The 56984-nt window shown below is 59.4% G+C and carries 51 protein-coding genes, 4 tRNA genes, 1 pseudogene and 1 riboswitch; of the genes and pseudogenes, 22 read left to right on the top strand and 34 right to left on the bottom strand.

What is annotated here, in order from left to right:
* Positions 1-204 precede the first annotated feature (204 nt).
* The 5 genes and pseudogenes from KBY08_RS03300 to KBY08_RS03285 all read left to right on the top strand — a co-directional run bounded on the left by KBY08_RS03300 (position 205) and on the right by KBY08_RS03285 (position 5569).
* Positions 205-2280 (top strand): PAS domain-containing sensor histidine kinase, encoded by a 2076-nt coding sequence (locus tag KBY08_RS03300; protein WP_024660081.1) that lies wholly within the window; start codon positions 205-207, stop codon positions 2278-2280.
* Position 2281: 1 nt separating this feature from the next.
* On the top strand, positions 2282-2605 hold the full coding sequence (locus KBY08_RS03295) for a hypothetical protein (RefSeq protein WP_080267604.1): 324 nt from the start codon (positions 2282-2284) through the stop codon (positions 2603-2605).
* A 57-nt stretch (positions 2606-2662) separates the two neighbouring features.
* Positions 2663-3802 (top strand): annotated as a pseudogene (locus KBY08_RS26640) (cache domain-containing protein); the annotation flags it as partial.
* A gap of 15 nt (positions 3803-3817) precedes the next feature.
* Positions 3818-4657 (top strand): methyl-accepting chemotaxis protein, encoded by an 840-nt coding sequence (locus KBY08_RS26635; protein WP_371136436.1) that lies wholly within the window; start codon positions 3818-3820, stop codon positions 4655-4657.
* A gap of 117 nt (positions 4658-4774) precedes the next feature.
* The gene (locus KBY08_RS03285; protein WP_003406424.1) at positions 4775-5569 is read left to right on the top strand and encodes an NYN domain-containing protein; all 795 of its coding nucleotides are present in this window, start codon (positions 4775-4777) and stop codon (positions 5567-5569) included.
* On the opposite strand, the gene KBY08_RS03280 is transcribed toward KBY08_RS03285, so the two are convergent.
* Together KBY08_RS03280 and KBY08_RS03275 are read right to left on the bottom strand one after the other, a co-directional pair.
* Positions 5539-5958 carry a hypothetical protein gene (locus tag KBY08_RS03280; protein ID WP_003406425.1) on the bottom strand — a complete coding sequence of 140 codons (420 nt, stop codon included), beginning with the start codon at positions 5956-5958 and terminating at the stop codon, positions 5539-5541. The genes KBY08_RS03285 and KBY08_RS03280 overlap by 31 nt on opposite strands.
* Before the next feature lie 217 nt (positions 5959-6175).
* Positions 6176-7039, bottom strand: a complete 864-nt coding sequence (locus KBY08_RS03275; RefSeq protein WP_003406426.1) for an alpha/beta hydrolase — start codon at positions 7037-7039, stop codon at positions 6176-6178.
* A gap of 117 nt (positions 7040-7156) precedes the next feature.
* On the opposite strand from KBY08_RS03275, the gene KBY08_RS03270 reads away from it, so the two are divergent.
* The 4 genes from KBY08_RS03270 (at position 7157) to KBY08_RS03255 (ending at position 10742) form a co-directional block, all read left to right on the top strand.
* Positions 7157-7759, top strand: a complete 603-nt coding sequence (locus tag KBY08_RS03270) for a TetR/AcrR family transcriptional regulator (RefSeq protein ID WP_003406427.1) — start codon at positions 7157-7159, stop codon at positions 7757-7759.
* A gap of 256 nt (positions 7760-8015) precedes the next feature.
* Entirely contained in the window at positions 8016-8804 is a 789-nt protein-coding gene (locus KBY08_RS03265) for an SDR family NAD(P)-dependent oxidoreductase (protein ID WP_024642778.1), read from the top strand.
* A gap of 59 nt (positions 8805-8863) precedes the next feature.
* Positions 8864-9865 (top strand): NADP-dependent oxidoreductase, encoded by a 1002-nt coding sequence (locus tag KBY08_RS03260; RefSeq protein WP_003406429.1) that lies wholly within the window; start codon positions 8864-8866, stop codon positions 9863-9865.
* Positions 9866-9929: 64 nt separating this feature from the next.
* Positions 9930-10742 carry an oxidoreductase gene (locus tag KBY08_RS03255; RefSeq protein ID WP_011268502.1) on the top strand — a complete coding sequence of 271 codons (813 nt, stop codon included), beginning with the start codon at positions 9930-9932 and terminating at the stop codon, positions 10740-10742.
* A gap of 80 nt (positions 10743-10822) precedes the next feature.
* Here KBY08_RS03255 and KBY08_RS03250 read toward each other — a convergent pair whose 3' ends face one another.
* Complete coding sequence (locus tag KBY08_RS03250; RefSeq protein WP_003406431.1) at positions 10823-11572, bottom strand: SDR family oxidoreductase; 750 nt, start codon at positions 11570-11572, stop codon at positions 10823-10825.
* A 193-nt stretch (positions 11573-11765) separates the two neighbouring features.
* Here KBY08_RS03250 and KBY08_RS03245 point away from each other — a divergent pair, with 193 nt between their 5' ends.
* Positions 11766-12653 (top strand): AraC family transcriptional regulator, encoded by an 888-nt coding sequence (locus KBY08_RS03245; RefSeq protein WP_032657017.1) that lies wholly within the window; start codon positions 11766-11768, stop codon positions 12651-12653.
* 16 nt (positions 12654-12669) lie between these two features.
* Here KBY08_RS03245 and KBY08_RS03240 read toward each other — a convergent pair whose 3' ends face one another.
* On the bottom strand, positions 12670-13644 hold the full coding sequence (locus tag KBY08_RS03240) for a saccharopine dehydrogenase family protein (RefSeq protein ID WP_003406434.1): 975 nt from the start codon (positions 13642-13644) through the stop codon (positions 12670-12672).
* A 102-nt stretch (positions 13645-13746) separates the two neighbouring features.
* On the bottom strand, positions 13747-14490 hold the full coding sequence (locus KBY08_RS03235) for an SDR family NAD(P)-dependent oxidoreductase (RefSeq protein ID WP_003406436.1): 744 nt from the start codon (positions 14488-14490) through the stop codon (positions 13747-13749).
* A 138-nt stretch (positions 14491-14628) separates the two neighbouring features.
* Here KBY08_RS03235 and KBY08_RS03230 point away from each other — a divergent pair, with 138 nt between their 5' ends.
* On the top strand, positions 14629-15537 hold the full coding sequence (locus KBY08_RS03230) for an AraC family transcriptional regulator (RefSeq protein WP_024661056.1): 909 nt from the start codon (positions 14629-14631) through the stop codon (positions 15535-15537).
* Between the two features lie 21 nt (positions 15538-15558).
* Here KBY08_RS03230 and KBY08_RS03225 read toward each other — a convergent pair whose 3' ends face one another.
* Both KBY08_RS03225 and KBY08_RS03220 read right to left on the bottom strand, forming a co-directional pair.
* Positions 15559-16122: a TetR/AcrR family transcriptional regulator gene (locus tag KBY08_RS03225; protein WP_024639130.1), complete on the bottom strand. Its 564-nt coding sequence runs from the start codon at positions 16120-16122 to the stop codon at positions 15559-15561.
* Positions 16123-16332: 210 nt separating this feature from the next.
* Positions 16333-17034, bottom strand: coding sequence for a glutathione S-transferase family protein (locus tag KBY08_RS03220; RefSeq protein ID WP_032611121.1), 702 nt, complete (start codon positions 17032-17034; stop codon positions 16333-16335).
* Between the two features lie 335 nt (positions 17035-17369).
* Between KBY08_RS03220 and KBY08_RS03215 the strand changes: the two genes are divergently transcribed.
* Positions 17370-19781 (top strand): DUF3772 domain-containing protein, encoded by a 2412-nt coding sequence (locus KBY08_RS03215; protein WP_111522436.1) that lies wholly within the window; start codon positions 17370-17372, stop codon positions 19779-19781.
* Positions 19782-19793: 12 nt separating this feature from the next.
* Here the strand turns inward: KBY08_RS03215 and KBY08_RS03210 are convergent.
* A tRNA-Arg gene (locus tag KBY08_RS03210) sits at positions 19794-19870 on the bottom strand.
* A gap of 317 nt (positions 19871-20187) precedes the next feature.
* On the opposite strand from KBY08_RS03210, the gene KBY08_RS03205 reads away from it, so the two are divergent.
* The 3 genes from KBY08_RS03205 to KBY08_RS03195 all read left to right on the top strand — a co-directional run bounded on the left by KBY08_RS03205 (position 20188) and on the right by KBY08_RS03195 (position 21406).
* Complete coding sequence (locus KBY08_RS03205) at positions 20188-20427, top strand: hypothetical protein (protein ID WP_024639118.1); 240 nt, start codon at positions 20188-20190, stop codon at positions 20425-20427.
* Between the two features lie 36 nt (positions 20428-20463).
* A complete protein-coding gene (locus KBY08_RS03200) occupies positions 20464-20649 on the top strand; it encodes a PA3371 family protein (protein WP_003406456.1) in 186 nt (61 codons plus the stop codon).
* A 430-nt stretch (positions 20650-21079) separates the two neighbouring features.
* The gene (locus KBY08_RS03195; protein WP_002554423.1) at positions 21080-21406 is read left to right on the top strand and encodes an Arc family DNA-binding protein; all 327 of its coding nucleotides are present in this window, start codon (positions 21080-21082) and stop codon (positions 21404-21406) included.
* A gap of 186 nt (positions 21407-21592) precedes the next feature.
* On the opposite strand, the gene mgtE is transcribed toward KBY08_RS03195, so the two are convergent.
* Positions 21593-23035: a magnesium transporter gene (mgtE, locus tag KBY08_RS03190; RefSeq protein ID WP_003412626.1), complete on the bottom strand. Its 1443-nt coding sequence runs from the start codon at positions 23033-23035 to the stop codon at positions 21593-21595.
* A 325-nt stretch (positions 23036-23360) separates the two neighbouring features.
* Here mgtE and bamE point away from each other — a divergent pair, with 325 nt between their 5' ends.
* Positions 23361-23852: an outer membrane protein assembly factor BamE gene (gene bamE, locus KBY08_RS03185; RefSeq protein ID WP_003406463.1), complete on the top strand. Its 492-nt coding sequence runs from the start codon at positions 23361-23363 to the stop codon at positions 23850-23852.
* Positions 23853-23896: 44 nt separating this feature from the next.
* On the opposite strand, the gene KBY08_RS03180 is transcribed toward bamE, so the two are convergent.
* The 7 genes from KBY08_RS03180 to ltaE all read right to left on the bottom strand — a co-directional run bounded on the left by KBY08_RS03180 (position 23897) and on the right by ltaE (position 29855).
* Positions 23897-23973, bottom strand: a tRNA-Arg gene (locus KBY08_RS03180).
* A gap of 87 nt (positions 23974-24060) precedes the next feature.
* Positions 24061-24137: transfer RNA gene (locus KBY08_RS03175), tRNA-Arg, on the bottom strand.
* A 109-nt stretch (positions 24138-24246) separates the two neighbouring features.
* Positions 24247-24337, bottom strand: a tRNA-Ser gene (locus KBY08_RS03170).
* Between the two features lie 62 nt (positions 24338-24399).
* Positions 24400-24588, bottom strand: coding sequence for a carbon storage regulator CsrA (gene csrA, locus KBY08_RS03165; RefSeq protein ID WP_002554426.1), 189 nt, complete (start codon positions 24586-24588; stop codon positions 24400-24402).
* 169 nt (positions 24589-24757) lie between these two features.
* Positions 24758-25990 carry an aspartate kinase gene (locus tag KBY08_RS03160; RefSeq protein ID WP_111522435.1) on the bottom strand — a complete coding sequence of 411 codons (1233 nt, stop codon included), beginning with the start codon at positions 25988-25990 and terminating at the stop codon, positions 24758-24760.
* A 91-nt stretch (positions 25991-26081) separates the two neighbouring features.
* Positions 26082-28706 carry an alanine--tRNA ligase gene (gene alaS, locus KBY08_RS03155; RefSeq protein WP_024642718.1) on the bottom strand — a complete coding sequence of 875 codons (2625 nt, stop codon included), beginning with the start codon at positions 28704-28706 and terminating at the stop codon, positions 26082-26084.
* 144 nt (positions 28707-28850) lie between these two features.
* The gene (gene ltaE, locus KBY08_RS03150) at positions 28851-29855 is read right to left on the bottom strand and encodes a low-specificity L-threonine aldolase (protein ID WP_003406468.1); all 1005 of its coding nucleotides are present in this window, start codon (positions 29853-29855) and stop codon (positions 28851-28853) included.
* Between the two features lie 212 nt (positions 29856-30067).
* Positions 30068-30233: riboswitch (FMN riboswitch) on the top strand.
* A 126-nt stretch (positions 30234-30359) separates the two neighbouring features.
* Here ltaE and KBY08_RS03145 point away from each other — a divergent pair.
* Positions 30360-30872, top strand: coding sequence for a 6,7-dimethyl-8-ribityllumazine synthase (locus KBY08_RS03145; RefSeq protein ID WP_003406469.1), 513 nt, complete (start codon positions 30360-30362; stop codon positions 30870-30872).
* Between the two features lie 106 nt (positions 30873-30978).
* Here the strand turns inward: KBY08_RS03145 and astE are convergent, their stop codons facing one another.
* The 14 genes from astE to acs all read right to left on the bottom strand — a co-directional run bounded on the left by astE (position 30979) and on the right by acs (position 46669).
* Positions 30979-31986 (bottom strand): succinylglutamate desuccinylase, encoded by a 1008-nt coding sequence (gene astE, locus KBY08_RS03140; RefSeq protein ID WP_032657032.1) that lies wholly within the window; start codon positions 31984-31986, stop codon positions 30979-30981.
* An 11-nt stretch (positions 31987-31997) separates the two neighbouring features.
* Positions 31998-32285 (bottom strand): hypothetical protein, encoded by a 288-nt coding sequence (locus tag KBY08_RS03135; protein ID WP_003314741.1) that lies wholly within the window; start codon positions 32283-32285, stop codon positions 31998-32000.
* A 61-nt stretch (positions 32286-32346) separates the two neighbouring features.
* On the bottom strand, positions 32347-33693 hold the full coding sequence (astB, locus tag KBY08_RS03130) for an N-succinylarginine dihydrolase (protein WP_104652649.1): 1347 nt from the start codon (positions 33691-33693) through the stop codon (positions 32347-32349).
* A 48-nt stretch (positions 33694-33741) separates the two neighbouring features.
* Positions 33742-35211 carry a succinylglutamate-semialdehyde dehydrogenase gene (gene astD, locus KBY08_RS03125; RefSeq protein WP_177410946.1) on the bottom strand — a complete coding sequence of 490 codons (1470 nt, stop codon included), beginning with the start codon at positions 35209-35211 and terminating at the stop codon, positions 33742-33744.
* Positions 35208-36233: an arginine N-succinyltransferase gene (gene astA / locus KBY08_RS03120; RefSeq protein ID WP_011268515.1), complete on the bottom strand. Its 1026-nt coding sequence runs from the start codon at positions 36231-36233 to the stop codon at positions 35208-35210. Before astA ends, astD begins: the two co-directional genes overlap by 4 nt.
* A 63-nt stretch (positions 36234-36296) precedes the next feature.
* Positions 36297-37328 (bottom strand): arginine/ornithine succinyltransferase subunit alpha, encoded by a 1032-nt coding sequence (aruF, locus tag KBY08_RS03115; RefSeq protein WP_003404093.1) that lies wholly within the window; start codon positions 37326-37328, stop codon positions 36297-36299.
* 133 nt (positions 37329-37461) lie between these two features.
* Entirely contained in the window at positions 37462-38679 is a 1218-nt protein-coding gene (locus KBY08_RS03110) for an aspartate aminotransferase family protein (RefSeq protein WP_024659606.1), read from the bottom strand.
* Between the two features lie 236 nt (positions 38680-38915).
* Entirely contained in the window at positions 38916-39908 is a 993-nt protein-coding gene (gene argR, locus KBY08_RS03105) for a transcriptional regulator ArgR (RefSeq protein WP_024639109.1), read from the bottom strand.
* Positions 39909-40043: 135 nt separating this feature from the next.
* The gene (locus tag KBY08_RS03100; protein ID WP_003404100.1) at positions 40044-40808 is read right to left on the bottom strand and encodes an ABC transporter ATP-binding protein; all 765 of its coding nucleotides are present in this window, start codon (positions 40806-40808) and stop codon (positions 40044-40046) included.
* A gap of 22 nt (positions 40809-40830) precedes the next feature.
* On the bottom strand, positions 40831-41943 hold the full coding sequence (locus KBY08_RS03095) for a succinylglutamate desuccinylase/aspartoacylase family protein (protein WP_054091889.1): 1113 nt from the start codon (positions 41941-41943) through the stop codon (positions 40831-40833).
* Position 41944: 1 nt separating this feature from the next.
* The gene (locus KBY08_RS03090) at positions 41945-42643 is read right to left on the bottom strand and encodes an ABC transporter permease (RefSeq protein ID WP_003314733.1); all 699 of its coding nucleotides are present in this window, start codon (positions 42641-42643) and stop codon (positions 41945-41947) included.
* Positions 42640-43329: an ABC transporter permease gene (locus tag KBY08_RS03085; RefSeq protein ID WP_057457850.1), complete on the bottom strand. Its 690-nt coding sequence runs from the start codon at positions 43327-43329 to the stop codon at positions 42640-42642. Before KBY08_RS03085 ends, KBY08_RS03090 begins: the two co-directional genes overlap by 4 nt.
* A gap of 76 nt (positions 43330-43405) precedes the next feature.
* Positions 43406-44182, bottom strand: coding sequence for an ABC transporter substrate-binding protein (locus KBY08_RS03080; RefSeq protein ID WP_003404105.1), 777 nt, complete (start codon positions 44180-44182; stop codon positions 43406-43408).
* A gap of 531 nt (positions 44183-44713) precedes the next feature.
* On the bottom strand, positions 44714-46669 hold the full coding sequence (gene acs / locus KBY08_RS03075; protein ID WP_011268519.1) for an acetate--CoA ligase: 1956 nt from the start codon (positions 46667-46669) through the stop codon (positions 44714-44716).
* Positions 46670-47074: 405 nt separating this feature from the next.
* On the opposite strand from acs, the gene KBY08_RS03070 reads away from it, so the two are divergent.
* Entirely contained in the window at positions 47075-47341 is a 267-nt protein-coding gene (locus KBY08_RS03070; protein WP_003404113.1) for a DUF2790 domain-containing protein, read from the top strand.
* Positions 47342-47451: 110 nt separating this feature from the next.
* Here the strand turns inward: KBY08_RS03070 and KBY08_RS03065 are convergent, their stop codons facing one another.
* A complete protein-coding gene (locus KBY08_RS03065; protein WP_011268520.1) occupies positions 47452-49029 on the bottom strand; it encodes a sigma-54-dependent phenylalanine hydroxylase transcriptional regulator PhhR in 1578 nt (525 codons plus the stop codon).
* 266 nt (positions 49030-49295) lie between these two features.
* Here KBY08_RS03065 and phhA point away from each other — a divergent pair, with 266 nt between their 5' ends.
* From phhA to KBY08_RS03045, 4 genes are all read left to right on the top strand, one after another.
* Positions 49296-50093 carry a phenylalanine 4-monooxygenase gene (phhA, locus tag KBY08_RS03060; RefSeq protein ID WP_104653221.1) on the top strand — a complete coding sequence of 266 codons (798 nt, stop codon included), beginning with the start codon at positions 49296-49298 and terminating at the stop codon, positions 50091-50093.
* Between the two features lie 35 nt (positions 50094-50128).
* On the top strand, positions 50129-50485 hold the full coding sequence (locus KBY08_RS03055; protein WP_104653222.1) for a 4a-hydroxytetrahydrobiopterin dehydratase: 357 nt from the start codon (positions 50129-50131) through the stop codon (positions 50483-50485).
* Positions 50486-50938: 453 nt separating this feature from the next.
* Positions 50939-51118 (top strand): hypothetical protein, encoded by a 180-nt coding sequence (locus KBY08_RS03050; protein ID WP_003314725.1) that lies wholly within the window; start codon positions 50939-50941, stop codon positions 51116-51118.
* A 138-nt stretch (positions 51119-51256) separates the two neighbouring features.
* On the top strand, positions 51257-52456 hold the full coding sequence (locus KBY08_RS03045; RefSeq protein ID WP_004411096.1) for an MFS transporter: 1200 nt from the start codon (positions 51257-51259) through the stop codon (positions 52454-52456).
* Positions 52457-53615: 1159 nt separating this feature from the next.
* Here the strand turns inward: KBY08_RS03045 and arfB are convergent.
* From arfB to rluB, 3 genes are all read right to left on the bottom strand, one after another.
* Positions 53616-54029, bottom strand: coding sequence for an alternative ribosome rescue aminoacyl-tRNA hydrolase ArfB (arfB, locus tag KBY08_RS03040; protein WP_003314723.1), 414 nt, complete (start codon positions 54027-54029; stop codon positions 53616-53618).
* A gap of 31 nt (positions 54030-54060) precedes the next feature.
* Positions 54061-55470 (bottom strand): amino acid permease, encoded by a 1410-nt coding sequence (locus tag KBY08_RS03035; protein ID WP_003404128.1) that lies wholly within the window; start codon positions 55468-55470, stop codon positions 54061-54063.
* A gap of 271 nt (positions 55471-55741) precedes the next feature.
* Positions 55742-56971, bottom strand: a complete 1230-nt coding sequence (gene rluB, locus KBY08_RS03030; protein ID WP_003314721.1) for a 23S rRNA pseudouridine(2605) synthase RluB — start codon at positions 56969-56971, stop codon at positions 55742-55744.
* Positions 56972-56984: the final 13 nt, after the last annotated feature.

The raw sequence follows: 56984 nt of genomic DNA, 5'->3' as shown, positions 1-56984 counted from the left end.
TGCCTGCTCCGCTGAAAATAGCGCACGCCCCGGATGATATTAATTTAATATCATCCACTCCAGAATCATTGAATGATCGAGAGTCACTCATCGTTTTGTGAGGCCTGAAGCACAAAATAGAATAAATTTTGTACAACTTTCAGGCCGCTGCGCTGCCCTATGACTGAGTCTTTGTGAACCAGGCGTTCAAGTGGGTCGATAGTGATGAGCAATGATGTTTTTGGCGGCAGGCCATTCGCCCCCCAGCCACCCGTTCCCTCGGCGCAGGAAGCAGCCGAGCGGCTGCAACTTGCCCTGGAGTCAGGGGCGGTTGTCGGTACCTGGGTGTGGGACATCATTGCCGATCAGTTGACCGGCGATGAGCGTTTTGCCCGGACCTTCGGCTTGTGCCCGAAGCTGTGCGCCAAAGGTTTGCCACTGGAACTGGTGATTGCCTCCATTCATCCTGACGATTCGGCCAGAGTCGACAAGTCAATCGAGGAAGCGCTGCAGAGTAGCGAAACCTATCGATGCGAATACCGGGTTCTCCATGAAGACGGTATTTATCGCTGGATCGAAGCCAGCGGAAGAATCGAACGCGACAGTCGTGGCAAACCCATTCGCAGTCCGGGTGTATTGCTTGATATAGACGGCCGTCGCACTGCCGAAGACGAGCGCGACCGCCTCAACGAGTTGCTGAGAATATTCACAGCTGCCGTTCCCGGCGTTGTCTACGCCAAGGATCTCGAAGGTCGAATGCTGGTCGCCAATCGTGGCACCGCTGACCTGATCGGCAAGCCGCCCGAGTTTTTCATTGGCAAGACGGACCTGGAATTTCTGGATGATCAGGAACAGGCGCGGACGCTCATGGAAACCGACCGCCGGATCATGCAGAGCAATGTCAGCGAACAGATCGAAGAACAGGTCAACCTGGCTGACGGCTCTGCAGCGATATGGCTCTCGACCAAAGCGCCGCTGCTCGATGCCAGCGGCGACGTGATCGGTCTGATCGGCTCCTCTATCGATGTAACCGCCAGAAAAAAAGCCGAAGAAGCGGTCAGAGAACTCAACCAGACACTCGAACAGCGCATCGAACAAGCGGTTTTCGAACGCGAGCAGATCGAAGACGCCCTGCGTCACTCGCAGAAGATGGATGCCGTCGGACAACTGACGGGGGGCATCGCCCATGATTTCAACAACTTGCTGGCCGGCATTTCCGGCAGCCTGGAACTGATCACCAAACGCCTGGCCCAGGGCCGCGTCGGTGACGTCGACCGTTACGTGTCGGTCGCCCAGGGCGCAGTACGCCGCGCCGCATCGCTGACCCACCGCCTGCTGGCGTTCTCAAGACGCCAGACACTGTCGCCAAGAGTCACCGACGTGAACGGGTTGATTCATGACATGGAAGAGTTGATCGCGCGCACGGTCGGCCCGGAGATAGACATCAAGGTCGTCGCCCATGATGACCTGTGGCCCGCGCTGATCGATCATGCCCAGCTGGAAAGCTCGCTGCTTAACCTGTGCCTGAACGCCCGTGACGCAATGCCCAACGGCGGGCGCATTATCATCGAGACCGCCAATGCGTCCCTCGAAGAGTGCACCGACCCGGATCACGGCATTCCTGCCGGCGAGCACCTGAGCATCCGCGTGACCGACACGGGCATCGGCATGAGTCCGGACATTGCCGCCAAAGCGTTTGAACCATTCTTCACCACCAAGGCCATCGGTGCCGGCACCGGTCTCGGGCTGTCGATGGTGTATGGCTTTGTGCGCCAGTCCGGCGGGCAGATTCGCGTCGAGTCGGTCGAAGGCCAGGGCACCAGCGTGGTCATGCACCTGCCACGCCACACCGCTGAAAACGCTCCCCGCGCCGTTGAGCCGGAAGTCATCGAAGAGCCGCCGCATCACACCGGCGAAACCGTTCTGGTCGTAGACGACGAACCCTCGGTGAGGATGCTCGTCGCCGAAGTCATCAGCGGTCTGGGCTACAACTGCCTGGAGGCGGCAGACGCACAATCAGGCTTGCAGATCCTGCAGTCGGACACACGCATCGACCTGCTGATCAGTGACATAGGCTTGCCAGGCGGCATGAATGGCCGGGAAATGGCCGATGCGGCCGGTGACTGTCGACCTGGCTTGCCGACCCTGTTCATCACCGGTTACGCCAAGACATCCGTGCTGGACGATTGCCACCTGCGGCCTTGCACGCAAGTGCTGACCAAGCCGTTCGGGCTGGACGCGCTGGCCGGGCGAGTGACAGGTCTGATCGGCGCTGACGCGGTCGCCCGCGGGTATTCGTGAGGTGAACCCGACCACGCCGGATGGTCGGTATTTCGTGGTCAAGGGGCAACTCTGGCGGTGCTCCAATCCCTCGTTGAGCGACGACGTCCGCCAGAATCTGGTGGATGAGCTGATGGCTGCACGTCGTGCAGTCAAGGCCGCCAAGGCATACGAAGACCCCGCAGCCCTGAAGGCGGCTCGGGCCAGTGTCGACAAGGCCAAAGTTGCGCTGGGCGAGCGCGGTGAAGTCTGGTGGACCGATGGCACCGAGGATTTCAATCGGCGCAAGGTGAAAAACACGCCCTATGCCCAGTGGTACCTCGACCTGAATCACCCTGCCATCTGAAGCTGCCAGCCTGATTGGGGGCTGAAAGATGAAAAAATCAGGCCTTTTGTCATTTATATGACACATGACATTCATAAACGCCGATTCCCGCCGATAACCACCCCTGCTCCACCCACTACCTATGACCCCTTGCGCAATACCCCTCTAAAGGCTCATATCGGCATGAGAAAATCTTTAAAATTCAGCCATAAAATTCTCTTGGCGGCGTCCCTTGTGGTGATCGCCGCATTCACGCTATTCACGTTCTATAACGACTATCTGCAGCGCAATGCGTTGCACGTGCAGCTCAAGGAAAACCTTAACCAGACGAGCGAAAGTACCGCCGGCAATATCCGTAACTGGCTTTCAGGGCGAATTCTTCTGGTAGAGAACCTGGCGGAAAACGCGTCTTCGCCTCAGTCCCCGCAAGAGCAGAATCGGGTACTCGGGCAACCCACGCTGATCGCCACCTTCATGAGCATTTACCAGGGCAGAAGCGATGGCTCCTTCGTCACCCAGCCGCCTGATGACATGTCGGCCGACTACGACCCAAGAACCCGACCGTGGTATGTCGATGCCCTTCGCGCCGGCAAAACCATCCTGACCGAGCCGTATCTGGACGCCGTGACCAAGGGCCTGGTCGTGACCCTTGCCACACCGATCAAGGGAGACTCCGGCGTGTCCGGTGTAATTGGCGGCGACCTGAGCCTGGAAATCCTGGTGAAGATGATCAGTTCGCTGCGACTGCACGGCGACGGATACGCGTTTCTGGTCGACGCGAATGGCCGCATCCTGGTCCATCCGGACACCTCACTGGTGATGAAGACGCTGGCCGAAGTCTACCCGGCGAATACGCCCAGGCTGTCGCAAGACCTGAGTGAAAGCGAGTATGCCGGCAAGACCCAGATCCTGACCTTCGCTCACGTAGACGGCCTGCCCTCGGTCAACTGGTACATCGGCGTAGCGATGGATAAAGACATCGCCTACGCGGCCCTGGGCGAGTTCAGAAACTCGGCCATCGTGGCCACTGTGATTGCTGTGGTGCTGATCATCCTGCTGCTGGGCATGCTCCTGAGTGTCCTGCTGCGCCCACTGAACCTGATGGGCCGCGCCATGCACGATATCGCTGCCGGCGAAGGTGACCTGACCAAGCGCCTGGTCATCGAGAGCCAGGACGAGTTCGGGCATCTGGGCAATGGTTTCAACCTCTTTGTAGAGCGAATCCATGACTCGATGCGTGAAGTCGCCTCCTCCACCGTGCAGCTCAATGAAGTTGCCCTGCGGGTACTGAATGCATCCAACTCGTCGATGCTCAACTCCGATCAACAGTCCCACCGCACCAACAGCGTCGCCGCAGCCATCAATGAGCTGGGCGCCGCAACGCAGGAGATCGCCCAGAATGCCGCGCGCGCCTCGGGTCACTCCAGCGATGCACGAACGCTGGCGTCGGACGGGCAGGACGTGGTCGGGCAGAACATCGAGGCCATGAGCCGTCTTTCCAAGCGCATCAGCAGCGCAAGCGGGCAGATCGAAACGCTGAACACCAAGACAGCCAACATCGGCCAGATCCTCGACGTGATTACCGGCATCTCGCAGCAGACCAATCTACTGGCCCTCAATGCGGCCATCGAGGCCGCACGTGCAGGTGAAGCCGGCAGAGGGTTTGCCGTGGTTGCCGACGAAGTCCGCAGCCTGGCGCACCGAACGCAGGAATCGGCGAGTCAGGTGCAGGAGATGATCGAGCAACTGCAATCCGGTGCCCGTGAAGCCGTGTCGATCATGAACGACAGCCAGCGCGAGAGCGTTGAAACGGTCGGCATTGCCAACAAGGCCGTTGCAAGCCTTGAGCACGTGACCGAACGCATTGGCGAAATCGATGGCATGAACCAGTCGGTCGCTGCCGCCACCGAAGAGCAGACCGCCGTCGTGGAAGCGATCAACGTGGACATCACCGAGATCAATACGCTGAACCAGCAAGGCGTAGAGAACCTGAACGCGACCCTGCGCGCGTGCACTGACCTTGAACAGCAGTCCACCCGACTGACGCAGTTGGTGGGCAGTTTCAGGATCTGATGTGCCAAGGCCGCTGCCGGGAAGCGTTCGGCAGCGGCCTGCCTTGCATAAATATCGGGGAATAGCGCCAATCTCTCGTTTTGGCGGTATGGTTACGCTTTCGTATGAGGGTGATCCATGGCCGTTCAAAACCCCAACAGTTCTCAAAAGCACCTGGCGGTGCTGATCGATGCCGACAATGCGCCAGCAGCTATCGTAGAAGGTCTTTTCGAAGAGATCGCCAAATATGGCGTGGCCAGCGTCAAGCGCATCTATGGTGACTGGACCGGCCCGCAGCTCGGCGGCTGGAAGAAAGTTCTGCTCGACTACTCCATCCAGCCCATCCAGCAATTCGCCTACACCAAAGGCAAGAATGCGACTGACAGCTCATTGATCATCGACGCGATGGACTTGCTCTACACGCGTCGTTTCGACGGGTTCTGCCTGGTGTCCAGCGACAGTGACTTCACACGCCTGGCCTCGCGCCTGCGTGAGGAAGGTCTGACCGTTTATGGCTTTGGCGAAGAAAAGACACCCAAACCCTTCGTGGCGGCCTGCGACAAGTTCATCTACATCGAATTGCTTCGCGAAGAGATCGCCGTACCCGCCAGCGCAGACCCTGCATCGGACGCCACCGCACCTGCAGACAACGTCAAATCCGTTGCCGCCGAGCCGAGCAAGAAGCCCAAGGCCCCAGTGGCTTTCATTGCGAAAATCATGGACGACATCGCTGATGAAGACGGTTGGGCGCACTTGAGCGCTCTGGGCACAAACATCACCAAACTGCGGCCGGAGTTCGATCCTCGTACCCATGGCTACAAGAAACTGAGCGATTTGATCAAAGGCTATCCACAAACGTTCGAGCTACAGGCCCGTGCGGCCTCTGGCGGAACAGCAGTGCTTTATGCGCGGCATAAGCTGCAGGGCAAGTGAGGTTTGTCAGTCCTGGGCTGACAGTTGCGACTGTCAGTTCTTTCCTGACGCTGTAGCTGGGACGGCACCGTCGAACACATGTAAAAAAGGTCAGCCTGAAAACGCCGGTCTTCCAGTACGGCCGCACCTGTTTCGGTAACACCAAGAACAATGTGCTGGACATAGGGAAACGAGATGTCGTGATCCAGCACAGCGGCTGAAACCAGCAGACCCTCTTTGACCAGCTCATCAATCATGGCCATAAAATCCCCGGCCGCCGGAACGTCTGATTGAAGACGTATCAGCGCGAGATAAATTTGCCCAGACGTCAACTTTCCAGGGCGAACGAAGTTGGCGCTGCGGACGATTTCAAGCACCGCCAATTCATCGGAAAAATTATTAAAACCCATAGCGGCCTCCAGCTTCTGAAGACGCTGACCCGCCTGTCCGGCTACGTCAGGACTTTTAAAAGAAGCTCAGCTCGTGATGAGCGGAAACGCATCTGGCTTCCGTTATTCATCTTGCAATTAAACGAGCCAGGTCCAACTGGCACATACGGATTTCATGAAGCTGCGTGTAGACGCTTTAGAGTGGAATCGTTGGAAAGGCCATTCGTTGCGGATGCCGTTAACGATGATCCGGTTTCAGAAACTTCATCACTTCGTCTATCACCGATGGATGATCAATCAACCGATTGTGGCCAAGCCCTTCAGTAGTAAACAGACGCGCCCCCGGCCATAGTTCTGCAAAACGAGCGCCCTTTTCCCACGGTGTTTCGCGGTCACGGCGGTCATGAATGATCAGGGCGGGACGATCAAGCAGCGGCAGTCGCGAAGTGGCGTCGTAGTCTGCAAAGCGGCGACCGGTCAGCGAATGCAGGACGGCCTCGAAAGGTTTGAATACTTTGTGGGCAACACCGACTGAATCGAACTGTTGAAATACGCTGTCCGTAGGTGCCAGGAGCGGCGCAATCAGGATAAAACGCTCGGGGCGCCACGACTGTTCCTGAGCGAAAACAATCGATGAAGCGCCGAGTGAATGCGCTATCACCGCCGAAGGCTTTCCGAAATGGCGTCCCACGTGCTGCTGCACAGCCACGAACTGGGTCATATGACTGATGCTGCCCGCGCTCAACCCGTGCGCGGGCTGATCGAACCCCACCACGGCGTAGCCCATGGAGCGCAGTAACGGCACCCATCCGATAAACCGCATCGCGTAACTTGACCAGCCGTGGGCCAGCAACACATACGGCTGGCTGGAGGGATCGCCCCAGACATAGGTGGCAATTCTGATGCCGTCCAGTTCAAGGCTACCGGTTTGCACATCCGTCGCTGTACTCAGAATTTCAGCAGCCTTGGCACGTCCGGACGCCTGCGGAGTCACAAAACGTCGAGCGAGATATCTTCCAGTGATGCCCGGTAGAATACGGCTGATCAGCGTGAACGTGCCGCGCAGCGTCAATAGTCGAAGCCTCTTGATGATGTCGCTCATCGGTATTCCCCACACCCGTCAGATGATCTGGCACCATTAGAACAGCCTATCTTGTCACTGACAAGATAGGCTGAGCCGACGGGAATATAACTTTTGTTTCATGATAGGGAGCCTTACATGTCGACTTCAGACACCCCGCGGACCTACCACCACGGCAATCTGCCTGCCGTTCTGCGTCAGGCCGCCTGGGATATCGTGGGTGAATCGGGAGTGCGCGGGATGTCACTGCGCGAGTGCGCCAGACGGGCGAATGTCTCTCACGCCGCTCCCGCTCACCATTTCGGCTCTCTGGAAAATCTGCTGGCAGAGGTGGTGGCCGATGGATATGAGCGCATGGCCGACGTCATCATTGCCGTCCAACAGGAACTTGACGACACCCTCCTGGGCTGCGGCATTGGTTATGTAAGTTTCGCCAAAAGTTACCCGGAGCACTTCCGATTGATGTTTGGCGCGGGTGTAAACCGCACGTTGCCCAGGCTGCTTAAATCGGGTGAACGTACGCTGCAAGTGCTCCGCCAGTCGATACGCAACGCCTGGGTAGCGAAATACGGTAGCGAACCCGAGCCGGAACTGCTTGAACAGCGCACCTTCCTCGCCTGGAGCACCGCACATGGTTACGCGTCCCTGATAATCGACAGAAAGGCGGATCAATTCCCTATTCCCTCTGCCGAGTCGATATTCCAGTTGGTGAAACGCTCCGTGCTTACGCCGTCAGACTGAAAACAGGCGTACTGACTCCACCTGATCGACACACAACCGCCGTCGTGACTGCGCTTGCGCAGAAGCGGTTTCGACGGTGTGCATGCAATTTGCCAGGACGTCTTTCGATGATGCTCTCCACGTCCCCTTCCGAAAACTGAGCTCGATCGGCATCGAGTATTTTTTGATGTCGATCAACATCAATACGTTGACATTTTAGATTTCGATCATAATCATAAGTGCGACCTCCTCAACGCACTTTACGAGTACATCCTCCATGACAACGCCATCCACTGTTCTCATTACCGGTGCCTCCAGCGGCATCGGCGCGGTATATGCCGAACGATTTGCCCGTCGCGGTCACAATCTCGTGACAGTCGCTCGTGACAAGGCACGTCTTGATGCCCTGGCAGCGCGCCTTCGTGAAGAAAACGGCGTTGCCGTTGAAGTCATTCAGGCTGATTTGACTCGATCTGCCGACCTCACGGCTCTGGAAACCCGTCTGCGTGAGGACACCAGCATCGATGTGCTGATCAACAACGCTGGCATTGCTCAATCCGGAGGCTTCGTCCAACAGAACGCCGAGTCCATCGACAAGCTTGTCGCACTCAATATCGTCGCCCTGACACGCCTTGCGGCCGCCGTGGCCCCGCGTTTCGCGCAGTCCGGCTCAGGCTCGATCGTCAACCTCGGATCGGTGGTGGGCCTTGCGCCAGAGTTCGGCATGTCGGTCTACGGTGCGACCAAGGCCTATGTGCTGTTCCTTTCCCAGGGAATGAACGTGGAACTGGCGCCCAAGGGCGTATACGTCCAGGCGGTGCTCCCGGCGGCCACCCGTACCGAAATCTGGGAGCGCGCGGGAATCGATCTGAACACTATTGCAGAGGTGATGGACGTCGACGAACTGGTTGATGCGGCACTGGTGGGCTACGACCGCCGCGAACAGGTGACCATTCCGCCGCTGCATGTGGCGGGTCGTTGGGACTCGCTGGATGAGGCGCGACAAGGGCTGTTGTCGGACATTCGACAGGCCCGGGCGGCCGAGCGCTATCGCCCGCAAGCCTGAAGCGGATCAAGCCGTGGCAGGCGTCCATTCTTGTTCGACGACACTGGAATCAGAGCGTCATGAAAGCACTGACATTCGAGAACTACGGCAAATCGCCGGAGATTGCGATTACCCACGTTCCCATACCGGCCATCAAACCTGATGAACTGTTGGTGGAAGTTCACGCGGCCGGGTTGAACCCGATCGACAACATGATCACTACGGGTGCTTTCAAGACTGTGGTGAAGCTGCAACTACCGGCCATCATGGGCAGCGATCTGGCAGGCGTGGTCATTCAGGTGGGCAGCGCAGTCACTCGATTCAAGGCAGGCGACGCGGTATTCGCGAGCCTGTTCGAGCTGGGTGGGGGCGCAATCGCCGAGTTCGCCGCCGTGCCGGAACACGCTGCCGCCCGGAAGCCCGCCAATCTGGACTTTGTTCAGGCAGCCTCCATTCCGATGGTCGGGCTTACGTCGTGGCAGGCATTCAAGGAGCGCGCCTCTCTTCAATCGGGCCAGAAAGTGTTCATACCGGCCGGGGCTGGAGGTATCGGCACCTTCGCCATCCAGCTGGCCAAACACCTGGGCGCCGAAGTGGCCACGACCACCAGCACAGGAAATATGGCGCTGGTTCGCAGCCTGGGCGCAGATGAAGTCGTGAATTACCAAGAGCAGGCATTCGAACAGTTGCTGCACGACGTTGACCTGGTCCTCGGCACCACCCGGGGAGACGACCTTGCAAGAGCTGTCGGCATCCTCAAGCCCGGCGGCAGGATCGTATCACTGGTCGGTCCGCTGGATGCGTCATTCGCCAAGGCTCGGCGGATGAATGCGTTCTTCACCTTCGTATTCGGGTTGATGAGCCGCAGGATCACGCGTCTGGCCAGAAAGAAGAATGTGTCGTACTCGTTTCTGTTTGTTCGCGCGGATGGCGCTCAACTTGGCGAGATTGCCAGGTTGCTTGAACGTGGCCAGATAACACCGGTGATTGACAGGGTCTTTGCGTTTGAACAGGCCCGCGAAGGGCTTGAATACCTGGGTCAGGGCCGCGCCAAAGGCAAGGTCGTCGTGAAGATCAAGTAAGCGCTTATTAAAGCCCCGCCCAGCCACCCTTCAGGCACGCGCCTGTCGAGTATTGGAGTATCGAATGAACACCTCTTCCAAAAGAACCGCCATCGTCACGGGTGCATCATCGGGCATCGGTCGCGCCACCGCCGAGGCGCTGGCGCGCGCCGGGTATACCGTGTTTGGCACGAGCCGCAAAATCGGTGACAGTGATGCACAGGTCTCCATGCTGACCTGCAATGTCACGGCTGACGATTCTGTCCGCGCGCTCGTTGCTGCCGTCCTCGCGCAAACCGGGCGTATCGACCTGCTGGTCAATAATGCCGGCATCGGCATGCTGGGCGGCGCCGAGGAGTTCTCGATCCCGCAAGTGCAGGCCCTGTTCGACGTCAATCTGTTTGGCGTCATGCGCATGACCAACGCGGTATTGCCGTCGATGCGCCAACGAGGTCAGGGGCGCATTATCAATATCGGCTCGGTTCTGGGGCTGATACCGGCGCCCTACTCGGCGCATTATTCGGCGGTCAAACACGCCCTGGAAGGCTATTCGGAATCGCTCGATCACGAAATTCGCGCCTTCAACGTCCGGGTCTCGGTCATTGAGCCGGCCTACGTACGCACCGTCTTCGATCAAAATGGCATCGAGCCGGACTCGCAGTTGCAGGCGTACGATCAGGCGCGAGCCGGGGTCCGTGCATTGCTCGCCGATGTCATGCCGACAGCCGACTTGCCCGAGGTTGTCGCAGCGGTGGTGCTGAAAGCGGCGAGCGATGTTCGTCCCCGGCATCGATACACCGCCGGCAAGACCGCCCGACAAATCAGCCTGCTACGGCGCTTCGCACCTGCCGGGGCGTTCGATAAGAGCTTGCGCAAGCAGTTTCGCTTGCCGGAGTGAATGGCACGGGTCGGGGTGGAATGGTACGTTGCCAACGCGCCCTCTCCGGTCCATGCGCATCCTTGGTTCAACCGATAGCGTCAGTAACCGACGCCCCTGACCCCGCCCGAAGCGCGGATGGATTCGCCGGTGACCCAGTGCGAGTCCTGCGACGCCAGAAACACAGCCAAGGGGGCGATATCTTCGGGCTCTCCAAAACGACCCAAGGGTGTTCCAGCCAGAATCTTCTCACCTAACTCACCGGCAAAATGCCCATGGGTTGCCGGGGTGTTGGTGTGCCCCGGCAGGATCGAGTTGACCCTGATGCCCCGCGCGCCCAGCTCTCTGGCCAGCGCGAAGGTCAAGGTATCGACCGCGCCCTTGGTCGCCGCGTACACGCTCGACGCCAGGTAAGGGTCGGTGCTGAGAATCGAGCTGATATTGATGATGCTGCCGGTCGGCCCCAACAATTTGACGGCCTCTCGCACTGCAAGCAGGTAGCCCAGCACGTTCAGGTTGAATTGCGTGTGGAAAGCCTCTTCAGTCAGGTCGTCGATCATCTGGAACACAGCGACACCCGCATTGTTGACCAGAATGTCCAGAGCGCCGTACTTCGTGCCGACCGTTTCGAACAGGCGTATCACGTCTGCTGACTGGCTCATGTCTGCCTGTACCGCAAACGCGGAGCCGCCGTGCTCTGCGATCCAGGCGACGACGGCGTCCGCATCCGCCTTGCCGGAAGCGTAGTTGACGATGACGGTCGCGCCCTCGGCGCCCAGTGCTTTGGCGATCCCGGCACCTATGCCTTTGGACGCCCCCGTGACAACCGCTATCTTTCCTTCGAGTTTCATAAACCGGCCTTCTTCAAGTGATGTGGTATGAGGCCTCGTTGCAATCGGATCATGAATGACCGCCAGGCAACCAGCCGCGTGTCATCAGTATTCGGCCATCGAGGAGCACAACGTTTGCCGGTTAGTCGCAGATCCTTGCCTGTTCCTCTCAAGTTGCTTGCCATGCCTCGGGATATGGCCCACGGTGGCCTGTATGGAGAAATCATTGGCAGAACTGCGCTGCATCGTGATGCGCGCACAGGACAAGTGGACCGACACCGGGTTGCCTCGGGTGTCAATGGTCCGGGCCGAGGCCTGTGCGGATCAGGTCTATCAGCCGATGCTGCACTTGGTGCTTCAAGGCACCAAGACCCTGTCGATCGGCGAAGATGCGTCCAGATACACCACGGGGCACTACTTTCTGGTGCCTGTCGATGTGCCTGCGACGGGGCAGATTCACGCCGACACGCCGGACAAACCTTATCTTGCGGTCAGCCTGACCCTCGATCCGGAAGTAATCGCCACGCTGCTGATGGCCGAAGGCAGAGCACCTGAAGCGCCCCAGAACGCCTGCTTCGAGGGCATCATCGCGCCAGATGAAATGATCGATGCATGGTTACGCATGCTGCGACTCATGGACCGCCCGCATGAAGTCGCAGTCCTCGCACCCATGATCGAACGGGAGATTCTGTTCCGGGCCTTGCAGGGACCACTGGGTGGCATTCTTCGTGACGTTGCACGCCCGGATGGCCGACTGACGCAGATCCGCCGCGTCACCCAGTGGATTGGTGAGCACTACACCGAGCCCTTTCGCGTCGAACCGCTCGCGCAGATGGCCGACATGAGTGTTGCTGCCTTTTACAGGCACTTCAAATCCGTCACAGCGATGAGCCCGATTCAATATCAGAAGCGCCTGCGCCTGTTGAAGGCGCGCTGGTTGCTGCTCTTCGACACACTGGATGCGACCTCCATCGCTTATGCCGTAGGGTACGAAAGCGCTTCGCAATTCAACCGGGAGTACGCGCGGCTGTTCGGCCTGCCTCCGGCGCGGGACGCTGCAAGATTCAGGACGCCCGCAGATGAATTGACGGCCGTGTCGTGAGCCGTCGCCCCAGTTGTTACATGTCAGTCACGAGCGTACCGGCAATGCTCTCGGCGAACCCGCCACCGAAGACCTTGGCCGGTGTGACAAAACCCGGCAGCCGTTCGCCGTCGAGCACGCGACGCGCAGCCTCTACGGCCGCCAGCGGCGTATAGGTATAGCCGTTCACGGTCTCGATCATGGAACGTGCGATCGCGCCCTTCGCATCGGTCACTTCAACCACTGCACGCGCCCGATGCGCCTCCCTTTGCTCGGGCGTCGGGCCATCAGGCAGTTGTGACAGATCGCCTTGCGGGAACGCATCCCCGGCGATATGCACAAACATTGCAATATTGGGGATGCCGGTCGAATGCCAGGCGGTGACCAGATCACCGAATGACAACGGTACGCAAAGGACCGGACCCTGACCAAAATCAAAATGACGCGGCTCGGCATTCGGCGTTGCAACAAGTTCGCCATCGATTCTGGCGAGCACGCCTGCACCAATGATTTCGCTGACACTCATGGCAGACCCGCGGGACATCGACCCTGGCACCTGCAGCGCCATGTTCAGCGCCGTTGGCCCCTGCACGCGCCCGGCAACCTGCACGGCCAGCGAATCGGTAGGCACGACATCCCAACCGACACCCGGCAACAGCATGACCTGACTTGCCGCCGCTTCAGCGCCCAGCCTTTCGGCCAGCCGGTAAACATTGATCTCGGCGGTGATGTCGAGGTAGTCGACACCGGCCTTGATACAGGCGCGCATCAACGGCTCGGCGGTCTGCACAAATGGCCCTGCGAAGTTGAGCAACACCGAGATGCCGGACAAAAAACCCTCGGCCTGGTCGGCATCGAAAACCCGGTATTTCACGTCCAGTTGCGCAGCGAGGGAGGCGAGGCGCTGCTGATTGCGTCCGGCGATTTCTACCTTCAGGCCGAGCGCCCTGGCCCGCTCTGCGGCCATACGCCCGGTGTAGCCCGTAGCGCCATAAATCAGAAGTGTGTTCATTGGACGTGCTGCCTTTTTTTCGAGACGAAGTCGGGGCTGTAGCCATCGAGGTACAGAACGGCTGTCGCACGTAGAACGCTATGATCGAGCATGGGGTCGCCCTCAGATGTTGTAGCCGCCTGCGACTTCGATAGTCTGCGCATTGATCCAGCCAGCCTCTTCGGACAGCAGCATGGCGATGACGCGTGCCACATCCTGCGGTTCGCCGACCCGGCCCAAGGCCGTCTGCGCCGCCAGCATCGCCTCGAACTCATCATTGAGCCCACCGCCCAGTTCGGTACGAATGGCGCCGGGCGACACAGCGTTGGCCCGGATGCGTCGGCCGGCAAACTCGGCCGCCATATAGCGGGTCAAGACTTCAAGCCCGCCCTTAAACGCCGCATAGGGAGCGACCCCGGCAGTGGCCACGCGAGTGGTGGCACTGGTCAGGTTGACGATGCTGGCGTTTTCCGCCATCAGCGGCAGCAATGTCTGGGTGAGGAAAAAAGGGCCTTTGAGATGCACATTGAACAGGCCATCGAACTGCGCTTCGCTGACCGTCTCCAACGGATTGAACAGCCCGTAACCCGCGTTATTGACCAGACCGCTCAGTGTTGCGACGCCCCAGACTTCTTGCAGGACCGAGCACACTGACGCTCGAAACGCCTCGAAGCTGCCGACGTCAGCGACATCCAGCCTGAGCGCAACTGCCTTGCCACCGGCCTGCGCGATACGCTCGACCACCGTTGCGGCGGCCTCCGGGTTGGCGTTGTAGGTAAGGATGACCCCCATCCCGCGTCGAGCCACGTGTTCGGCTGCACTTGCGCCGATGCCACGGCTGCCGCCAGTGATTACGATGACGCCCATGTGATGTTCCTCTGTGGTTTGAATGTGTCTCCACAGTACCCAGCGCCATCACCGGGAGCGTACCCGTTCCTGCTCGAAACCTGCCTGTTTCTGCTTTTCGCTTGCACGGCGCCATGCTCTGCCCTCAGCATGCGAAGCATGGACAATCAACTCGATGAACTGCGGCTGCTCGCGGCCAAGGCTGAAAATCGCCGTACTGAAACAGGCATACCTCGTGTGGCCATGGTTCAAGGCAAAATCCCCGAGCATATGCTGGCAGCGGTCTACGACCCGATGATTAATGTGATCCTGCAAGGCAGCAAGCACATGACCGTCGGTGACAGCACGCTCGAATATGACCCGGCGACCTACTTCGTCATGTCCATCGACCTGCCTGCCGTGGGCTCGGTACACCCCGCCAGGTCCGGAGAACCCTATCTGGCGGTCAGCCTGACGCTGGATCCTGCGGTGTTATCCACACTGTTCGCCGACTTGCCCAAACCTGCCAGCCGCCTCGAGAACAGGCCCGGGTTTTCAGTGGCGCCGATGACCACCGAACTGATGGATGCGTGGGTGCGAATGCTGCGCCTGATGGGCGACCCGGACGCCATCGCCGCGCTGGCGCCGGTCTACGAACGGGAGATTATCTTCCGGGTACTTCAAGGGCCTCATGGCTGGATGCTCCGCGAGATCGCCGCACCGGATACTGCGATGGCCAGAGTCAACATGTCGATCCAGTGGATCCGCCGCGACTTCGCTGAGCCGTTAGGCGTGGAGCGCCTGGCGGAACGCGCGTCGATGAGCGTTTCGGCGTTTCATCGCCACTTCAAGGCCGTGACCAACCTGAGCCCTTTGCAGTACCAGAAGCGGGTACGTCTGCTGCACGCCAGAACGCTGATGGTGGCCAACGCCAAAAGTGTCATGGCGGCAGCCTTCGAGGTGGGCTATGAAAGCGCCACGCAATTCAGTCGGGATTATTCGAGGGTGTTCGGACTTCCGCCGGCCCAGGATGCCGGGCGGATCCTCGAGGCTACGAGGGGCGCGGCAGTTAATCAGCCTCTCGCCTGATGCACGCAGAGCGGCGGGCCTCTAGGCCGGAAGCGGCCCACAGGCACGATAGGTGTCGATCAACGTGTCAAAAAGGGAAATATCCGACCTGCTTCTGGCAACCAGTTGAGCGCCCGCCACAGCGGAAAAAATGGCCTGCGCCCGCACCTCGCTGTCCGAGGGCGCGCAAACCTTCGCAGCCACCAGAAGCTTGCTCAGCCAGGCAATGTTGACCTGGGCAAATAGCTGCATTTCCTCGGTCATCTCCGGCGGCAGGTTGTCGGTTTCAGCGCCGACGAAAGTGCCCAGGCAAAGGCGGTTTTCAACTTCCAGCGAACGCCGGAAAATTTCCGGGAAACGCTGTAACGCTTCGCCGGGATCGGGGGTTTCTTCGCAGATCGTCTCGAGTGCAGCGGCACCGTCCTGCCAGTATCGCCTGGCAACCGCGACACCCAGATCAGCCTTGCTGGGGAAGTGGTAGTAAATACTGGCCGGCTTGATTCCGACCTGGGCGGCCAGATCGCGAAAGTTCAGGCCGTTGTAGCCCTGGGACTGGGCAATGTTTCTTGCAGCAAGCAGAATCGCCTCACGGGCGTTGATGGTCATCGTAGTGCCTTGTACTTCGGACGCGTTTCTGGAAACCAACACATGCTAATTCAAAAACCTGCCTTTTGTTAGGTAGAAAGACGGTGTGGGCATGGCAGCGGTCATACGCTGCTAAAGGGCCATCGTCGGTTTCTCCCAAGCTGCAACGGCTATCGCCGGGAACATCCTGCTTGACGTTCCCGGCTATAAGGTGCGCGTACAACCGCTCAATCATTCGGCCGGCGAGTCCAGCTCAGGAATTCCACTGCTGCAATCAGCATAAGCGGCCTGGAAAGCCGGACGCTTCTGCCAGCGCTGCCAGTACAGATCCAGGAACTCGAAACGCTCATCCAGTGGCGTGGCGTTGACCGGGAACTTGGAGAAGGCAATGGCGGTTGCAAGCGTGATGTCCGCGAACGTTGGCGCATCGCCGCCCAGCAGCCACTCGCGGCCATCGGACAGATGACGATTGACCAATGCCGCATGGCTCAGCGCCTCTTTGCGGCAATGCTCGCCCCATGCTTCGTTCTTGGTCAGTTCAAGCTTGAAGCCGAGGCCGGTGTGCAGCACGTGAAAGGCCGTAACGATCCGGTAGAGGATATGCACCCAGATGCGGTTATCCCACATGTTATCGAGGCCCTGCTCCAGGGCGCCCTCGCCCATGATCTTGCGGCCCGGATAAGCCTGATCCAGGTAACGCGCGATAGCGGCCGTCTCGGAAATGAAGCTGCCGTCTGCCAGTTCCAGGGTCGGTGTTTCACCCCAAGGGTTCATGTTCAGGTGACGCCAGCCACGCTGCTCTCCACCCGGCGTCATGTCATAAATGGTTTCGTCGAACTGATCGGCAATGCCTTTTTCGTGGATGAACAAACGCAGGCGTTGAGGATTCGGAAATGCCGAAGGAGAGGTGAAAAGTCGCAATTTGGAGGTCATGGTCGGGCCTGTGAGGTAGGGTAAAAAACCTACCTAACTATCGTTAGGTAGCCATACCGTAGCGGTACTTTTGCACCGAGTCAATGTCTACCTAACATTTGTTAGGTAGACAATATCTGGCTCGGCTGACCAGCAAGCCTAGCAACCGGACAGGATTGTGCTGAAAATGCAGCTCTCAGGCATGGGTTGGCCCGCATTGACAGCGCTCAAGCGTGAGCACCTTGATATCCTGTCCGCTGATCTCGGGCGGCCAGTACATGCCGCTCAAACACAAGACCCCGGCTCGAACCACAGGCCTCGCCAGGCCGCATCGCGCAGAGAAAGAAGGAAAAAGAATGCAGCACGTTTCGCTGAACCGTTTTCGTACCGGGTTGCTCGCCTTGCTTTTGCTGTGCGTGACCTTGCCGGCCCTGGCCCAGAATGCCCCCGCTCCCCAAGCCGATAGTGCCAGCAGCGCAGCGCCTGTCGTGGAAGCCCCGAGCCTGGATGATCTGAATCAACAGCTCGATCAGATCCGTCAGAAAGTGACGGTCAGCGCCAACGATGACCTGCTTTCAAGCCTGCGCCAGGCGGCTTTGCAGGTCCAGAAACAAGCCGACAATCTGGTTGCTCAGCAAGCTGTCGACATCGAACACCTGAATGACCAGCTCAACATTCTCGGGCCGGTGCAACCGGACGAAGCGCCAAGCCTGACCAGTCAGCGCAAGACATTGACCGCGCAGAAAAACGCGCTGGTCAATGATGAACGGCAGACCAATGAGCTAAGCCAGTCAGCCCGGGATCTGGCTACGCAGATATTCAACCTGCGCCGCAGCCTCTTCGATTCACAGATCAGCACGCGCACCGCGAGCCCGCTCAGTTCGGCATTCTGGTCCACGCTGATTCGCCCGACCGATGACGACCTGGGACGCCTGAACAGGCTTCTGGTGGATGTGCGCCAGGTGCTCAACAACGCGATGGCACCGGAAAACCGTGTGCAATTCATCAGCGTGGTGCTGGGCGCGTTGTTCATCTGGGTGGCTGTCCGGCGCCTGCTGGAGCGCCTGCTGATCTGGGCAATGATTCGCTGGCTGCCCGAAGGCCGCCTGCGCCGCAGTGCTCTGGCCCTGGCTGTCGGGCTGTCGACCATTCTCACCATCACCATTGCCACTTCCTTGCTGCGCTGGGGGATCGTCCACAACGCGGTACTCAGCAACGACGTAGTCAATCTGCTCGATCAGGTGCAGACGCTGATTACCTTCTGCGCCTTCATCGTCGGTCTGGGCCGTGCGCTGTTGATGCTGGCACACGCCTCGTGGCGCCTGCCGCAAATTCCTGACCAGATCGCCACCGCATTGGGTCGCTTCCCCCCTGCCCTGGCGCTGGCACTGATGGTCATCGGCACGCAGGAACGAATCAACAGCGTGATTGCCAGCAGCCTGGCCCTGACGGTTGCGGTCAATGGCCTGACGGCACTGGCGGTTTCGCTGGTGTTCTTCTACGCCCTGTTGCGCTACCGCCGCACCCGCCGACGCTTTGAGCTGGAGCGCCCGGCGGGCTTCGCCGGGCTGATTCCGTTTATCGTTGCGGTGTGGGTCGGCCTGAGTTTGCTGGCGTTGTTGAGCGGCTACCTGACGCTGGCGTACTTTCTGGCAGTGAAACTGCTCTGGGTGAGCGTAGTGGCGTCCACTGCGTACCTGCTGATCGCCTGCTTCGGTGACATCTGCGAAACCCTCTTGTCGCCCAAGCAACCCGGCGGCCTGGCGCTGGGGTCGGCGCTGGGCTTGTCCACTCGCCATCAGGCGCAGGCAAGTACCGTACTGGCCGGCATAGGCCGCACCTTACTGCTGCTCACCGCTGTCCTGCTGGCGTTCCTGCCTTCAGGGTCAAGCCCGGGCGATCTGCTCGCCAGCTTTACTCAGCTGGATGTCACCTCCAAATCCATGGGCAACCTGAACATCGTCCCCGGCGACATTCTGGTAGCACTGGTGTGCCTGGTCGTCGGCCTGCTGAGCGTGCGTGTCCTCAAGGAGTGGTTTGGAGAACGCCTGCTGCCCGAAACCAACATGGACGCGGGCATGCAGGCTTCGCTGGTGACCCTGATCGGTTACATCGGCTTTGTGCTGGTGGTGGCCGTGGTGATGTCCACACTCAACATCAGCCTTACCAACCTGACCTGGGTGGTCAGTGCGCTGTCGGTGGGGATAGGTTTCGGCCTGCAAGCCATTGTGCAGAACTTCATCTCCGGCCTGATTCTGCTGACCGAGCGCCCGGTCAAAGTCGGCGACTGGGTAAGCCTGGCGGGGGTCGAAGGCGATATTCGCCGGATCAACGTCCGTGCGACCGAAATCCAGATGGGCGACCGCTCGACAGTGATCGTGCCGAACTCGCAATTCATCACGCAGAACGTGCGTAACGTCACCATGGGCAATGCGCTGGGAGTGGTCGGAATCACCCTCACCCTGCCCCTGGAAACAGACGTCCTGCAAATACGCGAACTGCTGTTGCAGGCCTTCACCGAACACGAAGCGATACTCGATGCGCCAGCGCCTTCAGTCACCTTCAAGGACTTGACCAATACCGGTTTGATCATCAGCGCCAGCGGCTACGTGAACAGCCCACGCTCTGTGGGTGGCGCACGGAGTGATCTGTTGTTTACCGTTCTGGGGCGTCTGAGGGAATTGGGTGTAGCGCTGTCTGCACCGCAGAGCATGGTGTTGATTAATGAGGGGGCTGGGAAAGAGGCGGCGGCGGAGGAGAGTCAGTGATGCTTGTTTGTATGGTGTCCCAGGCGGGGTTCGAACCTGCAACCTTCCCCTTAGGAGGGGGATGCTCTATCCAATTGAGCTACTGAGACACTGCGTGCCGACACACCGATCGGTGCCAGCGAGGACGGCGTGCATCTTAGCGGCATGTGGCGCTTTTGTCATGTCGTCATTGCCCTTCGACCCTGTAGCCTATGTCGCCTGGAAACACGGCCCGATAAACCGATCATGCAATTTGCAACACCCCAAAAAGCCATCATTGCAAAACGCACTGTAGAGCACTTTTTTTGATTTAATAAGTGATTGATTTAAAAGGATTTTTTATCATTTTCTGATTGGCATGCAGACTGCATTATTGATATCTGTGGAACACATCTCATCCCAAACGGTCGGGCACAGGTACTGGAAAATGAACAAGACTCTCTCAGCGTTGAATGCGGCAGCTCTGGTGGCTCTGGTGGCATTTCATTTCCAGGATTCTGGTATCAAGGACGCTCAGGCCATCACGCCTGCTCCTGTGCACCACCAGATCAGTCAGGCGCCAAAGCTGGCAATCATGACTGACCGCGTTGCAAGCGCAGCGATGCTGGCCAATGACGATGATGAGTCACTTCAGTTTCCACGCGCCGAACAGCGCTGGGTTTTCTGATAACGCCCGCAGCGACCCTTTCAAGAGAGAGTAGCCATGTCAAAATCCGCGTTGTCATTTCTGGTCCTGACGATCATGGCTGTCGTTGCCGACCTTTTGCTTCCTGTTAATGCACAAGCCATGAGTATCGCTGCAAATATCGCCGCCGGCGTATTCGCCAGTCTCTTCGTGGTTGCGCTGTTCGTCGGTCGTCGCTTCAAATTCGACCCGGTGCTTCGCTGACAGCGAAGCTACCTGCGCCAATTTGCCCGGTCGTCTGACCGTTCGCATCCAGAATCCCCCCTCCTCCAAAAGAACCTTCCTGCACCGCAGCCAACCCTTTGTCGGCTAACCTCGCTCACGCTGAATTTAGACGCATACTCAGAGTCAAATGGCCATGATCGCTAAAAAGGCTCGGTGGCGTGCCCTTTTATCCGGGGACAAATGCGATGACTTTGCAAATTCGCTCGCATTTCTGATAATTGGTGCTGGCAATACGCCGCTACCTGAGTCAATATTTGTCACAGAATTGACGCCAAGGATTCGACGTAATACGGCATGATGTCGGCCCCTTGGAACCCCGGTTGAACATTTGGCCAAAATGATTGTCAGACTGTGACAATCTTGCGGCCACTTGCTAGAACCGCTTCCCCTGAACTAACCGGTTAAATATATGAGCCCTATGAAACAGGCTACTTATTCCAGCCGCACGGCTGACAAGTTCGTCGTTCGCCTACCAGACGGCATGCGTAATCGCGTGCAAGAGGTAGCCAAGAATCATCACCGCAGCATGAACTCGGAGATCATTGCTCGTCTCGAACAAAGCCTGATTCAGGAAGGTGCTCTTGGTGATGAACCAAGCCTGCGTCTCGATAGTCCTGAGCTGTCCTTGCACGAACGCGAGCTGCTGCAACGCTTTCGTCAGCTTTCACATCGTCAACAGAACGCCCTTGTTTCGCTGATTGCTCATGACACGGAACTCGCTTCCGAAGAGTCCTGAGATTTGACGCAACAGACAAAGGCCAGCGAAAGCTGGCCTTTTTCGTTATAGCCTTTTTGTAGTCTTTTTCTTTATTAGTCGTCGGCTTATTGTGTTACACAGCGACATGAAGACTTGGCCGAAGCATAAAAAAACCGCCTGATCACGGCGGTTTTTTATTTCAAAAGACTGTAATAGTCGCGAGACTTAGAGCAGAAAAATCGTCGCCAGCCCTAGAAAGATGAAGAAGCCGCCGCTGTCGGTCATCGCCGTAATCATGACGCTTGCCCCCATCGCCGGATCTCGTCCCAGGCGGGAAAGCGCCATGGGAATGGAAACGCCCATCAGCGCTGCCAGCAACAGGTTGAGCGTCATGGCTGCGGTCATGACCACACCCAGCGACCAGCTGTCATAAAGCAGGTAGGCGACCACGCCGATCACACCCCCCCAGATCAGGCCGTTGATCAGGCCGACAGCGAGCTCCTTGCGCAGCAATCGCGCGGTATTACCGGTATTGACCTGGTCCAGCGCCATCGCGCGCACGATCATGGTGATGGTCTGATTACCGGAGTTGCCACCGATCCCGGCCACGATAGGCATCAGCGCAGCGAGCGCCACCAGCTTCTCGATGGAGCCTTCGAACAGGCCGATCACACGCGAGGCCAGAAACGCGGTTACCAGGTTGACTGCCAGCCAGGCCCAGCGGTTGCGCAGCGAACGCCATACCGACGCGAAGATGTCTTCTTCTTCACGCAGACCCGCCATGTTGAGGACTTCGCTTTCGCTTTCCTCACGGATCAGGTCGACCATTTCATCGATGGTCAGACGGCCGATCAGCTTGCCGTTCTTGTCCACCACCGGCGTGGAGATAAGGTCGTAACGCTCGAACGCCTGTGCCGCATCGTAGGCATCGTCTTCCGGGTGAAAGCTGACCGGATCGTTGGCCATGACTTCGCCAACCTGCTTCTCCGGATCATTGACCAGCAGACGCTTGATCGGCAGCACCCCCTTGAGCACGCCCTCGGAATCGACTACGAACAGTTTGTCGGTGTGACCGGGCAGCTCTTTGAGCCTGCGCAGGTAGCGCAGCACGACTTCAAGGCTGACGTCCTCACGGATCGTCACCATCTCGAAGTCCATCAGCGCACCGACCTGATCCTCGTCATAGGACAGGGCCGACCGCACGCGCTCACGCTGCTGTGAATCCAGTGTTTCCATGAGCTCGTGAACGACGTCGCGGGGCAACTCGGGAGCAAGGTCGGCCAGTTCGTCGGCGTCCATGTCCCGTGCCGCCGCGAGCAACTCATGATCGTCCATGTCGGCGATCAGGGTTTCACGAACGGAATCGGATACTTCAAGAAGAATGTCGCCGTCGCGATCGGCCTTGACCAGCTGCCAGACGGTCAGACGGTCTTCCAGGGGCAAGGCTTCAAGGATATAAGCGACGTCGGCAGAGTGAAGGTCTTCGAGCTTGCGTTGCAACTCGACGAGGTTCTGCCGGTGAACCAGGTTTTCTACACGGTCCTGATGCTGACCTTCCTGACGGTGGGTCAGGTCTTCAACAATACGCTGGCGCTGCAGCAGATCGACGACCTGAGCCAGGCGATCCTGCAAGCTTTCCTGCGTCTTTTTTACTTCTCTTTCGGTCATAGGCGAACTCCACTCCCAGCAGCGGAGCACGCCGGGAGATCAATCAGTTAATTCATGATTGTTGAAAAACATTATCGAGTAACGACTGGGTATGTCCATGGAGGTGTTCCACAAGCCCCGGCGGAGCTGACGGGCGCAATGATACACCGCTTTGAGCGAAGCGCACGCGAGAAAATTCAGCTCAGAACAACCGTTTGCAGTGCAAACCTGCACAACTCCGTAAGCCAGCCAGGGTTCGACGTCACATTCAGCCAATAAAACACGCTCGCCCCGTCCAAAGGCGGGAGTTAGCCTTTGCTGACACCCGTCACGGAGGACCCTGGGCATGCGACCTGCCAATCATCTACTGCTGTGGAGCGCCCTGCTCTGCATTTCTGCAACTGCAACCGCCAGCAGCGTGCATCGCTGCGAGGATGCATCCGGAAAGATTACGTTTACCACCCTGGGATGCCCGGATGGGCACAGCAGCCGTCTGCAGAAAGCCTTCAATGCGCCGCCGGGAACCCGTATCGATGTGCTTCCGCCCGCCGACACTGCGCATACTGTGCGTGAAAAACCGGCAGACCGGACAGTTGTCGTGGTCGGCACACGCGATGATGGCTGCGGCAACCGCCTGAGCGCCGAACAGCGCCGGACTGCGATCATCAACCAGCGCACCCCTCCCGGTATGACGCAGCGTGATGTCGAGAGCCTGCTGGGGCGCCCCGACAAAGTCACCCACCGCAACGGAGAATTGCATTACGTGTACAACCAGAAAAAAGGCCGCAGCCATAAGGTGACATTTGACGAGCACGGATGCGTTAAAGGAAAACGCTAGAAAGCAAAAAGCCCACATCTTTCGATGTGGGCTTTTCGTTTGTATGGTGCACTCGACAGGATTCGAACCTGTGACCGCTCGGTTCGTAGCCGAGTACTCTATCCAGCTGAGCTACGAGTGCATTGGTGTTTTTAGACCAGATCACCTCTGGTTGGAGCCAGTTATCGGAAACCTTGTAATTGCTTACAACACTTCAAACAACTTTAAATGGTGCACTCGACAGGATTCGAACCTGTGACCGCTCGGTTCGTAGCCGAGTACTCTATCCAGCTGAGCTACGAGTGCATGTGTTGGTGCCGCGCATTATAGGTCGTAAGATTGTTTAGTCAAGCACTTTTTCTAGCAAATTCAACAACTTACAGATCAAGCCCAATCTTACGCACTACATAAATAATGGCGGAGAACGGGGGATTCGAACCCCCGACACCCTTTTGAGGTGTACTCCCTTAGCAGGGGAGCGCCTTCGGCCACTCGGCCAGCTCTCCGCAACACGGGGCGTATAATAACCACCCTTTTCCCCGTTTGCAAACCAAAAATTCAATAAAAATTAATGGCTTGGTTCTTCGTCCTTCTCTTTCTTGATACGCAGGTAAATCTCTTCACGGTGGACAGCGACTTCCTTGGGCGCATTGACACCAATACGCACCTGATTACCCTTCACTCCGAGCACGGTGACGGTGATTTCACCATCCCCAATGATCAGGCTTTCCGCGCACCGACGAGTCAGAATCAGCATACTTTTCTCCTTACGCCTTTATTCAGGGACAACAGTCTGCAACCTATAGGCAGTGACACTAGCAAAACGCCATGACCACTACCTGTATATCGACTAACGCAAAGAAAACAAAAGCCCTTCTGCGCAGCACCCGAAAGACGCGGCCACGCCGCGCCCTTCGATGACAGGGTCATTCACCCTGCCGCGGAGCATCCAGCTCAAAGGCCGTGTGCAATGCGCGCACAGCCAACTCCAGGTATTTCTCTTCGATGACCACGGAAACCTTGATTTCCGATGTGGAGATCATCTGGATATTGATGCTCTCCTTGGCCAGCGCTTCGAACATACGACTCGCAACGCCGGCATGCGAGCGCATGCCGACGCCGACGATGGACACCTTGGCGATCTTGGTATCGCCGGACACTTCACGCGCGCTGATTTCACGCGCGGTGGCTTCGAGCACCTGCAAGGCCGCCTGATAGTCGTTGCGATGGATCGTGAAGGTGAAATCGGTGGTGTTATCGTGCGAGACGTTCTGCACGATCATGTCCACTTCGATATTGGCCGCGCTGATCGGGCCGAGAATCTTGAACGCCACGCCGGGGGTGTCTGGCACACCACGGATGGTCAGCTTGGCTTCATCGCGGTTGAAGGCGATGCCGGAAATGATCGGCTGTTCCATGGATTCCTCTTCATCGATTGTAATAAGGGTGCCCGGCCCCTCTTTGAAGCTGTGCAGAACGCGCAGCGGGACATTGTATTTGCCGGCGAATTCGACCGCACGGATCTGCAGCACCTTGGAACCGAGGCTGGCCATTTCCAGCATCTCTTCGAAGGTGATCTTGTCGAGGCGCTGGGCCTGCGACACGACACGCGGATCGGTGGTGTAGACGCCATCGACGTCGGTGTAGATCTGGCACTCGTCCGCTTTCAGCGCCGCCGCCAGGGCAACACCGGTCGTGTCCGAGCCACCACGGCCGAGGGTGGTGATATTGCCGTTTTCGTCGACACCCTGGAAACCGGCGACCACCACCACACGACCCGCTTTCAGGTCGGAGCGGATCTTCTGGTCGTCGATCTGCAGAATGCGCGCCTTGTTGTGCGCGCTGTCGGTGAGAATACGCACCTGATTGCCGGTGTAGGACACCGCCGGAACGCCACGCTTCATCAAGGCCATCGCCAGCAGCGCGATGGTCACCTGCTCGCCCGTGGAGACAATGACATCCAGCTCACGGGGAACCGGCTGATCACTGATCTGCCTGGCCAACTCGATCAGACGATTGGTTTCACCGCTCATGGCCGACAGCACGACCACTAGATCGTCACCCGCCTCACGGAATTTCTTGACCTTGTCGGCCACCTGCTCGATGCGCTCTACAGAGCCCACGGAAGTGCCGCCAAATTTCTGTACGATTAAAGCCATCTCAAAGCCGCCTCAAATCCCGTTAAGAGCACCCATTAACATTCGAGCCCAGGTGCGGCCTGCCGGTGTGTGGCAGGCCCGCTGACCCGACTCAGATACCCTGCTCTACAAAAGGAACGGCCAGTGCCAGCGCTGAATCCAGCGCACCGGCATCGACACCACCGCCTTGAGCCATATCAGGACGGCCACCACCTTTACCACCTACGGCGGCAGCTGCCTGCTTCATCAAATCACCGGCTTTGAGTTGGCCAGTCAGGTCCTTGGTCACGCCTGCGACCAAGACAACCTTGTCCTCATGAACACTGCCGAGCAGGATCACTGCGCGGCCGAGCTTGTTCTTCAACTGATCGACAAGCGCCAACAGCGCCTTGCCGTCCTGACCATCCAGGCGCGTGGCCAGAACCTTGACCCCTTTGACATCCAGCGCCGCTGACGACAGGTCGTCACCGGCGGCACTGGCTGCCTTGGCTTGCAGTTGTTCCAGTTGTTTTTCCAGCAGACGGTTGCGTTCAATCACCGCCGTCAGCTTGTCCAGCAGGTTGTCGCGATTGCCTTTGACCAGCGTCGCGGCTTCCTTGAGTTGATCTTCGGCCGAATTCAGCCAGGCCAGCGCCGCAGCGCCGGTGACGGCCTCGATACGGCGCACGCCTGCTGCAACACCGCCCTCACTGACGATCTTGAACAGCGCGATGTCACCGGTACGGCTGGCGTGAATGCCACCGCACAGCTCGACGGAGAACTCGCCGCCCATGCTCAGCACACGAACGCTGTCACCGTACTTCTCGCCGAACAGCGCCATGGCGCCCTTCTTCTTCGCCGTGTCGATATCGGTTTCTTCGGTCATTACCTCGGTGTTCTTGCGAATTTCGGCGTTGACGATATCTTCCAGCGCGCGCAGTTGCTCGGCCTTGATCGCTTCGAAGTGGCTGAAGTCGAAGCGCAGGCGCTGACTGTCAACCAGCGAGCCTTTCTGCTGAACGTGCTCACCCAGCACCTGACGCAATGCGGCGTGCAGCAAGTGAGTGGCCGAATGGTTCAATTTGGTTGCATCGCGAACTTCATCAGCCACTTGTGTTTCAACCTGTGCGCCCACGCTCAGGCTGCCGGAAGCGACGACACCGTGGTGCAGGAAGGCACCGCCGGTCTTGGTGGTATCACTGACGTCAAAGCGCGCGTCACCGGCCTGCAGGAAACCGCTGTCACCGATCTGACCGCCCGACTCGGCGTAGAACGGGGTGATGTCGAGAATCACCACGCCCTCTTCGCCTTCATTCAGGTGAGAAACCGACTGGCCTTCCTTATAGAGGGCCACGACGCTGGCGCTGCCAGTGGTCGCCGAGTAACCGGTAAACTGCGTGGCCACGTCGACCTTGACCAGGCTGTTGTAATCCATGCCGAACGAGCTGGCCGAACGGGCGCGCACGCGCTGGGCGTCCATTTCACGCTCGAAGCCTGCTTCGTCGAGGGTCAGGTTACGCTCGCGGGCGATGTCACCGGTCAGGTCCATCGGGAAACCGTAGGTGTCGTACAGCTTGAACACCACTTCGCCCGGAACCACCGTGCCTTTGAGGTCGGCCAGATCCTGCTCGAGAATTTTCAGACCTTGCTCGAGGGTCTTGGCGAACTGCTCCTCTTCGCCTTTCAGCACGCGTTCGATGTGCGACTGCTGTTGCACCAGCTCAGGGAACGCAGACCCCATCTCGGCAACCAGCGCGGCAACGATCTGGTAGAAGAAGCTGCCCTTGGCACCCAGCTTGTTGCCGTGACGGCAGGCGCGACGAATGATGCGGCGCAGTACATAACCACGCCCTTCGTTGGACGGCAGCACGCCGTCGGCGATCAGGAAGCCGCACGAACGGATGTGGTCAGCCACGACTTTCAGCGAAGCCTGGTTGTCATTGCTGCAACCAATGGCCTTGGCCGACGCAGCCAGCAGGCTCTGGAACAGATCGATTTCATAGTTGGAGTGCACGTGCTGCAGCACCGCACTGACACGCTCCAGGCCCATGCCGGTATCGACCGACGGTGCCGGCAGCGGGTGCAGCACGCCATCCGCAGTCCGGTTGAACTGCATGAATACGTTGTTCCAGATTTCGATGTAACGGTCGCCGTCTTCTTCCGGCGAGCCTGGCGGGCCGCCCCAGATTTCCGGGCCGTGATCGAAGAAAATCTCGCTGCAAGGACCGCACGGGCCGGTATCACCCATGGTCCAGAAGTTATCGGAGGCGTACGGTGCGCCTTTGTTGTCGCCAATACGGACCATGCGCTCGGCGGGCACGCCGATCTCCTTGGTCCAGATGTCGTAGGCTTCGTCGTCAGTGGCGTACACCGTGACCCAGAGTTTTTCCTTGGGCAGGTTGAGCCATTTTTCGGAGGTCAGGAAGGTCCAGGCGTAGGTGATGGCATCACGCTTGAAATAGTCACCGAAGCTGAAGTTGCCCAGCATTTCGAAAAAAGTATGGTGACGAGCGGTATAGCCGACGTTTTCCAGGTCGTTGTGCTTGCCACCTGCACGCACGCATTTCTGACTGGTAACGGCGCGGGTGTAGGCACGCTTTTCCTGGCCCAGGAAGCAATCCTTGAACTGGTTCATGCCTGCGTTGGTGAACAGCAGGGTTGGGTCATTGCCCGGAATCAAGGAGCTTGAAGCGACACGGGTGTGGCCTTGCTCTTCGAAGAAGCCAAGGAAGGCTTCACGGATTTCTGCGCTTTTCATAGGTTCTTCCACGGAGACTGCGGCCAGAGGCAAGTGCAAAACGTCAAATGACGTAGCGACGGCAAAGGGCCGCATTATATAGGCGTTGCGCCCTCGGTACAGTGTGTTTGTGCGATAGAAACAAGTAACTGGATTATCGGCATGTCATGAATGTTCAAAGGCTGCGAATGCGGCGATGACCTGTTCGACCTGAGCGCGCGACACGTTCAGGTGGGTCACCATGCGTAGCCGCGACGCGGCCGTGAGTACGATGCCCCGCTCGGCGCAGAACGCTTTGAGCGATGCCGCGCGTTCGCCGATCTGCACATAGACCATATTGGTCTGTACCGGCTCGACAGGGTAGCCGAGCCCGCTCAGGCCTTCAGCCAGAAACGCCGCGTTGGCATGATCATCTGCCAACCGCTCGACCTGATGATCCAGCGCATAGAGCCCTGCCGCAGCCAGCCCTCCAGCCTGACGCATGCCACCGCCAAGCATCTTGCGCAAGCGGCGGGCCTTGGCGATCAACGGCTGCGAACCGCACAGCACCGAGCCGATCGGCGCGCCCAGCCCCTTGGAAAGGCAGACCGAAACCGAATCGAAGTGCCGGGTGATCTCATGGACATCGACACCCAGCCTGACCGCGGCGTTGTACAGCCTCGCGCCGTCCAGATGCAGGGCGAGCCCCTTTTCCAGGGTCAGGGTACGCGCGGCAGCCAGGTAGTCCAAGGGCAGCACCTTGCCCTGCATGGTGTTTTCCAGGGCCAGCAGGCGCGTGCGGGCGAAGTGAAAGTCATCGGGTTTGATGGCGTCGAGCACCTGCTGCAGGTCCAGAGAGCCGTCGGCCTGCACCTCCAGCGGCTGCGGCTGAATGGAGCCCAGCACTGCCGCACCACCACCCTCGTACTTATAGGTGTGGGCCTGCTGACCGACGATGTACTCATCGCCACGCTCACAGTGCGCCATCAGTGCCAGCAGATTGCTCATGGTGCCCGACGGCACGAACAGCGCGGCATCGAACCCGAGGCGTCCGGCAAGCGTCGCTTCGAGCAGATTGACGGTAGGGTCCTCGCCGTAGACGTCATCGCCAACGGGCGCACGTGCCATGGCATCGAGCATCCCGGCCGTGGGCAGAGTCACTGTGTCGCTGCGCAGATCGATGACAGTCACGAAAAAGCTCCCTGAAGTTGAAGATCGATAATGCATGCAACCTTTGGCTTGCAACAAGGCATTACTGAGGCCGGAGTACATGATAATCAAGCGCCGCGGCTCTCGATACTCCGAGCCCTTATAAGAAAAAGGCAGGTATACCGTACGAAAGTGTCCATGCATGATCCAGCGAACTATGATAAAAATCTCGCGCCGGCCACGTAAAGTGACGGCAACGTTCTCAGGGCGGGGTGCAATTCCCCACCGGCGGTAATGACGCGCAATGCGTCTAGCCCGCGAGCGCTTGGGGGTCGTGGCGTAGGCTGCGATCTGCAAGGTCAGCAGACCCGGTGTGATTCCGGGGCCGACGGTCATAGTCCGGATGAAGAGAGAGCGGGATTGGTGTCAGCAAGAACGTCTGTAAAACCTATCCATGAACGACATCGTTCAGGAGGCTTTCCTACGCAGCTTGAATCCCTTTCGATCCAAATGCCCTGTTTTTTCCATAAACAGGAGTCAGAACACGTGCAACCAACTGCAATCGACAGCAAAAGCAAAAGTCACGCAAACGAGCGTGTCGCGTTCATCCAGGCCTGTTGGCACAAGGATATCGTCGACCAGAGCCGTAAAGGTTTTATCGCCGAGATGGCCAATCAGGGCTACGCCGAAAGCGATATCGACATCTTTGAAGTGGGCGGCGCCTTTGAAATCCCGCTGCATGCAAAACTGCTGGCCAATACCGGCCGCTACGCTGGCATCGTCGGCGCCGCACTGGTAGTGGACGGCGGCATCTATCGTCACGAATTCGTCGCGCAGTCAGTGGTCAGCGCATTGATGCAGGTTCAGCTGGAAACCGAAGTACCGGTGTTCTCCGTGGTCCTGACACCGCATCATTTCCATGCGGGCGAAGAGCATCAGAAGTTCTTCTTCGATCACTTCGTGCACAAGGGCGAAGAAGCGGCCAAGACCTGCGCTGACACCCTGACCAAGGTACGCAGTCTGCGCCGTCTGGATGCACAGCAGAAAGCGGCCTGCTGAGACGCAGCATCGGTAGGTGTCCTCCCGGACACCTATCGTTCCTCACGCTCCAGCGTGGGAATGCCGTTCTGGACGCTCTGCGTCCGGTCCTGAGGGTGCCGAGCGATCAGCCGAGGCTATCCGCATCAGTGGGTACGATCAGAATTCCCGCACGCAGGCCGTTTTTGACCCTGGGGTTGGGGAAGATGATCCTCGCGCCCTCTTCTTCCACTACCCAGCGTGAACCACCCGCGTCTTCGGCCAGCACGTAGCCTTTTTCCAGCGGGGAGAAGTTCTCGACGTCATCGGCCAGGTTGAACGTGAACGCATCGGTGCGCTTGATCACTTCCCGCGCCACGCTGAACAGTTGCAACCCTTCAAGATCGTCATCCCGCTCGGGCTCGGTGCCTTCGATGAGCTGCTCGAGACACACGCGCAGTGGCCCAAGATTGACCTGCTGGTTCTGCCCGAACGGCCGCGCCTTGCCCAGTTCCAGAGTGAAAGCCTCGGCCCCCAATTGATCATAGGTGTAGGCGCTGAACACAATGGACGGCTTGTTCTGCAGCAGCACCGCACTCATGCCCGCCGCCCGCAGCCGGGCCAGCTCGAGCCGGGAATGCTGACGTCCTTCCTTCCACGGGTACAGCGCGAACTGCTCGATCGTCGAGCCACGAATGGCGGTGTGCAGATCGTAGTGCAGCCGATAGCGCTCCGGCAGGCTGAAAAAGCTGGCGGTCAGTCGTTCCAGCTCGCAGGCCCGCAAGGCCTCGGCACCACCGCTTTGCAGATGGCGGCCATTGAACAGCCGGTTGACATCCTGCTCGACAAAACGCGCCCCGCGTCGCATCGCATCGGGATTGCCGAACAGGAACAGAATACGTGCGCGCGGTTTCAGGTCGCCGCGCGCGATGCTGCGGATCAATTCATCCAGCAGCTCGATGGGTGCAGTCTCGTTGCCGTGGATGCCGGCAGACAGCAGCAGGTCAGTGCCATTGTCACGAGCCTCTGGCGGGCGGACTTCCAGTGCGCCCTCGCCCATCCAGCGCATGCGCACGCCTTCGACGGTCAGTTGAGTCTTCTCCGCCGGCTCACGTCCAGCCAGGGTCAGTTCAAGCAGTTTGCCGAGGGCGAGCATGGCGCGCTTCCTTAGTGGTTGCAGTCAGGGCCGTGAACGTGACCGTCTTCCTCGACGCCCATGTCGGCTGGCTCCATTTCCAGTTGCAGGCTGACCAGGTTGGTCGCCAGCGGACGCAGCAGCAGGTTGGCGTATTCGGCATCGTCTTCTTCGACGTCAACGCCGATCAGCAACTGGCCACGGCCATCCTGCTGAATCCACAATTCCTTGCCCTGCCAGATGACGGCAACGCGGGTGCAGGACGTTTCCAGCTGGGTGCCATCAGTGTCTTCAAGGATCAGTTGCAGGGCGTCGCTCATATAAAAATGCTCTCTATAAAGGAAATAGTGCGCCGGACAGTGGCCCGACGCGCAGGATGATTCAATTCAGTTGAAACGGATAAACCGCGCCCAGTTTAAGGATTTGCGTCAGTTCATCCAATGCCGTGCGGCATTCGCTGAGCAATCGGGGGTCGGCCAGATCGCTTTCACTCATGCGGTCCCGGTAGTGTCTGTCGACCCACTGCGTCAACGTTTCGTACAACGGCGCAGTCATGATCACCCCCGGATTCACCGCCGCCAGCTCGGTGTCATTGAGCGCCACCCGCAAGCGCAGGCAGGCCGGGCCGCCGCCGTTCTGCATACTTTGCTTGAGGTCGAACACCTTGACCTCGGCAACCGGGCTGTCATCGACGATCAGTCGTTGCAGGTAAGCCCAGACGCTCGCATTAGCCTGGCACTCCTGCGGCACGATCAGCAGCATCGAGCCATCGGGACGCGACAACAGCTGGCTATTGAACAGGTAGGAGCGCACGGCATCCTGAACCGAGACCTCGGCACGCGGTACGCAAATCGCCCGCAACTGCCCGCCGACACGACCGAGTTTGTCGCGCAGCTCATTGAGCATCGGTTCGGTATTGAGGAACGCGTCCTGGTGATAGAACAGCACCTCACCGTTGCCGACCGCAATCACATCGTTATGGAACACCCCCTGATCAATGACCGCCGGGTTCTGCTGACTATAGACCACGCCGGCCTCGCTCAGACCGTGCAGCCGCGCAACGGCGCGTGACGCCTCCAGGGTCTGACGGGCCGGGTACTTCTGCGGTGCCGGGTAGCGCGTGTCGAACGCACTGCGGCCAAACACGAAAAACTCCACACCGGCCTCGCCGTAATCACGACAGAAACGGGTGTGGTTGGCAGCGCCTTCATCGCCAAACTGCGCGACAGCCGGTAGCGCAGGGTGATGAGCGAAATGCTTTGCATCCGCGAACATGGCGCCAAGCACGCGAGTGGTGGTCGGATGCTCGATGCTGCGGTGGTATTTGCAGTTGAGGTTGGCCGCCGTGAAATGCACACGCCCATCGGCAGTGTCGGCACTGGGGCTGACCGTGGCCGCATTGGCTACCCACATGCTGGATGCCGAGCAGCTGGCGACCAGCAGCGGCATGTCCTGACGGGCCGCCTTTTCAATGACCTGCTCATCGCTGCCGGTGAAACCCAGGCGGCGCAGGCCGGACACATCAGGACGTTCCTGCGGTGCCAGCACGCCCTGAGTAAAACCCAGGTCCATCAGCGCTTTCATTTTTGCCAGGCCTTGCAGCGCCGCCTCACGCGGGTTCGCGCTTTGCTGGCTGTTACTCTGGGAGGCAACGTTACCGTAGGACAACCCGCCGTAGTTGTGGGTTGGCCCGACCAGACCGTCAAAATTCACTTCACAGGACTTCATCGGCAAGGCTCCGTGGATCTGTTTTTATAAGCAATCGTGCGCACACTGTCAGCTCAACCTGATACCGGGAGTCAGTGTCGCAGGCAGCGTCAGGCTGCCCGCCTCCAGCGAAGCCACCGGATAGGCGCAGTAATCGGCCGCGTAATAGGCGCTGGCGCGGTGGTTGCCCGAGGCGCCTACCCCGCCGAACGGCGCACTGCTGGCGGCTCCGGTCAACGGCTTGTTCCAGTTGACGATCCCGGCACGGCTGTGCAGCCAGAACTGCTGGTAACGCGCTTCGGAGTCAGACAGCAGACCTGCCGCCAGGCCATACCGGGTGGCGTTGGCTTCGGCGATGGCGGCATCGAAACCGGCGTAGCGGATGACTTGCAGCAGCGGGCCGAACAGCTCTTCGTCGGGGCGCTCGGGCACCGCACTGACATCGATAATGCCAGGCGTCAGCAATGCCGCGCCGGGCTGCGGCTGGCGCATTTCCAGCAGGGTCAGCGCGCCGTTGGCGAGCAGATTGCGCTGCGCGTCGAGCAAGGCGCGTGCAGCCTCCAGCGAAATCACCGAGCCCATAAACGGCGCAGGCTGCTGATCGAACGCCCCGGCTTCGATAGTAGCGCTGACCCCAACCAGTCGTGCCAGCAGGGCATCACCCCAGTCGCCTTCGGGCACCAGCAGACGACGCGCACAGGTGCAGCGCTGGCCTGCGGAAATGAAGGCCGACTGAATGATGGTGTACACTGCGGCATCAATGTCCTGAACCTGATCGACGATCAACGGGTTGTTACCGCCCATTTCCAGCGCAAGAATCTTGTCCGGCCGACCGGCGAACTGCTGGTGCAGCGCATTGCCGGTGCGGCTCGACCCGGTGAAGAACAGGCCGTCGATACCCGGATTGGCCGCCAGCGCGATACCGGTTTCGCGACCGCCCTGCAGCAGGTTCAGAACCCCGGCAGGCAGTCCGGCTTCGATCCAGCACTTGACGGTCAGCTCAGCGACTTTCGGTGTCAGTTCGCTGGGTTTGAACAGCACCACGTTGCCCGCCAGCAAGGCCGGGACGATATGCCCGTTGGGCAGATGCCCGGGAAAGTTGTACGGGCCGAACACGGCGACCACGCCGTGCGGCTTGTGGCGCAGTACCGCAGTGGCGTCGCCCAGGGGCCCACTCTTTTCGCCGGTTCGTTCGCGATAGCTCTGTACCGAGATGGCAATCTTGTTGACCATGCTGGTCACTTCGGTCGCCGACTCCCACAACGGTTTGCCGGTTTCTTCACCGATGCAGTGCGCCAGCGCGTCGGCGTGATGCTTGAGACGTGCAGCGAAGGCCTCCAGTACCGCGATGCGCTGATCCAGAGACAGCAGTGCCCAGCCGGGAAATGCCTGACGCGCCGCCTGCACCGCCTGCTCGACCTGCGCGGCGCTCGCGCCACGCCCGGACCACAGCACCTGCTGGGTCACCGGGTTCAGCGAATTGACCACCTCACCCTGCCCGTCCTGCCACACACCTGCGATGTAAAGGCTATTCATCAAACGCCCTCCCGCGCCGCAGACAAGGGCACCGCGCGCACATTGTCGCCCGCACTCATGCGCAGCCGCCTGGCAGTCTGCGGAGCGACGACCAGCGTGCCGGCAGCAAAACGCGCAGCGCCTACCGTGATGCGGCAGTCTTCACGCTTGCGGTTGTAGATCAGGAACTGTGGAGCGTCGTCACCTGGCGTGCCGATGGCCAGCACCAGCGCCTGGCTGTCCTTGATTGCGCGAATCTTGCCGGTCTCGCACTCGATGGCCGGGCCGGCATCGAAGATGTCGACATAACCCTGATACGAAAAGCCTTCGCTCTTGAGCATGGTCAGCGCAGGCTCGGTGTCGGCATGCACCCGACCGATCACGTTGCGTGCGTCTTCGGAAAGAAAGCAGCTGTACAACGGAAACTTGGGCATCAGCTCGGCGATGAATGCCTTGTTGCCCACGCCGGTCAGGTAATCGGCCTGGCTGAATTCCATCTTGAAGAAGTGCCGCCCCAGACTTTCCCAGAACGGCGAACGGCCCTGCTCATCGGACATGCCGCGCATTTCGGCAATGATCTTGTTGCCGAACAGCCTGGGGAATTCGGCGATAAACAGCATCCGCGCCTTGGACAGCAGGCGGCCGTTGAGGCCGTTACGCGAATCACTGTGCAGGAACAGCGAGCACAGCTCGGAATTGCCGGTCAGGTCGTTGGCCAGGAACAGGGTCGGAATTTCCCGATAGATGTTCAGTTCCTGTGAAGCGCTGACGGTCAGGCCGACCCGGTAGTTGTACCAGGGCTCACGCAGACCGACCGCTCCGGCGATGGCGGAAATGCCCACCACCCGGCCGTCATCATCTTCCAGCACGAACAGGTAATCGGCATCGCCGCGCTCGGCTTCGCCGCGAAAGGTCTTTTCAGCCCAGCCTACCCGGTGCGCCAGACGCTGCTCATTGGCGGGCAGGGTCGTCAGACCGGCGCCGGTGCTGCGCGCCAGCTCGATCAACGCGGGCAGGTCGCTGCTGCGTACAGGACGAACGATCATGTTATCTCCTCAGCGGCTCATCGAGAGCCTTGAAACTCGCTAATCGGCTATCGAACGTCCGGTTCAGACCGCGACAATCCGCACACTGGCACCTTCACCAACACCCAGGGCATCGGCAGCCTGGAGGCTCAACACCACCGGCCTGCCGGGCGCCCAGTCCAGTTCCAGCAGCACCGCGCGGTAGTCCTGCAACAGGCCATTGGCGATCAGATACAGACGCCCGCCCTTGCCGACATCGCTGCTTTGCCCGGCCTCGACCTTGACCGGAACCAGACGGCTCTGGGCAATCGAGCGAATCCCGGACACCCGCGCATGCAGCGTCGGCCCACCGTCGAAAATGTCGATGTAGTGATCGGTTTCAAAGCCCTCGCGCATGAGGATGTCGAAGGTGATCTGCGCACGCGGATGCACCTGCCCCATGGCTTCCTGCGCCGCGTCGGGCAGCAGTGGCACGTAGATCGGGTAATGCGGCATCAGCTCGGCGAGGAAGGTCCGGCTTTTCAGCCCGCACAGGCGTTCGGCAGCGGCGTAATTGATATCGAAGAAGTTGCGCCCGATGGCATCCCAGAACGGTGAGTCGCCCTGCTCATCGCTGTAACCGACGATCTCGGTGACCACCGAATCGGCAAAGCGCTCGGGGTGACTGGCGACAAACAGCAGGCGGCCGCGCGAATTGAGCTCCGACCATGCCGTGCCGACCAGCTCCGGGACCACGTAGAAACTGGTCAACAGGCTGTTACCGGTCAGGTCATGACACTGCGACAGCACGTGAATCTTGTTATGGATCTTCAGCTCGCGGGAAGCATGCACGAAGGTTTCGTTGCGAAAACTGTAGAACGGCTCGGAGTAGCCCGCCGAGGCCACGATGCCCGAGCAGCCCACCAGCTTGCCGCTTTCGCTGTCTTCGAGCACGAAGAAGTAGGTTTCTTCGCCGTTGAAGCTGACCTCGGCGGCAAACGACGCCTCCGACGAGCCGATCTTGTCGGTCAGGCGGCCAGCATCGTCGGGCAAGGACGTGACACCGATAGGGCTGTCGGCAGCGAGGCGTTGAACCTCGGCCAGATCAGCCATTTGCGCAGGGCGCATTACCAGCATGGTGCCACTCCTTGTAGATCGACCAGCCTTTACGACCGGCGCTAGTAAAAGCACCACACGGCGTCAGGCCGCATGGCGCAGGAAACAGGTGCGGCACCCGCCATCAGGCGGACGCCGCAAGGCTGCCATCGAGTCAGGATGTCAGTTTGGCGATGGCGCGTTCGAAGCGGTTCAGGCCCTCTTCGATGTCCGCGTCTTCAATCATCAGGCTCGGCGCGAAACGAATCACGTCAGGGCCGGCCTGCAGGATCATCAGGTCCTGAGCCTCGGCCGCATTGAAGATGTCCTTGGCCCTGCCCTTCCAGGCATCGGACAACACGCAACCGATCAGCAGACCCAGACCGCGCACTTCGCTGAACACGCCGTATTGCTGGCCGATGCTTTGCAGACGGGTCTTGAACTGCTGATGCTTGCGCTGTACGCCAGCCAGCACTTCAGGCGTATTGATCACGTCGATCACCGCCTCACCGACCGCACACGCCAGCGGGTTGCCGCCATAGGTGGTGCCGTGAACGCCGACCGCAAAGTGCCTGGCGAGCTTTTCAGTGGTCAACATCGCCGCCAGCGGGAAGCCGCCGCCGATGCTCTTGGCGCTGGAAAGGATGTCCGGGGTCACGCCGTAATGCATGTAGGCGAACAGATGACCGCTACGGCCCATGCCGCTCTGCACTTCATCGAACACCAGCAGGGCGTTGTGCTCGTCACACAGTTTGCGCGCACCTTGCAGGTATTCCAGCTGACCCGGCAGAACACCGCCCTCGCCCTGGATCGGCTCCAGCACCACGGCACAGGTCTTGTCGGTCACAGCGGCCTTCAGTGCGTCGAGGTCGTTGTACGGCACATGGCTGATGCCGGTGATCTTCGGCCCGAAACCATCGGAGTACTTCGGCTGCCCACCGACGCTGACGGTGAACAGGGTACGGCCATGAAAACTGTTCAATGCCGCGATGATTTCGTACTTTTCCGGGCCGTACTGGTCATGCGCCACACGACGTGCCAGCTTGAAGGCGGCTTCGTTGGCTTCCGCACCGGAGTTACAGAAGAACACGCGCTCGGCGAACGTCGCATCCACCAGTTTTTTCGCCAGACGCAGGGTCGGCTCGTTGGTGAAGACGTTGGACACATGCCAGAGGTTATTGGCCTGCTCGGTCAAGGCACCGACCAGCGCCGGGTGGCAGTGGCCCAATACGTTGACGGCGATCCCGCCCGAGAAATCCACCAGTTCGCGCCCCGCCTGATCCCAGACCCGGGAGCCCGCACCGCGCACAGGGATGAACCCGGCCGGGGCGTAATTGGGGACCATTACCTGGTCGAAATCGGCGCGTTGCACCGCAGCATGCTCAACGGACATCGGAGTCTCCTGATGAGGAACGCCTGCCTGAAACTGGCGAGCGATGGAAAGATTGTAAGGACTGAATTGTGTTCGGCCTTGCCGCCAGGCGACAACTTGTTACAGCGCAAAACCGGGTTTTTTCAAGGTTTTCGGCAATGCGACAATTTGCGTCACAAAGGCGCAGTTTAAACGGATTGAAGCCGGCCTGTCTGGACCTGAGCTGTCGCGGCAGCACTTCTATCGCGACGAGACAATCAACCGCGTTCGGCAGGCACAGGGGAAAGTTCGAACGGGCTGCTGCTGCGTCGCTGATTGCGGTCTTCACGCGGCGTGGCACCGAAGAAATTGCGGTAGGCGCTGGAGAAGTGCGGCCCCGAGGAAAAACCGCACGAAAGGCCGATCTGAATGATCGACTTGCTGGTCTGCATCAGCATCTGGCGCGCCTTGTTCAAGCGCAGTTCCAGGTAATACTGGCTGGGCACACGGTTGAGGTACTGCTTGAAGATCCGCTCCAGTTGGCGACGAGACACGCACACGTGCTGGGCGATTTCGTCGGTGGTCAACGGCTCTTCGATGTTGGCTTCCATCAACAGCACCGCCTGGGTCAGCTTGGGATGGCTGGAGCCCAGACGGTTCTGCAGCGGAATGCGCTGACGCTCGCCGCCTTCGCGAATACGCTCGACCACCAGCTCTTCGGACACCGCCCCGGCCAGTTCGGCCCCATGGTCACGGGACAGCACCGCCAGCAGCAGGTCGAGCACCGACATGCCACCACAGGCGGTCAGGCGATCCCGATCCCAATCGAACAAATGGCTGGTGGCGATGACCTTGGGGAAGCGCTCGGCGAAGTCGTCCTGCCAGCGCCAGTGCACGGCGGCCCGGTAGCCATCCAGCAGGCCCAGTTGCGCAAGCGGATAGACGCCCGCCGACAGCCCGCCAATCGAACAGCCGGCACGCACCAGTTGCTTGAGCGCACTGCCCAGCGCCGGGGCCACGCCTGCCGGGGGCTCGTCAGCCAGTAAAAACAGCTTCTGAAAGCCCTCCAGTCGCCCGGCCCAGGGCTCACCCGGCAACTGCCACGCACCGGCAAGCGCCGCTGGCTCCGCGGCCTCGGCCTGTAGAAACGACAGCTCATAGACCACTTCAGGGTGAACGCGCTGCGCAACGCGCAAGGCTTCCTCGGCCAGTGCCAGGGTCAGGGCTCTGGTACCAGGCCAGACGAGGAAACCTATTCGATGGGCAGTCATTGGGAGATCCGATACGTATTGCCGCAAAAGCCGAGCCTTGGAAGATAGCTCGATCTGGAACATCCAGGTCGTGTCGCGCGTCGCGCAGCATGCCCTGTTCTGGCATAAAAAGGCATCGTCATGCGCTGCCGATCGTCACTTCAGGCTGCCGGACAGGAATTGCTGCAAACGCTCGGTCTGCGGATTGGCCAGCACTTCGCGCGGATTGCCACGTTCCAGAACGACGCCCTGGTGCAGGAAAACCAGCTGGTTGGAGACCTCACGGGCAAAACCCATTTCGTGAGTCACCACCACCATGGTGCGGCCTTCCTGAGCCAGGCCCTGCATGACCTTTAGCACATCACCGACCAGCTCCGGGTCCAGCGCCGAGGTCGGCTCATCGAACAGCATGACCTCGGGCTCCATCGCCAGTGCGCGGGCAATCGCCACACGCTGCTGCTCACCGCCGGACATGTGCCCAGGGTAAGCGTCCTTGCGATGGGACACACCGACCTTGGCCAGATAGTGTTCGGCCTTTTCCAGCGCTTCCTTTTTCGACACACCCAGCACATGGACCGGCGCTTCGATGATGTTCTGCAGTGCAGTCATGTGCGACCACAGGTTGAAGTGCTGAAACACCATCGACAGGCGTGAACGCATGCGCTGCAACTGCTTGGCATCGGCAGCTTTCAGGCCGCCTTCCTTGTTTGGCACCAGCTTCAACTCTTCGTTGTTGAGCAGGATCTTGCCGGCATGAGGCTGTTCGAGCAGGTTGATGCAGCGCAGAAAGGTGCTTTTGCCCGAGCCGCTGGAGCCGATGATGCTGATGACATCGCCGGCCTTGGCGGTCAGGGACACGCCCTTGATCACTTCGTGACTGCCATAGCGCTTGTGCAGATCCTGCACTTCCAGTTTGTTCATGCTTTGGGTTTCCACAGTACGGTCAATCACTGAGCAGACGTCCGTGACGCAGCGCCGTGCGCCCCGCCACCTTGGCCAGCCAGAAACCGGGTTGAGCGTAACGAAGCCGCTCGATGGCGAACAACACCCCGGCAGTATTCGCACAAATGGTACTGACCTGATCGGACAGCGGGTCGATCACTTCGAACAGCGGATCGCCCACCTCGACCCTGTCGCCTGCAGCGCGCAGGAACGTCACCACACCAGGGTGCGGCGCATAGAGCAATTCGGTGCCTTCGAACGGCAAGCCTTCGCAGGCTTGGTGCACCGGCTGCGGCCAATCACCACTGATGAAGCCCTGCTCGGCGAGGAACGCCAGGATACCTTCGGCATGCGCGATTGCCTGCGGCTTGCCGGTGTCGGCCTGACCGCCCAGTTCAAGAGTGGTGGCGAGGCAGGCCAGCGGGATCTGCGCCTGCGGAAAAATCCGCGAAAGGCGCAACCACGGCAGCGAGCAGGCCTCATCGAAGGAGCTGCCACCGGAATCTTCGGCGAGCAGCGCTACCTGAATATTCAGATGTGCCGACAGCGACCGCCATTGTGGCCAGTGCTGCGGCAAGGCGTACATGTGCAGCGCGGCATCGGCATCACAATGCAGATCGAGCACCACATCAGCGACGCAGGCATGACGGAGCAGGATGCGCTGCATGCCTTGCAATTCGCTCTGCGGCGCGGGCAGCCCTTCGAGCGCAGCGCTCATCGCCTGGCGAATCAGCCGGGTATTGGCGCGCGGGTCATCGCCCAACTGACCTTCCAGCAACTCGGCGACCGGCTCGCTCAGCTCGGTGAAGTCACGGTTGAAGTTCTTGCCACTGCCGAACTCGAAACGGCCCTGATGCGCGCCTTGCAGCAACTGCCCCAGGCCCAGCGGATTGGCCACCGGGACCAGTTCGACGACACCTTTGAGGAGGCCTTGCTGCTCCAGCTCGGTCAGGCGTTTTTTCAGCTCCCAGGCCGTGCGCATGCCGGGCAGTTCGTCGGCATGCAGGCTGGCCTGAATGTAGGCCTTGCGCTCGCCGGTGCCGAAGCGAAAGACGCTCAGCGTGCGCTCGGTGCCGAGGGTGCTCCACGGCAATACATGATCGGTTCTTTGCATTTCAGACCTTCCGTGGGGCGAGGTAGCCCAGCCAGCGGCGTTCGGCGATCTTGAACAGCCGCACCAGAATGAATGTCAGGCCCAGATAGAAAACACCTGCGGTGATATAAGCCTCGAAAGGCAGGTAGAACTGCGCGTTGACCGTACGGGCCGCGCCCGTGATGTCGATCAGGGTCACGATGGACGCCAGACTGGTAGTCTGCAGCATCATGATGACCTCGTTGCTGTACTGCGGCAGTGCCCGGCGCAAGGCCGAGGGCAGCAGAATGCGCCGGTACATCTTGGCTTTCGACATGCCCATGGCCCGCGCGGCCTCGATTTCACCCGCCGGAGTGGCCTTGAGGCTGCCAGCGATGATCTCCGCCGTGTAGGCGCTGGTATTGATGGTGAATGCCAGGCACGCACAGAAGGTGGCACTGGACAGCCAGGGCCACAAAAAGCTTTCACGCACCGCGTCGAACTGGGCCAGTCCGTAGTAGATCAGGAACAGCTGCACCAGCATCGGCGTGCCGCGAATCACGTAGGTGTACAGCCAGGCCGGCATGTTCACCCAAGGGTTTTTCGAGACCCGCATCAAGCCCAGCGGCAATGCCGCCAGCAGCCCGAACGCGAGCGAAATCGCCAGCAGCTTCAGGGTGGTCAGCAGCCCGCCGAAGTACAGCGGCAGACTGTCCCAGATCACGTTGTAGTCAAAGATCATAGGTCAGCCGCCCTCACGCCTACCGAGTAGCGTTTTTCGAGGTAACGCAAAGCGAGCAGCGACACACTGGTGATCACCAGGTACATCGCCGCAACCGCCAGAAAGAAGGTGAAAGGCTCGCGGGTGGCATCGGCCGCCTGCTTGGCCTTGAACATCATGTCCTGCAGACCGACCACGGAGATCAGCGCAGTGGCCTTGGTCAGCACCAGCCAGTTGTTGGTGAAACCGGGAATCGCCAGACGAATCATCTGCGGCACCAGAATGCGGAAGAACACCTTGCCACTGCTCAGGCCATACGCCATGCCCGCCTCGGCCTGCCCCTTGGGGATGGCCATGAACGCACCGCGAAAGGTTTCCGAGAGATACGCACCGAAGATGAAGCCCAGCGTGCAGATGCCGGCCATCAACGGATCAAGGTCGATGTAGTCGTCAAACCCCAGCAACGGGGCGACGCGGTTGAGGACGTCCTGGCCGCCGTAGAAAATCAGCAGAATCAGGACCAGATCGGGAATGCCACGAATCACCGTGCTGTACAGATCGCCCAGCCAGGCGATCCAGCGTACCGGAGACAGTCTCAGCGCCACGCCGATCAGACCGAGAACGATCGCCAGAGCCATCGACGACAGGGCCAGCTGCAACGTCAGCCAGGCACCTTCGAGGATGACAGCTCCGTAACCTTTCAACATGATGTGCGGTCCTCAAGCGTGGAATAAAAATGGCGCAAGCCAGGCAACCCTGTTTGCGCCATCTCGTTGCGACGACTTATTTGCCGAAGATATCGAAGTCGAAATACTTGTCCTGGATAGCCTTGTACTTGCCGTTGGCGCGGATCGCGGCGATGGCGGCGTTGAGACGGTCAAGGTTGGCCTTGTCGCCCTTGCGCACGGCAATGCCGATGCCGTCACCGAAGTATTTCGGATCGAAGAACGACGGGCCTACGAACGCATAGCCTTTGCCAGCGTCGGTTTTCAGGAAGCCGTCCTGCAACAGCGTGGCGTCGGCGATAGTACCGTCAAGGCGCCCTGCACTGATGTCCAGATAGATTTCGTTCTGCGAACCGTACGGCGTCACTTCGACACCCTGCGGGGCCAGCACTTCACGGGCGAAACGCTCGTGAATCGTGCCACGCTGTACGCCGATCTTCTTGCCCTTGAGCTCAGCCAGGCTGTCGCTGACCGTAGTGCCGTCCTTCATCACCAGACGCGCCGGTGAATTGTAATACTTGCCGGTGAAGTCCACGGACTTCTTGCGGTCGTCGGTGATGGACATCGACGACAGGATCGCATCGATCTTGCGCACTTTCAGCGCCGGGATAAGCCCGTCGAATTCCTGCTCGACCCAGGTGCACTTGACCTTCATTTCTTCACACAGCGCATTGCCGATGTCGTAGTCAAAGCCGACGATGCTGCCATCCGGGGCCTTGGACGCGAACGGAGGGTAAGCCGCTTCGATACCGATTTTCAGTGGTTTTTCATCAGCAAAGATCGGCTGGGCGAGCACGGACAACGCCATCGCGCCAATAAGCATGAGCTTTTTCATTTCCAGGGACTCCATCGGTAAAGCACGACAAATGGCAAAGTGAGCAAGCGCCCAATGTGCGAAAGGACAATCTCGGGGAGGAGCGACGCCGGATGCGTGACACCGCGCTGGCGGTTCACAGCCCTCCGGCGAATGAGAGGCATTTTAACGACAGGCTCAAAGTCGATATTTCTTCAATGCGACAACTAGTTACAGAAGCACCTGAAAACCCGCTACACGGTATTGACGGGACCTGTTTCTGCTGATCCAGCAGCGCAGACTTAACCTGTCATAACAGCAAAAAGTGCGCCCATTATTGGCAAACCCTTTTAATCCGGCAAGCCCGGCGTGCCACATGGCGGTTTTAAAGCCCTGCTGCGTCGTACTTTCCTACACAGAAAGCCCGGACATGTCCCACAACGAAGCACCGCGCGACAACACCGTGTAAACCGGTAACAACCCGATATATATCCCGTTTCTCGCTTCAGCCCCTGGAAACAAAAGCGCCCCGATCGGCTCTCACCGAACGGGGCGCTTCAGTCACAGGATCGCTCAGGCAGCGTTCATGGTCTTGTGCGTATCGATCAGATGCTGCACCACGCCCGGGTCGGCCAGGGTGGAGATGTCACCCAGCGCATCGTACTCGGCAGTCGCAATCTTGCGCAGGATACGGCGCATGATCTTGCCTGAACGGGTCTTCGGCAGGCCGGGCGCCCACTGAATGAAGTCAGGCGAGGCAATCGGGCCGATCTCCTTGCGTACCCAGTTGCGCAATTCAGTGCGCAGCGCGTCACTCGGCTCTTCACCGCCGTTGAGGGTCACATAGACGTAGATGCCCTGCCCCTTCAGGTCATGCGGCACACCGACCACTGCAGCCTCGGCGACTTTCGGGTGCGCAACCATCGCGCTTTCGATTTCAGCCGTGCCCATGCGGTGGCCGGAAACGTTGAGCACGTCGTCCACACGCCCGGTGATCCAGAAATAACCGTCCTCGTCACGACGGGCACCGTCACCGGTGAAGTACATGCCGCGGAACGTCTTGAAGTAGGTGTCGACGAAACGGTCGTGATCACCATAGAGCGAGCGCGACTGGCCCGGCCACGAATCGAGGATCACCAGATTGCCCTCGGCAGCGCCCTCGATGAGGTTACCCAGGTTGTCCACCAGCGCCGGGATCACGCCGAAGAACGGACGTGTCGCCGAGCCCGGCTTCAGGGCGGTCGCACCTGGCAACGGGCTGATCAGAATGCCACCGGTTTCGGTCTGCCACCAGGTATCGACAATCGGGCAGTTCTGCTTGCCGACCGTGTTGTAGTACCAGGCCCAGGCCTCCGGGTTGATCGGCTCGCCCACCGAACCCAGCAGGCGCAGGCTGGAACCGTCGGCACCTTCAACGGACTTGGTGCCTTCAGCCATCATGGCGCGAATCGCGGTCGGCGCGGTATAGAGGATATTGACCTTGTGCTTGTCGATGATCTTCGACACGCGGGTGATGTCCGGATAGTTCGGCACGCCTTCGAACAGCAGCGTGGTCGCACCGTTGGCCAGAGGCCCGTAGACAATGTAACTGTGCCCGGTGACCCAGCCGACGTCGGCGGTGCACCAGTAAACTTCACCCGGCCGGTAGTCGAACACGCGTTCGTGGGTCAGCGCGGCATACAGCAGGTAACCTGCGGTGGTGTGCAACACGCCCTTGGGTTTACCGGTCGAGCCCGAGGTGTAGAGAATGAACAGCGACTCTTCGGCGCCCATCTCTTTCGGCGCGCAGGTGCTGGACGCCACTTCCAGAAGCGAGTGGTACCAGATATCACGGTGACGGTTCCATTCGATCTCGCCCCCGGTGCGCTTGCAGACGATAACCTTCTGCACGCTGCTGGTTTCCGGGTTGGTCAGGGCGCGGTCGACGTTGGCCTTGAGCGCCGTCTTCTTGCCGCCACGCAGACCTTCGTCAGCAGTGATGACCACTTTGGAACTGCAATCGATGATCCGGCCAGCCAGTGCTTCGGGCGAGAAACCGCCGAACACCACCGAGTGAATCGCACCGATCCGGGCGCATGCCAGCATGGCGACCACAGCTTCGGGGATCATCGGCATGTAGATCGTCACGACGTCGCCACGGTGCACATCCTGGCCACGCAGGGCGTTGGCGAACTTGCACACTTCGGCGTGCAGTTCGCGGTAGGTGATTTCCCGATGCTCGGAAGGGTCGTCGCCCTCCCAGATAATGGCGATGCTGTCGCCGCGTTCTTCCAGATGGCGATCCAGGCAGTTGTAGGCAACGTTCAGCGTGCCGTCGGCGAACCATTTGATATCGACACGGTGATCATCGAACGAGGTCTGTTTGACCACACTGAAAGGTTTGATCCAGTCGAGGCGCTGAGCCTGTTCACGCCAGAAACCATCAGGGTTGACCACCGACTGCTGGTACATGGCCTTGTAGGTCGCTTCATCCGTCAGCGTAGTCGCTGCGACTTCTGGGCGGACGGGGTACAGGGAAGCTGCACTCATCTTGGTTACCTCGGTGGATAGTTGTTGTTTTATGCCCCTGTTGTATCCCGCCCCACCCGCAGGGGCCATTCGACGTTGGTATTACCGGGCGGGGCCGGGGCCGGGGCCGGAGCCGCAAGCCGCAAGCCGCAAGCCGCAAGCATGAAGCATGAAGCATGAAGCTTGAAGCTTGAAGCTTGCAGCTTGCAGCTGCCCTAAAGATTATTACCATTTTGATAAAAGCGCTTATCCAAAGTCTTTATATATGCGCTGTCACAACAGGCATAGAATTCGATCCGCCAACAAGGCAGACATCAACTGCCCCCACGCAGTGTTGTTCCAACTCGAAAAACGTATCAGACCGCCCTAGCCCATGACGTCAAAAACGTGATGCGACGGCGCTCACTTTGAAAAAGGTAAACGACAATGAAAGCTTTATTAGTGGCATTGGCCCTGTGCGGCGTCAGTAGTCTGGCCATGGCCGAAGAATCGCAGACCAAAGTGGCTGCGCAACAGGCGCGTGTCGAGCAATATACCTACGGCACTCATCTGGATATCGCTCGGGTTATTTCCATCAGCCAGATACCCAATGTCTGCGAAGTGGTCCCGGCGCGGATGGTGTATGAAGATTCGCAGGGCGCACGCCACACCATGGGCTATCAGGTGATGGGCAACGGCTGCAGCAACGGTTGAGGCTTCTTGCCGTTGCAACCTGTGCACGACGCCTCGCCGCTATAGCCTCGCCGCTATATAAGGTGCGAGGCGCATGCACGAAGTGGGTGACGGAACTATCAATGAGCGAGTTATTTATCCGTTGAATGCGGATCTGATTCGCGCCCCACTTCATAGTCGCGCAACTTGTTGGCAATTGTTGTATGAGACACTCCCAGGCGTTTGCCTAATTGGCGACTGCTGGGATATTGCGCATAGAGTTGTTCCAGCACCGACTTTTCAAAGCGCCCGATAATAGCGCCCAGCCCGCCCTCCAGCGACACCTCACTCAACCCCTGTCGCATGCCGTAGTCCGGCAAACGAATATGCTCGGCCTGCACCTTGCCGCCGTCACACAGCGATACGGCCTGAAACAATACATTTTCCAATTGCCGCACATTACCGGGCCAGTGGTACTGACCAAGGCGTTTGATGGCCGCAGGTGATATGCCGGGCAGCGCACAGCCGATCTGCCGGCTGGCCTGATCGAGAAAATGCTCCACCAGCGGCTCAAGACCGTCCAGACAGTCGCGCAGTGGGGGTATATGCAGTGAAAGCACATTAAGGCGATGATAAAGGTCCTGCCTGAACATGCCCTTGGCGCACAGCTCCGAGAGATCGACCTGGGTCGAACACATCACCCGCACATCGAGAAACATGTCCTCGTCGCTGCCGACCCGGCGAAAACTGCCGTCCTGAATGAAGCGCAGCAGCTTGGCCTGCATGCGGGCACTCAGCTCGCCCACGCCATCGAGAAACAGCGTGCCGCCCGCGGTCAGCTCCAATAGCCCCAGCCGCCCTTCCGCACGCGCACCTTCGAACGCGCCGGGGTCATAGCCGAACAGCTCGATCTCGGCCATCGACTCCGACAACCCGGCGCAGTTGAGCGCCATCAGCGGTGACTGGCCGCGCGGGCTGGCCAGGTGGCAGGCGCGGGCCAGCAATTCCTTGCCGGTGCCGGTCTCACCCTCGATCAGCAGCGGCGCATCGAGGGGCGCCATGCGCCGCGCCTCGCGAACCACAGCGGCCATGACCTTCGAGCTCTGAAAGATACTGTCGAAGCCGCGCAACTCCTGCTTGCGCACATGGTAGATGCGCTCGCCGACCCGATCAGCACGGTGCAGCGTCAGCACGGCCCCGGCCATGGCCTCGCTGTCATCATGTTCCGATTGCAGGGGCGCGATATCGGCAAGAAACACATCGCCGCATACCTTGACCCGCAGGCCGTTGATCCGCGACTGGCTGGCGCGCACCAGTTCAGGCAGGTCGAAATCTTCGGCGTAACGCGACAAGGGCATGCCCGGCACCTCATCGACCCGCACACCCAGCAATTGCGCAGCGGCACGATTGGCCGCAACGATAGCCCCGCCCATGTCGATGGACAACACCGGAAATTCCAGCGCGCCGAGCAAGGCATTGAGCTCCATGTGCCGGCGCTCGCTGGGCATCAGCCCGACACGCTTGACGCCGAACACCCCGGTGATCGCCTCGAACTTCGGGCGCAAGGCCTGGAACTGCAGGTTGATCAGGTTCGGGCAATGCAGATAGATCGCGTCACCGTGCTCACCCCCCACTTCACCACGCGCCACGTTGACGCCGTAAGCCACCAGCAGATCGAGAATGTCGCGAAGAATGCCGATGCGGTTCTGGCAGTGCACCTTGATGCGCATGAGTCGTTGCCCCTGTGAGGGTATGTTTTTTATGAGGCGGCAAAATTAATGTCAACAATACGTTACGCATGCACGCTTCGCGAGCGGCAGTAGGACTGATTTCAGGCCTCATTCATCGCAAACGTAAACTTTTCGTTACGAGCCAGTGATCAAACCCTTGCGCTGCCCTGCTCACCGCCGCTGACGCGCCCTCGAAACCGGGTTATTCCTGAACACAGGCTTTTACAAGAACACTCTAAAAACAGCAGCCTTTCGAGGACATCAGCATGGCCCAGACGCTTTACGTGGCACGCGAGCCGGACGCTTCGGGTTTCATCGATTACACGGCGGACGAACATGCGGTATGGAACACCCTGATCACCCGGCAGATGGAGATCATCGAAGGGCGTGCCTGCCAGGAGTATCTGGACGGCATCGAGCAACTGGGCCTGCCGCTTGATCGCATTCCTCAGTTAGGCGAAATCAACAAGGTTCTGGGCGCGACCACGGGCTGGCAGGTCGAGCGAGTGCCTGCGCTGATCCCCTTCCAGACGTTTTTTGAACTGCTGGCCAGCAAGCGTTTTCCGGTGGCGACGTTCATCCGTAGCGCAGAAGAACTGGACTACCTGCAAGAACCGGACATCTTTCATGAAATATTTGGCCACTGCCCGCTGCTGACCAATCCGTGGTTTGCCGAATTCACCCATACCTACGGCAAACTCGGCCTGAGCGCGAGCAAGGAACAACGCGTGTACCTGGCCCGGCTGTACTGGATGACCATCGAGTTCGGCCTGGTCGATACCCCGCAGGGGCGGAAAATCTACGGCGGCGGTATTCTTTCTTCGCCGAAGGAAGCGCTGTACAGCTTGTCGTCAGCCCCCGAACACCGGCCTTTCGATGCGCTTGAAGCGATGCGCACGCCTTATCGCATCGACATTCTGCAACCGCTGTACTTTGTCCTGCCGGATCTGAAGCGTCTGTTCGACCTGGCGCAGCAGGACATCATGGCGCTGGTCGGGCAAGGCATGCAGTTGGGCTTGCACGCACCCAAGTTTCCACCTAAAACCAAAAGCCACGCCGCCTGACACTCGGCCAGCTCTCCGAAAAGGACCCTCTGCTTATGACCACCTTGAATCAACCTCACTGTGAAGCCTGCCGTGCCGATGCGCCGCAGGTCAGCGAAGCCGAATTGCCGGAACTGCTCAAGCAGATCCCGGACTGGAGCATCGAGGTCCGCGACGCGGTGATGCAGCTGGAAAAAGTCTTTCTGTTCAAGAATTTCAAATGGGCGCTGGCGTTCACCAACGCAGTGGGTGAGATTGCCGAAGCGGAAGGCCATCATCCCGGCCTGCTGACTGAGTGGGGCAAGGTGACCGTGACCTGGTGGAGCCACTCAATCAAGGGCCTGCACCGCAACGACTTCATCATGGCCGCGCGCACTGACGAAGTGGCCAAGGGCGCAGAAGGCCGAAAATAAAATGATTGGCGGGCCATGGACCTTGCCAGAGCGGTCCGGCCCAATGAAATCAAGCTGCTCAGCACCTCGCAAGGTGAAAAGCCGGACAGTAAAAACGCGATTTTGTTTCACGATCAGGGCAATCAGGGTAAAAAAATATCCTGATTGTCATTTTCAGTGGGTTATCCTGCGCAGGCTTTTTAAAGCACGGTTCTATCTGCAACCCCTTGCGAGGAGCGACGACGATGCATGAAATCCCTAACTTCCCACCAGGCCAACAGGAACCACAACAGTCGACTCTGGCTCAGCAAGAGCTTGGTCAACCTGTCGCAATGAAAGCAGCACCCTCGGCTCAAGACAGCCAGAAAGCCGGAAGCAAAGACTGAAGGCGATTGTTTTCAGGCGTATCGAAAAACGGTTTTGCCGGTTTTCAATACGCCTGGAAAACCAGCAACAGGCAAACAGCAGATTTTTATGAGCGACTTCACTGAAACCCAAGCCAGCGCCCTGATTGGCACCGCCGAGAAAATGATCGAGATCTGGTCACGCCTCAGCCCGGAAAAACAGAGCGCCCTGCTCGCCCGTTTCGGTACTCAGGAAAACGCCTTGGCCGCTCTCGTGACCACACACCTTGTGGCCCCCAGGGACAAATAGCCCCTCCATTCAGGTTTATTTCAATCTGTTGCACCTGCATCGCCCGATGCATCGGTATGATGAGCACTTCGAGAGCTTGCTAAGGGTTTTCCCTGCCCGCTCGAACGCCATGCCCGCAAAAGAACGAAAGCCCGCCCCATGTCCGAGACACAGCAAAACACACCGCAAACCCCGATGGCCGTTACCCTGACCGTCGTGTCCATCGTGATGTTCACCTTTATCGGCTACCTGAACATCGGCATTCCCCTCGCCGTTCTGCCCGGCTATGTCCACAGTGATCTGGGCTTTGGTGCAGTCATCGCCGGGCTGGTCATCAGCGTGCAATACCTGGCCACGCTGATCAGTCGGCCCTGGTCGAGTCGCATCATCGACAATCTGGGCAGCAAGAAAGCTGTGCAGATCGGGCTGACCGGTTGCGGGCTGAGCGGTGTGTTCATGCTGGTGCCGGTGTGGCTGGACAGCTGGCCGATGGCGAGCCTGGTGATTCTGCTGATTGGCCGGGTGATCCTCGGTGCTGCGGAAAGCCTGGTCGGTTCTGGTTCGATTGGCTGGGGCATCGGCCGGGTCGGCGCACAGAACACCGCCAAGGTCATTTCCTGGAATGGCATCGCCAGCTACGGCGCGCTGGCCATCGGTGCGCCACTGGGCGTGTGGATGGTTGACGAACTCGGCCTGTGGACAGTGGGCGTGAGCATCATGCTGCTGTGCGCGCTGGGCCTGTACCTGACCTGGCATAAAGAGCCGGCGCCTATTGTGCAGGGTGAGCGACTGCCATTCATGCATGTGCTGGGGCGAGTGTTTCCGCATGGCATGGGCCTGGCATTGGGCGGTATCGGTTTCGGCACTATCGCGACGTTCATCACCCTGTATTACGCGAGCAACCACTGGCCGAATGCCGCGCTGTGCCTGACGCTGTTTGGTGGCAGTTTCATCGCCGCGCGCCTGCTGTTCGGCAACCTGATCAATCGCCTGGGCGGCTTTCGAGTGGCGATTGTCTGCATGTCCGTGGAAAGCCTGGGGCTATTGCTGCTGTGGCTGGCACCCACTCCGGACCTGGCGCTGGCTGGCGCGGCGCTGACCGGCTTCGGATTCTCGCTGGTATTCCCGGCGCTGGGCGTGGAAGCGGTCAATCTGGTCCCGGCGTCGAGCCGGGGCGCGGCAGTGGGCGCCTACTCGCTGTTCATCGACCTGTCACTGGGCATCACCGGGCCACTGGCAGGCGCCATTGCCGCCGGTTTCGGCTTCGTCTCGATCTTCCTGTTCGCGGCACTGGCGTCACTCACCGGGCTGGCGTTGAGCGTTTATCTGTACAAGCAGGCACAGGTGCTGCGCCAGTAATGATCGGTGCTCATAGTCATACAGGTCCTGAAGAGCCCGAAAAGCGGAGTTTTCAGGCTGCTGCCCGCAGGGCGTAGGAGCGAACTTGTTCGCGAAGACATTGTTTTGAACGCAAAATCTTCCGCGACGGTACGGGCCCTTTCGCGAACAAGTTCGCTCCTACGTTCGAGCGTGGGAACGGGGCTTTTGTAGGAGCGAACTTGTTCGCGAAGGCATTGTTTTGAACGCCAGATCTTCCGCGACGGTACGAGCCCTTTCGCGAACAAGTTCGCTCCTACGTTCGAGCGTGGGAACGGGGCTTTTGTAGGAGCGAACTTGTTCGCGAAGACATTGTTTTGAACGCCAAAATTTCTGCGACTGTACGAGCCCTTTCGCGAACAAGTTCGCTCCTACGTTCGAGCGTGGGAACGGGGCTTTTGTAGGAGCGAACTTGTTCGCGAAGGCATTGTTTTGAACGCTAAATCTTCTGCGACTGTACGGGCCCTTTCGCGAACAAGTTCGCTCCTACGTTCGAGCGTGGGAACGGGGCTTTTGTAGGAGCGAACTTGTTCGCGAAGACATTGTTTTGAACGCTAAATCTTCTGCGACGGTACGGGCCCTTTCGCGAACAAGTTCGCTCCTACGTTCGAGCGTGGGAACGGGGCTTTTGTAGGAGCGAACTTGTTCGCGAAGACATTGTTTTGAACGCTAAATCTTCTGCGACTGTACGGGCCCTTTCGCGAACAAGTTCGCTCCTACGTTCGAGCGTGGGAACGGGGCTTTTCTAGGAACGAACTTGTTCGCGAAGGCATTGTTTTGAACGCCAAATCTTCCGCGACGGTACGGGCCCTTTCGCGAACAAGTTCGCTCCTACGTTCGAGCGTGGGAACGGGGCTTTTGTAGGAGCGAACTTGCTCGCGAAGGCATTGTTTTGAACGCTAAATCTTCTGCGACTGTACGGGCCCTTTCGCGAACAAGTTCGCTCCTACGTTCGAGCGTGAGGGCGGGAGGGCTTTTGTAGGAGCGAACTTGTTCGCGAAGACATTGTTTTGAACGCCAAAATTTCTGCGACGGTACGGGCCCTTTCGCGAACAAGTTCGCTCCTACGGCCTGCGGCCAGAATCAAGCGCAGACTTTTGTATAGCGCTGAGCACTGCGTGGCACGAGACTGAAAAACACCTCAGAAATCCACTTTCCCGCGTCCGGCCTTGATCGAGCCGCGCTTGCTCTTGGACTCCAGGCGCCGGGTCTTGGAGCCGAGGGTCGGGCGGGTCGGGCGGCGTTTCTTTTCGACCTTGGCCGCGTTGACGATCAGCTCGCTCAGGCGCAGCAAGGCATCGGCACGGTTCTGCTCCTGGGTTCGATACTGCTGAGCCTTGAGCACAATTACGCCGTCGCTGGTGATCCGGCTGTCACTCAACGCCAGCAGCCGCTCCTTGTAGAACGGCGGCAGCGACGAAGCGTTGATGTCGAAACGCAAATGCACGGCGCTGGAGACCTTGTTGACGTTCTGCCCGCCCGCGCCCTGGGCACGGATAGCGGTCAATTCGATCTCGGCGTCCGGCAGATGAACGTTGTTGGAAATCACCAGCATCGGGGTCTCTTCTTCTCGGAAAAGGGCAAGGCTATTTGCCAGACTCGGCAGGCACGACAACGCTACGCCTGTTTTTGGCCCGGTAACAGACCCACATCACCGCCAGCCAAACCGGGATCGCATACACCGAGATCTGGATGCCGGGGATCATCAGCATGATGCCGAGGATGAACACCACGAAGGCCAGGCACACATAGTTGCCATAGGGATACCACAGTGCCTTGAACAGCGGCACTTGTGCGGTGCGGTTCATGTGCTGGCGGAATTTCAGGTGCGAGTAGCTGATCATTGCCCAGTTGATCACCAGCGTGGCCACCACCAGCGACATCAACAGTTCCAGCGCCTGCTGCGGCACGAAATAATTGAGCAGCACCGCGACCAGTGTCACGGCGGCAGAGGCGAAGATCGCCTTGACCGGCACCCCGCGTTTGTCGACCTGGGCCAGCGCCCTGGGTGCATCACCCTGCTCGGCCATGCCCACCAGCATGCGGCTGTTGCAGTAGGTGCCGCTGTTGTAGACCGACAGCGCTGCCGTCAGCACCACAAAGTTGAGGATGTGCGCCGCCGTGTCGCTACCCAGCATCGAGAACACCTGCACGAACGGACTGCCGCTGTAGGAATCGCCAGACGCATTCAGGCTGGCCAGCAGGCTGTCCCACGGCGTCAGTGACAACAGCACCACCAGCGCGCCGATGTAGAAAATCAGGATGCGGTAGATGACCTGGTTGATCGCCTTGGGAATTACGGTCTTCGGCTGTTCGGCTTCAGCAGCAGTGAAACCGAGCATTTCCAGGCCGCCGAAGGAGAACATGATGATTGCCAGCGCCATCACCAAACCGCTGACACCATTGGGAAAGAATCCTCCATGCTCCCAGAGATTGCTGACCGAGGCCTGCGGGCCACCGCTACCGCTGACCAGCATGTAGCTGCCCAACGCAATCATGCCGATGATCGCCACCACCTTGATGATCGCGAACCAGAATTCGGTCTCGCCGAAGACCTTGACGTTGGTCAGGTTGATGGCATTGATCAGCACGAAGAAGGCTGCCGCGGATACCCAGCCCGGGATGTCCGGCAACCAGTAATGGATGTATTTGCCGACGGCAGTCAGCTCGGACATGCCGACCAGGATGTACAGCAGCCAGCAATTCCAGCCCGACAGAAACCCGGCGAAACCGCCCCAGTAGTTGTGGGCGAAGTGGCTGAACGACCCGGCGACCGGTTCTTCGACGATCATCTCGCCCAGCTGGCGCATGATCATGAAGGCGATGAAGCCACAGATGGCATAACCGAGAATCATCGACGGCCCGGCTGATTTCAGCACGCCCGCCGAGCCGAGAAACAGGCCCGTTCCGATAGCACCGCCCAGGGCGATCAACTGGATGTGTCGATTCTTCAGGCCACGTTTCAGTTCGCCCGAGGGTGAGGTTGTTTCACTCATTCAATAGCCACCTGATCGATCGTGTTCTGTGACGGAATAGAACCTGTTGCGCTCGTGGCGCAACAGAATTGCAGCGTTCGAGGCGGATGGCCCGGAGCGTTGAACAGCACTGTTTCACAGAAAAAAGCGCAGCATTGTACACGTGCATCCCGGCTGAGGTTCAAAACAGGGGGGTCGAGGTGCCGCGGCTGTGTGACCGCACTTTTCAGAGCGCCGAAAACGACAACGCCAGCCCTGTGGACTGGCGCTGCCATTCATTCACACCGCGCGATCACTCGGGCTTGCGACGACCGAAGCCCGGACGCTGACCTGAACCTGCCGGTGGGCCACGACGCTTGCCTGACGGCGCATCATCGTTGACCAGCTTGATGCCGACACGCTTGGGGCCCGGCTTGGCCGGACGCTTGTTCATGTCGCTCGGACGCTCGGCGACCGGCGTGCCACGGCTGTTGTCGGCCGGACGCGGCGCGCGCGAACCGGGCTTGCCCGAATCCTTGCGCGGCGAAGGACGCTGAGTCGAATCGCCACCGCGCGGACGATCACGCTCGCTGCCGGTGATCTGCGGCTGACGCGGCGCGCGCTCGCCGCCGGTCGCCGGAGCACCAGCAGCCGGACGCAAGGTGCGAACGCGCTCGCCTTTGCCCAGAGGGCGCGACGATTGACGCTGCAGACGCTCCATCTTGTCCTTGGTCTTGGCATTCATCTGCGGCTGGGCCACAGGTTGCAGACCGACTTCAGCGGCCAGAATATCGACTTCGTACTGGCTCATTTCGCGCCAGCGACCCATCGGCAGGTCGGAGTTGAGGAACACCGGCCCGTAACGCACGCGCTTCAGGCGGCTGACCACCAGCCCCTGGGATTCCCAGAGACGACGTACTTCGCGGTTGCGGCCTTCCATCACCACGCAGTGATACCAGTGGTTGAAGCCTTCGCCGCCCGGTGCCTGCTGGATATCGGTGAAGCGCGCAGGACCGTCTTCGAGAATCACACCGTTCTTGAGGCGCAGCAGCATGTCGTCATCGACTTCGCCACGCACGCGAACCGCGTATTCACGGTCCATTTCAAACGACGGGTGCATCAGGCGGTTGGCGAGTTCACCGTCGGTGGTGAACATCAGCAGGCCGGTGGTGTTGATGTCGAGACGACCGATGTTGATCCAGCGGCCTTCTTTCGGGCGCGGCAGACGATCAAACACGGTCGGACGGCCTTCAGGGTCGTCACGGGTGCAGATTTCACCATCGGGCTTGTTGTACATGATGACGCGACGGACCGTTTCGGCCGCTTCTTCGCGCTTGATGACGCGACCATCGACACTGATGGCGTCATGCAGGTCGACGCGTTGACCGAGGGTCGCGTCCTTGCCGTTGACCTTGATACGGCCCTGGGTAATCCAGGCTTCCACGTCACGGCGTGAACCCACGCCAATGCGCGCCAGAACCTTCTGCAGCTTTTCGCCTGCGGGTCCGATTTCCTGGCTGTCCTGCTTGTCTTTTTCACTCATCTGGGCACCTCCC

Source organism: Pseudomonas sp. P135, from assembly GCF_020312125.1.
GTDB classification, from domain to species: Bacteria; Pseudomonadota; Gammaproteobacteria; order Pseudomonadales; family Pseudomonadaceae; genus Aquipseudomonas; species Aquipseudomonas fragariae.
The sequence above is the reverse complement of the archived record's forward strand: the minus strand, read 5'-3'. Positions and strand labels throughout refer to the sequence as shown.

Coding starts and splice junctions, on each gene's coding strand:
- acs (WP_011268519.1), bottom strand. CDS start 46,669: ATGAGTGCAGCTTCCCTGTACCCCGTCCGCCCAGAAGTCGCAGCGACT.
- arfB (WP_003314723.1), bottom strand. CDS start 54,029: ATGCTGGTGATTTCCAACAACGTTCATCTGCCGGACGCCGAGATCGAA.
- KBY08_RS03070 (WP_003404113.1), top strand. CDS start 47,075: ATGAAAGCTTTATTAGTGGCATTGGCCCTGTGCGGCGTCAGTAGTCTG.
- KBY08_RS03195 (WP_002554423.1), top strand. CDS start 21,080: ATGAGCCCTATGAAACAGGCTACTTATTCCAGCCGCACGGCTGACAAG.
- phhA (WP_104653221.1), top strand. CDS start 49,296: ATGGCCCAGACGCTTTACGTGGCACGCGAGCCGGACGCTTCGGGTTTC.
- KBY08_RS03215 (WP_111522436.1), top strand. CDS start 17,370: ATGCAGCACGTTTCGCTGAACCGTTTTCGTACCGGGTTGCTCGCCTTG.
- astB (WP_104652649.1), bottom strand. CDS start 33,693: ATGAAGTCCTGTGAAGTGAATTTTGACGGTCTGGTCGGGCCAACCCAC.
- KBY08_RS03250 (WP_003406431.1), bottom strand. CDS start 11,572: ATGAAACTCGAAGGAAAGATAGCGGTTGTCACGGGGGCGTCCAAAGGC.
- KBY08_RS03260 (WP_003406429.1), top strand. CDS start 8,864: ATGAAAGCACTGACATTCGAGAACTACGGCAAATCGCCGGAGATTGCG.
- KBY08_RS03055 (WP_104653222.1), top strand. CDS start 50,129: ATGACCACCTTGAATCAACCTCACTGTGAAGCCTGCCGTGCCGATGCG.
- KBY08_RS03240 (WP_003406434.1), bottom strand. CDS start 13,644: ATGAACACACTTCTGATTTATGGCGCTACGGGCTACACCGGGCGTATG.
- KBY08_RS03080 (WP_003404105.1), bottom strand. CDS start 44,182: ATGAAAAAGCTCATGCTTATTGGCGCGATGGCGTTGTCCGTGCTCGCC.
- KBY08_RS03300 (WP_024660081.1), top strand. CDS start 205: ATGAGCAATGATGTTTTTGGCGGCAGGCCATTCGCCCCCCAGCCACCC.
- mgtE (WP_003412626.1), bottom strand. CDS start 23,035: ATGACCGAAAGAGAAGTAAAAAAGACGCAGGAAAGCTTGCAGGATCGC.
- KBY08_RS03285 (WP_003406424.1), top strand. CDS start 4,775: ATGGCCGTTCAAAACCCCAACAGTTCTCAAAAGCACCTGGCGGTGCTG.
- KBY08_RS03245 (WP_032657017.1), top strand. CDS start 11,766: ATGGAGAAATCATTGGCAGAACTGCGCTGCATCGTGATGCGCGCACAG.
- KBY08_RS26635 (WP_371136436.1), top strand. CDS start 3,818: ATGCGTGAAGTCGCCTCCTCCACCGTGCAGCTCAATGAAGTTGCCCTG.
- KBY08_RS03230 (WP_024661056.1), top strand. CDS start 14,629: ATGGACAATCAACTCGATGAACTGCGGCTGCTCGCGGCCAAGGCTGAA.
- KBY08_RS03110 (WP_024659606.1), bottom strand. CDS start 38,679: ATGTCCGTTGAGCATGCTGCGGTGCAACGCGCCGATTTCGACCAGGTA.
- KBY08_RS03220 (WP_032611121.1), bottom strand. CDS start 17,034: ATGACCTCCAAATTGCGACTTTTCACCTCTCCTTCGGCATTTCCGAAT.
- KBY08_RS03270 (WP_003406427.1), top strand. CDS start 7,157: ATGTCGACTTCAGACACCCCGCGGACCTACCACCACGGCAATCTGCCT.
- argR (WP_024639109.1), bottom strand. CDS start 39,908: ATGACTGCCCATCGAATAGGTTTCCTCGTCTGGCCTGGTACCAGAGCC.
- KBY08_RS03095 (WP_054091889.1), bottom strand. CDS start 41,943: ATGCAAAGAACCGATCATGTATTGCCGTGGAGCACCCTCGGCACCGAG.
- KBY08_RS03265 (WP_024642778.1), top strand. CDS start 8,016: ATGACAACGCCATCCACTGTTCTCATTACCGGTGCCTCCAGCGGCATC.
- KBY08_RS03275 (WP_003406426.1), bottom strand. CDS start 7,039: ATGAGCGACATCATCAAGAGGCTTCGACTATTGACGCTGCGCGGCACG.
- KBY08_RS03135 (WP_003314741.1), bottom strand. CDS start 32,285: ATGAGCGACGCCCTGCAACTGATCCTTGAAGACACTGATGGCACCCAG.
- KBY08_RS03035 (WP_003404128.1), bottom strand. CDS start 55,470: ATGAGTGAAACAACCTCACCCTCGGGCGAACTGAAACGTGGCCTGAAG.
- bamE (WP_003406463.1), top strand. CDS start 23,361: ATGCGACCTGCCAATCATCTACTGCTGTGGAGCGCCCTGCTCTGCATT.
- astA (WP_011268515.1), bottom strand. CDS start 36,233: ATGATCGTTCGTCCTGTACGCAGCAGCGACCTGCCCGCGTTGATCGAG.
- KBY08_RS03090 (WP_003314733.1), bottom strand. CDS start 42,643: ATGATCTTTGACTACAACGTGATCTGGGACAGTCTGCCGCTGTACTTC.
- KBY08_RS03160 (WP_111522435.1), bottom strand. CDS start 25,990: ATGGCTTTAATCGTACAGAAATTTGGCGGCACTTCCGTGGGCTCTGTA.
- KBY08_RS03065 (WP_011268520.1), bottom strand. CDS start 49,029: ATGCGCATCAAGGTGCACTGCCAGAACCGCATCGGCATTCTTCGCGAC.
- KBY08_RS03045 (WP_004411096.1), top strand. CDS start 51,257: ATGTCCGAGACACAGCAAAACACACCGCAAACCCCGATGGCCGTTACC.
- KBY08_RS03100 (WP_003404100.1), bottom strand. CDS start 40,808: ATGAACAAACTGGAAGTGCAGGATCTGCACAAGCGCTATGGCAGTCAC.
- rluB (WP_003314721.1), bottom strand. CDS start 56,971: ATGAGTGAAAAAGACAAGCAGGACAGCCAGGAAATCGGACCCGCAGGC.
- KBY08_RS03200 (WP_003406456.1), top strand. CDS start 20,464: ATGTCAAAATCCGCGTTGTCATTTCTGGTCCTGACGATCATGGCTGTC.
- KBY08_RS03050 (WP_003314725.1), top strand. CDS start 50,939: ATGAGCGACTTCACTGAAACCCAAGCCAGCGCCCTGATTGGCACCGCC.
- astE (WP_032657032.1), bottom strand. CDS start 31,986: ATGCTCGCCCTCGGCAAACTGCTTGAACTGACCCTGGCTGGACGTGAG.
- KBY08_RS03280 (WP_003406425.1), bottom strand. CDS start 5,958: ATGGGTTTTAATAATTTTTCCGATGAATTGGCGGTGCTTGAAATCGTC.
- aruF (WP_003404093.1), bottom strand. CDS start 37,328: ATGCTGGTAATGCGCCCTGCGCAAATGGCTGATCTGGCCGAGGTTCAA.
- KBY08_RS03205 (WP_024639118.1), top strand. CDS start 20,188: ATGAACAAGACTCTCTCAGCGTTGAATGCGGCAGCTCTGGTGGCTCTG.
- KBY08_RS03085 (WP_057457850.1), bottom strand. CDS start 43,329: ATGTTGAAAGGTTACGGAGCTGTCATCCTCGAAGGTGCCTGGCTGACG.
- csrA (WP_002554426.1), bottom strand. CDS start 24,588: ATGCTGATTCTGACTCGTCGGTGCGCGGAAAGCCTGATCATTGGGGAT.
- alaS (WP_024642718.1), bottom strand. CDS start 28,706: ATGAAAAGCGCAGAAATCCGTGAAGCCTTCCTTGGCTTCTTCGAAGAG.
- KBY08_RS03225 (WP_024639130.1), bottom strand. CDS start 16,122: ATGACCATCAACGCCCGTGAGGCGATTCTGCTTGCTGCAAGAAACATT.
- KBY08_RS03255 (WP_011268502.1), top strand. CDS start 9,930: ATGAACACCTCTTCCAAAAGAACCGCCATCGTCACGGGTGCATCATCG.
- KBY08_RS03235 (WP_003406436.1), bottom strand. CDS start 14,490: ATGGGCGTCATCGTAATCACTGGCGGCAGCCGTGGCATCGGCGCAAGT.